Source organism: Streptomyces sp. A01 (assembly GCF_059026195.1).
This window is the reverse complement of sequence record NZ_JBWLKN010000024.1, coordinates 57,330-113,706: the sequence shown is the minus strand read 5'-3', so window position 1 is coordinate 113,706 and position 56,377 is coordinate 57,330. Positions and strand designations below refer to the sequence as shown.

Here is a 56,377-nt window from a genome sequence, read left to right as displayed (position 1 = left end):
GCCGACGTCGCCCAGCTGCGGTCGTGGCTCGCACTGCAGGCCGAACGCCTCCCGGAACCGGCAGCGGACAAGGCGTCCCTCACTGCCGCGGATCTGGCCACGGTGCACGCCGTGCGCGAACACATCGCGACCGCCGTGCACGCCGCCCGGCACGGCGACCGGCCGCCCGAGACCGCCCTGAAGGGTTTGAACGCGGCGTCGCGCGCCGCGCCCGCCACCCGAGAACTGACCTGGGACGGTACGTCGGTCACCCTCACCCCTCGCCGTCGGGGCACCCCCGGGACACGACTGGCCGCCCTACTCGCCGAGGACGCCGCCAACCTGCTGGCCGGTTCGGCCATCCGCAAGGTCCGCCCCTGCGAAGCCGAGGACTGCGTCATGCTGTTCCTGCCCGCCCACCCCCGCCGCCGCTGGTGCTCGGCCTCCCGCTGCGGCAACCGGGCCCGCGTGGCGCGGTATTACCAGCGGCATAAGGCGGACTCTGAGTCTTCGGAGTCAGCGTCGGCGTCCACCCACGTCGGGCTCCGACTTCAACGCCAAGTCGTCGACACCCTGAACGACTCACTCTGCGCGACGGACGACAGCCCTGACGACCCACCCGCTCCGACAGCCGTCCGCTGACGTTGCCGCCAACGGCGTGGGAGCCCTCACCAAGCAACTGCTCGGTGAGGGCTCCCAAATACGCACCTACGCGAACTACAGGAATTCTCGGTGACACCTTGAACCGACATCGGAGATGTTCGCGTCTATGACAGATTGTGCCAGGCGTGACTACAAGCTCCTCGACATTCCGTTTCTCTTCGCCGCGCGTCAGCGACGGCGAATGTGGAAAGCAGCACACGAAACGACTTCAATTACTCGTTCGGCGGAAGATTGATGATCTTCCCTATCTGTTCGAGAATTGGCTCTCGAACCATCAAGACAGCGGGAGTCATCGTCGGCTTCACCCCTGACCGCGATAGGCCGCCGCGCCCATCCTCCGCCGCTACCGTGCCTTATCGGCCGCCCGCTCGGCTCGGCGCCGGGGCTTGCGGGCGAGCCCCGGCCGTCTGCGGGCGGCTCAGCGGGCAACGGGGGCGGTGGGGACCTTCCCAGCCTGGCGGTAGTAGTCGAGTTGCGTCACTCCGTTGTAGCCGTAGCTCTCGGGGTGTAGTTCGTGCAGTGCGACGCCACACCGGGGAAGCGGGCCGAGGATGTCCGACAGCAGTTCACCGGCCCTGGCGATGAAGGCGGCCTTCTCCGCGGCGCTGTTCGTGCCCGCGGTCAGACTGGCCTCCACGTGTGCGTCGCGGCCGGTCAGGGGCCGACCGTCAATGTAGTAGCTGCCGGCCGGAACCAGGTTGAGCTGGACGATGGTCCTGGCACTGGACTTGTGCAGGACCGAGACCGCCAGCCGGGTCAGCCCCTCGGCGAGGGCGCGCTGGACGTCGGCGGGCAGGTCGGGATCGGGAACGGTGACCCGGAAGTACGGCATGGCTCTCCTCGGTACGCGTGTGGGTGTCTCCGCCGGAGTCGGCGGCACGGAGCAAGCGTCACCGACCTGGCACCATAGATCCAACACATACGTGTCATAGGTATATGAGGCCGACGCATGTCCGTGAATCTTCCCCAGCTGAGGGCTTTCCTCGCCGTCGTCGACGCGGGCGGTTTCAGCGCTGCCGCCGCCGAGTTGGGCATGAGCCAGTCCGCGGTGTCGCACGCCGTCGCCTCCCTGGAACGCGAGCTGACCGCACCCCTGCTGGTCCGTGCCAGCCCGGTGCGGACCACGGTGCTCGGAGAGCGAGTCCTGCCGCACGCCCGTATCGCACTGTCGGCGGCTCGGTCCGTGGAGAAGATCGCGGCCGACGCCGCCGAGACCATGACCGGCACCGTGCGGCTGGCCGCCACACCAACGGTCTGCCAGGGACTGATCCCCGGCCTGCTCCGGCACTGGCGCGAGGACCAGCCGCGGGTCACCGTGCGGCTCTTCGAGGGCGACAGCGGCGAAGTCTCGGCATGGCTGGAGAACGGAACGGCCGATGCCGCAGTCCTGATCGACCCGCCGCCCGGCCCCGGCATCCAGCTCGCCACGGACTGCTACCGGGCCCTGCTCCCCCGAGACCACCCCCTGGCCGACGAGCCACGTGTCGACGTCCGCGACCTGGAGGACGACCAGTTCCTGATCTCACCCAACGGCTGCGAAGCCCGTATCCGTACGATCCACAGCCTGGCCGGGCTGCGCTTCACACCCACGCACCGGGTACGGGACCTGGCGACCCTCATCAGCATGGTGCAGGCCGGTATCGGCGTGACCGTCCTGTCCGAGGTCTCCCGCTCTCTGATCCCCCCTGACCTGGTCCTCCTACCGCTCGAACCCCAGACCTCGCGCCGCCTCGTCATGACCGGACCGAGTGCCCGCCGCTGGCACCCGGCACTCCGTACCTTGGCAGAGTCAGCCGCCGGCCATCTGGCCCGAACCGCTTCCCAGTCATCCATGTCAGCCCTCGCAACGGACATCAGCCACAGGTGACCGGAGCAGCGGGGCTCGTCGGTGCCGCCGCACGGAACTGGATGAGCCGCGCTGCGTCCTGAGTGCAGGGCAGGCGGGGTGTCGGACACCACCCTGTCGCTCCTGTGGGCCGGAATCCCCGCTGGCGGGAATCCCCTCGACCCTGCTCGATCGCGTCGAGCGTGCCGGCCAGGGAGCAGAGCCCGGCACGTTCCCTGGGCTGTCCGTCGCTGTCGCGGGTCACCGCCACCCGCACCCCTTCGTAGAAGCCGAAGAGGCCGTCTGCGCTGGAGGTCGCCTGTACGTGCCAGTCCCAGTGGTGGTCCAGCTCGCGTGCGGCGTCCCGCAGGAAGTACGCGCGTGTCTTGTTGGCTTGGCCCTGGTCGGACTGGGTGGGCTCGACGGGAATCCCGACGGGGCGGGTGACGGAACTTCGGGATTCCTGAGGCACCCTCATTGCCGGTCGAGCGATCCACAGGCGGGCCGAAGGCGAGGGGGGTCGGCCGGGTGGCGATGGATTCACGCGGGTCTTGCTACGGCGGGCCGCTGACCGGCAACTGCTGTCGCAGTGAAAAGCATGACCCAGTTCCGCAAGCGAATCGCGTTGCCCGTCAAGCGGGCCAAGGCCGCGCTGGAGCAGATCCGGGAGCAACAGAAGGCCATCGTCGAAGCATTGATCGGGTACTACCGCACGGTGCTCCAGCACATCGACACTGACAGCCCCGTCCGAGCGTGACGGCCACTCCGACCGGCCACCGCTTGACCTGAACCCTGGTTGATGTACGAGAGTCGTGTCATCGAACAGCGAAACGAGGAGATTCCGATGACACAGCCCAGGATTCTGGTGACCGGCGCGACTGGCAAGGTCGGCGGCGCGGTGGTGACCCAACTGCACGCGGCGGGCGTGCCCGTGCGGGCGCTGGTGAGAGGGGAGGTGGACTTCCCGGCGGGTGTGCAGGCGGTACGCGGCGATCTCGGTGATCCCGCGTCGCTGGACGCGGCTTTGGAGGGCGTCGATTCGGTCTTCCTGGTGTGGCCGTTCCTGAGCGCCGAGGGCGCCTCGGACGTGATCGACGCGATCGGCAAGCGCGCCCGACGGGTGGTGTACCTGTCCTCCGAAGGGGTCGGGAGCGAGGCGGAGGAGCCGGGCGAGGCGATCACCATGTTCCACACGGAGCTGGAGCGGCTGATCGAGGCATCGGGCCTGGAGTGGACGGCGCTGCGGCCCACCGGGTTCGCGGGCAACACGCTGGGCTGGGCGGAGGAGATCCGCACTACCAGTGCGGTACGGGCGCCGCTGGCAAAGCTGGCCCGCCCGCTGATCCACGAGGCGGACATGGCCGCGGTCGCCGTTCAAGCGCTGACGACCGACGCCCTGCTCGGCGCCCGCCCCCTGATCACCGGCCCCGAACTGATCACCCACGAACGGCAGGTGGCGCTGATCAGCGAAGCGATCGGCCGGCCGGTGCGGTTCGAGGAAGTCACACTGGACGAGGCCATCGAACAGATGAAGGCCGCGGGCTACCCCCCAGAGCTGGTGGAGGCCGTGGTGCCGGCCCAGGCGGAGATGCTCGCCAATCCGGAGCCGGTCAACGATGAGGTGGAGCGCATCACGGGCACCCCGGCCCGGTCCTTCCGGGAGTGGGCGCTGGACCACGCGGCGGACTTCCGCTGAGAGGGACGGCAACACACGGTGACACAGACGACCGGAACACCGGTCCTCGGCTCGGCGTGGAAGCACCGGTACGCGAGATCGCGGCCAAGGCCGGGGTGGGGACGGGCACGATCTACCGCCACTTCCCCACCCGGGCGGACCTCGTCATCGCCGTCTACCGCCACCAGGTCGACGCCTGCGCCGAGGCCGGCCCAGCCCTGCTGTCGACCAGCCCGACACCCGGTGCCGCCCTGGGGCAGTGGGTCGACCTCTTCGTCGACTTCCTGGTCACCAACACGGACTGGCCGCCGCGACGCAGGGGGACAGCACTGGCTTCGAGACGCTGCACACCTACTTCCTCGACCGCCTCCTGCCCGTGTGCACCCAACTCCTCGACGCTGCCGCCGCCTCCGGCGAGATCGGCTCCGACCTCGACGCCTGCCACCTCACGCGCGGCATCGGAAACCTCTACGTCGGCGCCGACAGCGACCCCCGCTACGATGCGCGCCGACTGGTCGCGCTCCTCGTCGCAGGACTCCGTCAACCGCACTGACCGCCGCGCTCACCGTCCTTTCCCGGATCAAGATCAAAAGGAGCCGCGCGGAGATCGTGAAGTACAGGATCGGTTCGCAGAACCCGTTCTCACTCAAAGATGGGTTCGGGGTACTTCTGAGAATCGTTGGTGCCAGCCCCTGTGGACCTGGCGGTGCACCTTGCTGGAGGCGGCGCCCGACCGCCACCGCCACGTTCACGATGTGCTTGGCTCGTCTGATGACACACCAGGAAAAGGAAGTGCCCCTGCCGCCGGCCCACACGACCACCACCGGGGACCTGGGGTCCTTGCTGATTCAGCGACACAGCACACGCGACTTCGCGCCCCGGCCCCTGAGCCTCGCCCAAGTCGCCCACATGGCGTGGGCGGCGCAAGGGCGCACAACCGGTGGACGTCGCACGTGCCCATCGGCGCACGCGTTGTACCCCCTCACGCTCACCGTGGTCGCGGGTGACGTGGACGGTCTGACCGCCGGTACGTACCGGTACGACGCCGAACGGCACGCGCTGGCGCTGCTCGACGGCGGTGACCATCGCGACCGGGTCGCCGGGACCACCTTCGCCGACCACCTCTGGTTGCGCCAGGCCGCGGCACTGCTGCTGATCAGCGGCGACGTGGACGCGGCCACCCGGCATTTCGCCGAACAGCCACCGCGGGGGCGACGGGGAGAGCGATACGTATGGCTGGAAGCCGGGCACGCCAGCCAGAACGTCTACCTCCAGGCCGCCGAGACCGGCTTGGGCGCGGTGCTCGTCGCCGGGTTCGACGACGATCGGCTCCTCGGTCTCACCCCCGCCGTCGTACCCCCCGGCCAGCATCCACTGGCCCTGCTCGGGATCGGCCACCCAGCCGCCCAGCAGGACTGATCGCGCCGGTCCCGGCGGCGGCGTACCAGCCGAGCCGTCAGCCTGACGCGGCGTCCGCGGTACCGGTATCGCCCGTAGGAGGGGTTCCGCTCCCCCATACGGGCGGCTCTCCCCACCGGCGCCGCCCCACGAGGGGCAGAATGTCCGGGGGACCTGGCGTGCCAGGCACTCGACGAATGATCCAGCGGCCTACCCGGCCGCCCGTCGCCCCAGTCAGCTTGATCTTCAGCTTCAGCTCGTTGGGCAGCGAAGTCGAAGATCAAGCTGACTGTCCTTTTACGGCGCTTGGTGACTGCTTCCGTATGTGGGTGACTGCTGGCGAGCGTGGAGGTCAGCTAGGGCCGCCGCGCCACCTGGCAGTACTTCGGCGGCCTCTACGGCGAAAAACCGGTTTCGGGCTGGGGGCTTCCTTGCTAGGAAGGCGGCATGCGAGAGACGTTGAGGGCGAGCCACGTCGCCATCGTGACAGGAGCGAATCAGGGGATCGGAGCCGCGACGGCGAAGGCGCTCGCGGCCCGGGGAATCGCGGTGCTCTGCACCTACCTGCGGTTGCCCGGGCCCGATCAGGTGAACGCGACGGACCGCTATCACAGCGATCGATCCTCCGGTGCCGATGAAGTGGTGGCAGAGATCCGTCAGGCAGGCGGGCTGGCCGATGCTCTCGAAGCGGATCTCAGTGACCCCGTCGCACCCGGGATGCTCTTCGACGTCGCGGAGGATCGCCTCGGCCCGGTCGACATCCTGATCAACAACGCGTCGGGGTGGATTCAGGATTCCTTTACCCAGGACGCGGTCGACCAGTTGGGGCGGCCCCTGCGCCCCGTGACCGCGGAGACCTGGTCGCGGCAGTTCGCGGTTGACGCGATGGCTCCCGCACTGCTGATCAGCGAGCTGGCCCGGCGCCACCGGGCCCGCGGTGCGGACTGGGGGCGGATCGTGGGCCTGACGTCGGGAGGAGACCTCGGCTTTCCTGGTGAGGTCTCCTACGGTGCCGCGAAGGCCGCGCAGACCAACTACACCGTGTCCGCCGCCATGGAGCTGGCCGAGCTCGGCATCACCGCCAATGTGGTGCATCCGCCGGTGACCGACACCGGATGGGTCACTGACGAGGTACGGCGGCTCGTCGCATCGAGCAGTACCCATTTCCATGTCGCCGATCCGGCCGAGGTCGCGCAGACCATCGTGTTCCTCACGTCCGACGAGGCCGCACTCGTCACCGGCAATGTCATCACCCTGCGCTGAGGCCGTCGTGCTGTGGCCGCGCTGGTCACCTACGCCCGACGGGATCGGGTCGAGGACGTCGCCACCCGGGCCTCAGACGCCGAGGACTCCCGATGACCGCCCCTGGAGCGGTGCCGCCGCTTAAGGGGATGCCGTCACTCCAAGCCACGAGTAGCCTCGCGAGGTTGTATTCCGCGCCTTCAGGAAGAGACCGCCATGGTCCAACCGTTCCCGCCCATCGAACCGTACGCGCACGGCCTCCTGGATGTCGGCGACGGTCACCAGATCTACTGGGAGACCAGCGGCAACCCCGACGGAAAGGCGGCACTGTGCGTCCATGGCGGCCCCGGCAGCGGAGGACGCCGTGGCAGCCGTACGACGTTCGACCCCGAGGTCTACCGGATCGTCCTGTTCGACCAGCGCGGCTGCGGCGAGAGCCTGCCGCACGCCTCCGATCCGAGCGTCAGCCTGGAACACAACACCACCGAGCACCTGATCGCCGACATGGAGCGGCTCCGCGAGCACCTGGGCATCGAACGCTGGCTCCTCTACGGCGGTTCCTGGGGCTCGACGCTGATCCTCGCCTACGCCGAGCGCTATCCCCAGTGGGTCTCCGAGGTGATCCTCGTCGGCGTCACCACGACCAGGCCCGAGGAGACCGACTGGCTCTACCACGGTGTCGGACGCCTCCTGCCCGGCGCCTGGGAGGCGTTCCGCGACGCGCTTCCCGAGACGGACCGGGACGGCGACCTCGTGGCCGCGTACAACCGGCTGCTGAACAGCCCGGACGAGGCGGTGCGGGTCAAGGCGGTACGGGACTGGTGCGCCTGGGAGGACGCTGTCATCGCGCACGAGGCGCTGGGCAGTCCGGGATATTACAGCGACAAGCCCGACGACGCTCTGATGGCATTCGTCAGGATCTGCGCGCACTACTTCGCGAACGACGCCTGGCTTGAGGACGGACAGCTGTTGCGTGACGCGCACCGGTTGGCCCGGATTCCGGCGGTGCTGATCCACGGCCGGCTCGACCTGGGCAGCCCGCTGAAGACCGCGTGGGAGCTGGCCAAGGCGTGGCCGGACGCGGAGCTGAAGGTGATCGACGACTCGGGCCACACGGGCAGCCCCGCGATGCGGGACGCCATCCGCGAGGCGACGGAGCGGTTCGGCAAGACCGGGCGGTGACGGACTCCGCGTCGTCCGGCTTCCTCGACGTCTGGCTTCCTCGACGAGGAAGAGCGCCGAAGAAGGGGGCAGGGGAATCATGCACGGTCGGCATCGTTGACGGTCTGTCGGTGACCGGCACCGGGGCCGGTGGCCCGCCGGGTGCGTCACCCGGCGGGCCACCGGCCCTATCGCATTGCTCCGTGAGGTCAGCCGCACCGGCCCGTTGGCCGGGTGCGGGTCACCACGTCGGTCGTGCCGGTCGTCGCGTCCAGCCACACCACCTGGCTGCCCGCTACCGCGGCAGCCGATGCCTGCTCGCCGCGGTTGCAGGAGACCCGGCCCTTGCGGGTGCCCGGTTCCTGGGGCGAGCCGTTCGCAGCGAACTGGTAGAGCTTGGCGGTCGATTCGTTGCGGATCTCGTTGTCGGGGATGTACGTGCCGACCGTCACCGCGTCCTCGGACACCGTCACGTCGTACGCGTTCAGCGCCTCGGGCCCGGCCTGCGGGCTGAGGTCGACCACGCCGGAGCCGTCGAGCGCGGCACGGCGCAGGGCCGTCTTGCCCTCGGCCACACCCTCGTCGAGGAGCCAGAAGAGGTGCTCGCCGTTGATGGCTGTCGGGCCGAGCCGCGTGTCGTCGGCAGCCTGCTGGATCACCTTGTTCTCTCCGGTCGCGACATCGACGACGCGCGTGGTCAGCGCGTACTCGGCGGCGCGCACCCGGCGCCTCTCCTGGTAGGCGACCTTGCCGTTGCTCACCGACGAGGAGTGCGCGCGGTGGTAGGTGCCTCCGCCGATCTGGACCTTGTCCACCGGGTCCTTCAGGCTCAGGTAGGCCACCCCCTGGCGCCCGCCGTGGTTCATCATGTCGAAGGCGACCACGTCACCGTCGACGTCCACCGAACTGCCCACGGCCCGGCCGTCCCACAGCTTCTTCACGGGACCGCCCGCGAGCGGCCTGGCCAGGATGTCGACGCCGCCGGAGCCGTACGCCTGCCACACCACGGTCTTGCCGTCGGTAGCCGGATTGACGTGGTAGCGGCCGTCGTTGGGACTCATCAGCTTCGGCTGCCCCTTGCCGTCGGCGCGTCCGGCCCACACCGAGTACGGCTCGGAGCCCTCCTCGTTGGACTTGGACGCCGCCCACCAGCCGCCGCCCGCCCCGAGGTTCGTCCTGCTCGTGTTGACCCGGTCGAGAAGACGGTCGGAGTCCACGCCGAGGGACAGTTCCCAGCCGGGCACGATGCCGTGGGCGGTGAAGGCGCGCCGCAGTGCCTTCTGGCCGGCCGCCGCGACCTTGAGATCCTTCGCGGCCGCGAGCACGGCGGCCCGCCCCTCGGTGAAGCCGTCCAGCGGCGTGAGGTACTGGGTCAGCGCCTTGTAGACGATCTTGTCGGCGACGTCGGCGCCCAGATCCTCGCGAGCGTTCCACAGGGCGCCGCCGAAGATGGTCGAGTTGAGGTGGACGCCGCCGTTGTCGTTGGCGAAGCCGACGCCGATGAACGACTTGGCCGTGTTCCGCCCGTCATTGAGGTCGCGCAGCGCGCACTCACGGGGCGCCTTCGTCCGGCAGAGCCGCTCGCCGAGAAGACCCGCGTCCGGGTCGGTCTCCGGGGTGTCGTACACGTCCGCCTCGACGGCGTTGCCGAAGTAGTCGGAGATGGCCTCGTTCACGGCACCGGACTGGCCCGCGTACACGAGGTTCGCGGAGTGCTCGATCACGCCGTGTGTCATCTCGTGGCCGACGACGTCCATGCCCGCGGAGAGCGGCCGGTACTCGGCGTCGCCGCTGCCATACACCATCTTCTTGCCGTCCCAGAAGGCGTTGACGTACGGCTGCCCGTACCTGGTGACGCCCACCAGGGAATTGATGGCCATGCCCCGGCCGTCGAGACTGTTCCGGCCGTGCTTGTTCTTGAAGTAGTCGTAGACCTGCCCGGCGGCCCAGTGCGCGTCCACAGCGCCCGAATCGGTGGCCTCGGTGCCGAACGCGGGGGTCGGCGAGCCGAACTCCTGGATGCCCTCGGGCCACTGTCCGGACACGTCACTGGCCCACTTGTCGCGCGCGTCCCAGGTGGACAGGGACTTGTCGGCCCAGTCGTCGTCGGGGATGCGGGAGCGATCACGCAGCACGTACAGCCCGCGGGTCTCGTCGCGGTCCACGTCGAGGGCGACCGTCTTGCCGTCGAGTCTGACGCCGCTGCCCTTCTCAGCGGCGCCCGCCCGCTGCCGGGCGGTGCCCGCCGTTGGCTTCGCGTCTGTCGGGCTGGGTGCGCCGAACGTCTTGATACCGCTGTACTGGAGGACCGGATATCCGGCGCGGGCGTCGATGTAGACCTCGCGCTGCACGGGTTCACCGCTGGCCGGGTCGATGCCGCGCACGGTGACGTGCTGGGTGAGGACGCCTGCCCCCGTGGGCAGGACGACGAGCCCGCGGGCGGTGCCCTTGAGCGGGGATTCGCCCTCCTCCCCCTCGCGCGGCGACTTCCCGGCGAAGTGTTTGTCGCTGAGCTCGACGAGGACGGCGTCGACGGCACGCTCGACGGCGAGTTCCTCGCCGACCTCGGCCGTCGTGCCGGTGCGCAGCTCGGTGAAGTACTTGCCCGAGGTTCCGGTGACGACCCGTGTGCCGGCCTTCTTCTCCATGCGGACGACGTACTGGCCGCCCAGGACGGGCACGCCCCGGTACCGCTGCCGGAGCCGGACGGTCTCCTGACCGTCCGCGGCGGTGGTCCCAGCGGGCACCAGGTCGCGCTCCGCGTCCGCGATCCGGTACCGGCCCTGCTTGCCGTCCAGGTAGGCGCGAGCCGCACCCGCCGCGCTACCCGTGGCCGGGGCCTGCTCCCGGATGCCCTGCACCAGCGCCGGTGTCTCCGTCTCCTGCCCCGGGATCACCTCCCCCGGGCTCGGCGGTGATGCCGCCGCTGCCGGTGCGGCGTCGGCGGGAACCGCCGAGACGACGAGTGCGGCGGCGCTGAACAGCGCCGCCGCACCCGATATTCCGCTCAGCTGTGCTCTGCGACCGCCTCTGCGGCCTCTGACTCTTCTGGGGTGACGCACGTGTCCCAAACCCCCTCGCTAGCGGTGCCGGTGGCGGAACGCCGCCCGGCAGGGAGCCATCGAAGCGGTGAAGCACCGCCCCATCAATGAGGAGGGGGTGTCCACCGGTGACTTCCGGCCGGTTCGCGCCCAATGCCCCGGCTGGTCCGTTGGCAGTGCAATGGGGTTGAGCTGGGCGATGATGCCCCGCACCCACTTGCGGCCCGGTGGACGGCGGCGTGCGGGGCGCCGGGTGCCGGTGAGCCTCGATCACCGCTCCGTGTCGCTGACAGTCGCTGACAAAGGACCAGCGTCGGCAGCCACGTGGTGGCATGGTGACCGGATGAGTAATGATCATCAGCGGCTTGAGCCTCCACGTACGGCCGGTGAGCGCGCCTCGCTGACCGGCTTCCTGCGATATCAGCGCGGGACACTGGCCATGAAGTGCGCGGGCCTGACCGCCGGGCAGCTGAGGGAGAGGGCTGTTCCGCCGTCCGGCCTGTCGCTGCTCGGGCTGGTACGGCATGCGGCCGAGGTCGAGCGGAGCTGGTTCCAAGTCACCTGGCAGGGCGAGGACGCCCGGCCCTGTTGACCAAGGGCACAGGACGGCGCGTTCGCCGAGTTCGACGTCGACTCGGCCGATCCTGACGAGGCGTTCACGGTCTGGGAGGAGACGTGCGAGCGCTCGCGCGCCATCGTGGACGCCGCCGGCTCCCTGGACACCACTGTGCGGTGGCGCGACGAGGTGTTCTCGCTGCGCTATACCCTGACCCACATGATCGAGGAGTACGCGCGCCACAACGGTCACGCCGACCTGCTCCGTGAACGGATCGACGGGGACACGGGAGAGTAACCACGGACGTCCGGCCCGAACACCCGGAGCGCCGGACGGACGTGGACACCAGCCGCGCGCCCCGCAGGGCGCCACACAGCACGCCACTGACCAGCGGCGGCGAGTCTGACGCGCTCGAAGCAGCTCCCCGCCGCATGTGTGACCGAACGCACAACGCGCCACCTTGACCCTCACATCAATGTGAAGGTCCGAGTATCGGCTATCGGCGGCGAGAAACCGCAGCACACGACCAGCAAGCATGAGGTGAGAGTCGATGGACAACCAACTGTACGACTACAGCCCGATCGTCGAGCGCGAGCCGATCCGCTGGCCCGGTGGCGCCCGCGTCGCCTTCTACGTCGGACTCAACGTCGAGCACTACCAGGTCGACCGCCCCTCGACGAGCATCTTCCCGGGCACCGCCGGGCTCGCACCGGACCCGTTGAACTACGGCTGGCGCGACTACGGCCCCCGCGTGGGCATCTGGCGGCTGATGGAAAGCCTCGACCGGCATGGGATACGCGCGAGCGTGATGCTCAACTCCGACGTGGCCGACCGCTATCCGCAGATCATCCAGGCGGGCCGGGACAGGGACTGGGCGTGGGCCGCCCACGGCAAGAACAACTCCATCTTCCAGGCCGACATGACGCCCGACGAGGAGCGCGCCTACCTCACGGAGGTGATCGGCACCATCGAGAGGGCCGTCGGCCACCGGCCGCGCGGCTGGCTGGGACCGGCGCTCACCGAGACCTTCGAGACACCGGCGCTGCTCGCCGAACTCGGCCTGAGCTACGTCCTGGACTGGGCCAACGACGACCAGCCGTACCGGCTGAACGTCCCGGGGATGCTGAGCGTGCCGTACTCGATCGAGGTCAACGACATCAGCCTGTTCGTCGGCAAGAGCCTCAGCGGGCCGGACTTCGTACAGATCGTCAAAGACCAACTGGACCAGCTGTACGCCGATTCGGCGGACAGCGGCCGGGTGATGTCACTGGTCCTGCACCCCTTCGTCATCAACCAGCCGTTCCGCCAGAAGTACCTGGACCAGGCGCTCGAATACATCGCGAACCACTCCGGTGTGTGGCTCACGACCAGCGACGAGATCGCCGAGCACTACGCCCGGACCACCGCCCAGAGCGCTGCCCCGACCCCCCGGGCGTAACCACGATCGGCGACGGGCGGGCGGCACGGCACGGCACTCACGGCACAGTGTCGAGGGCGGACTGAGCCAGTCCGCCCTGCGGCGCGGGGCCGGCGGGACTCCGGGCCGCCCGACCGCACCCGCCGCGTACACCACCACCGGTCACCTGTGCCGCCGATCACCGTACTGCTGGATGCGGTCGGCCCTGGCTTTCTCCAGCTTGGGCGTTCCGTCGGCCAAGGCTGGTTATCGCGCGGCGAAATGGCGTTCGAGGGGCGTCGGGAACGGGGCATGCGTGAGAGCTCGGGGTGGGGACACATCCTTGCCCCCACCCCGAGCCGGGTGTTCAGCACCGATGGGTGCGTGGGGTGGCCGGGCGGGGCAGGAAGAACATCAGGGCCCACATGGCCAGCAGGCCGCCGATCACGTACGGAAGCGTCGCGGTGAAGGCGTTGACGACGTCAGTGCCGCGGGCGGTCGCGGTGTGGTCATGGGAGAAGAAGACCACCCCAGTGAGCACGACACCCAGGCTGATGCCGAGGTGGGTGGCGGTGTTGAACAGGCCGGAGGCCGATCCGGCGTGCGCGTCGTCGACGCGGCCCAGGGTGAGGTCGGTGAGCGGAGCGCCGATCATGCCCAGTCCAAGGCCCAGTGCCAGGGCCGGCAGGGCCATAGTGGTCATCGACAGGTTGGTGCCGTATGTGGTGGCCAGCAGGTGGAACGCGGCCAGGGCCAAGGCAGCGAGCAGTGCGCCGGCCTGAGGTGCGCGGCGTTGGTGCCGGGCGACGGCCGACATGGCCAGCCAGGCCCCGCCGATCTCGGCGAGCGTGAAGAGGAGGAAGCCGATCGCCGCCCGCGACGGGCTCAGGCCCAGGCCCTGCTGCATGAAGAGCGTCCAGCACATGAAGAACAGGCCGGACAGCAGACCGAGGACCAGCTGGGCGGTCATCCCTCCGGAGAACGGCCGCCCGGAGAACAGGGACAGCGCCACCAGCGGGGAGCCGCCCTGGCGGGTCTTGCTCCGCTGCTGGAAGACCAGGCCCACCAGCACGGCCAGACCTACAACCATGGCCGTGAACGTCCACCACGGCCAGTGGTGGGCGCCGCCCGCACTGAGGGGGTAGGCGATCAGCAGCAGCCCGAGCGCGGAGAGGACCATGCCCAGTGGGTCGAGGCGCAGGGCCTGCCTGTTACGGGACTCGGTCAGGTACCTGCGGCCGAGCAGGACAGTGGCGATGCCGAAGGGGACATTGATCAGGAAGATGGAACGCCAGCCGAGGCCGAACAGGTCGGCCTGGGTGAGGACGCCGCCCAGGGCAGGCCCGGCGACGCTGCCGACCGACATGACGGTCCCGTACAGGCCGAACGCCTTGGCGCGGTCGCTGCCGGTGAAGGTGACGTGCAGCGTGGCCAGGATTTGCGGGATCATCACCGCTGCCCCGGCGCCCTGCACCGCGCGGGCGGTGATCAGCGCGGTGGGGCCGGCGGCGAGGCTGCACAGCAGTGAGGCGGCGGTGAAGACGCCGGTGCCCAGCAGGAAGATCCGTTTGCGTCCGTAGAGGTCACCGAGGCGGCCGCCGGTGATCAACCCGAGGGCGAGCGCGAGCCCGTAGGCGGCGTGAATCCACTGCAGACCTGCGGCTGAAGCACCGGTGTTCGCCTGGATGGAGGGCAGGGCGGTGTCGACCACTGATGCGTCCAAGACGGCCATCAGTTCGCCGAGCAGCACCACGGTCAGCATGATCCGGCTGCCAGGGCGCGAAGAGGGTCCGGCGGAGATTCCACCCGAGCGAGGTGGGGCGTTACGGGTGTCACGAGACACGGAGAGGGGGTTCCTGTTCTGAACAGCAGGGAAACGGGCAGGCCAAGACCCGTGTACGCCTACTGCGCACAGGAGGATGTCACAGAGCCCAGGCCATCGGGAACACCGTCTTCACAGCGGACAGCACCAACCGCCTGTCAACGCAGGCGGGGTCCGCGGGCAGAGAGCCCGGGAAGAACGGCTACTGGGCCTGGGATATAGGTCATCACCTCGAAGGGCACGCACACGCCCACACAGGGCAAGAGAAGGACTCATCCAGCATAATCGTCCGCCCGCCACTGAGGCGAACAGGTTTCCGGGCCCGCCACGATGGTCCCCGGAGACCGGGACTACCCGCGCTGGGCGTCCCGCTGTTCCCAAGGCCGTGGTGCGACAAGTGGCCGGCGATCTTTCCGCGAGCTTCAGCAGAGCCTCCAGCCGGTGCGCCGGCCGACCAAGATCGTTCTCACCGGGATTTCCAGTATCTCAACTACTCACACCCGCTCTGGTGCCCGGACGGGCGGCCCAGGCGGCGGCACCCGGCTCCGATGCCTGCCGCCCCTCGCCTCCACCCTGCACGACCGGCCCCGGCCCCGCCTCGACGTTCCCGGGGTCCTGCTCGCCTGTGCGGCCTGACCGCTTTCGTCTACGGCCTCTCTCACGTATCCGAGGACGGCTACAGCACCGCCCTGTGGTGGGCCGCAGGTATCCTCGCCCTCGCCGCCCTCGCCGCCCTCGCCGCCCTCGCCGCCCTCGCCGCCCTCGCCGCCACCCTCCTCATCACCCACGACCCCCGCTCGCGCCCGGACACCGCCCAGCAGGACGAGGCGACCAAGGTTCCCGCCACCCGCAACCGATCCCGCCCACAGCCCCGCAGAGCACCACACACAAAGGAGAGTCATGTCTGCCTTCGACATCGAAATCAACGCCCTCACCGGCGCCCCCGCCCACCTCGACCAGTACAAGGGCAAGGCCGTCCTCATCGTCAACGTCGCTTCCCAGTGCGGCCTCACCCCCCAGTACGCCGCCTTGGAAAAGCTCCAGCAGACGTACGCGGCCCGCGGCTTCACCGTCCTGGGGGTGCCGTGCAACCAGTTCATGGGCCAGGAGCCCGGCACCCCGGAGGAGATCGCCACGTTCTGCTCCGCCACCTACGGCGCCACCTTCCCGATGACCGAAAAGACCGACGTCCACGGCCCGACCCGCCACCCCCTCTACGACCAACTGATCGACACTCCCGATGCCGAGGGGTACACCGGCGACGTGCGCTGGAACTTCGAGAAGTTCCTCATCGCCCCCGACGGCACCGTCGCCGCACGCTTCGCGCCCCAGACCGAACCCGACGCCGACGAGGTCACCACGGCCATCGACGCCGCCCTGCCCGTCTAGTAACGGCCACGCGCGCCGCTGCCGCTCACTCACGTTGCCCGGGCCACTGAAGCGTCTCGGGCAACGTCGTCTTCACCACGGGCCTCGACCAGGCCCGGAGCCCGGGTGTCACGCCGGGGCTCCGGCCGCCTCCCCCTGCGGGGTGCACGGGCCGGGCACCGCCGTGCCGCCACGGCCGTAGGTGTGGTTGACCCGCATGGCGCGGGCCTGTCCCGGCGCAAGGGTGGGGTGGCAGCGGCAGCGGGCCTGGATAGAGGTCTTCTCGTCCGCGCTGATGACGTGCTCGTCCTCGCCCAGCGGTTCGCCCTGCCAGGTGCGGGCGTAGAGGTCCAGCACCCAGGTGGTCTTGAGGTGGAAGTTCGGGTCGCTGACGAAGATCCAGGACTGGTGCTGCCACGGCTTGAGGTCGTCCTGCGCCAGCCAGCGGCGCCGTACGGTGGAGGCCGACAGGAAGGGCGCGATGCCCCGCGCGACGGCTTCACGGGCCAGTTCCGGGCATGACCAGTGCGAGAGCGGCACGCCGCTCTCGGCGGGGAGCTGGCAGGCCAGTGCCTTGATCTCGGCGGCCTGCACGGGGGTGAACGGGACCGGGCGGCCGCAGCGTTCACGGTCCCGGAGTCCGGGCAGTCCCGCCTGGGCGAAGCGGCCCCGCCAGCGACGCACGGTGTCGATGTGCAGCCCGGTCTCCCGCGCGATACGCGCGTTGGAACGTCCGCGCGCGGCATGCAGGACCACCTGGGCACGCACCCGTAGCCGGTGTTCGCTCCTGTGGCCGTAGGCCATCTTCTTCAACCGCATACGTTCAGCGGCGCTTGGGGCTGTCGGACAGGCCGGGGAAATGGGCATGGCGGACCGATCGTCACTTGGATCAAGAACAGGCCCAGTCTGCCCCGCCCGTCGCCCGGCGGGCCCGCCACGTCGCAGCGGGCACCGGTCAGGCAGGATGGCCGCCGTGCCCACATCGCCGCCCTCCACTCGCAGGTTCAAAGCAGCGGTGTCACGGATGGGGGCCGGGGCCACCGCTGGCAAGACGACAGGAGACATGATGAAGCGCATCGGGATCATCGGCGTGGGCGAGATCGGCCGCGCTATCGTGGACGGTCTGTGTGACGGCGTCGAGGAGCCGCCGGAGATCCACCTCTCGCCACGAGGAGCCCGTACAGCCGCCGCACTGTCCCAGCAGTATCCGAACGTGCGGGTGTGCACCGACAACCAGGACGTGGTGAACCGCTGCGAGTTGGTGATCCTCGCCGTCCGCCCCCAGGACCGTGCCGAGGCCCTTGCCGGGCTCCGGGTCGGCAGCGACAGGGTCGTGGTCAGCGTCATGACTGGCGTCGCCATCGGCGAGCTGCGCCAAACGCTCGGCACCGGCGCCCCCGTGGTGCGCGCCATCCCGCTGCCCGCCGCGCGCGAGCGCCGGTCCGTCACCGTGACCTGCCCCTCCCACCCGGCCGTGGACGACCTCTTCGGCGACCTCGGCGGGACGCTCCCCGTCGCGGACGAAGCGACCCTCAACGTCTTCCAGGCCCTGACGGCCACACTGACCTCCCATTACTGGTACCTGGCCACGCTCACCGCCTGGGCCGCCCGGCAGGGCATCCCCGCCGAGGGCGCGGATCGCTACATTCGCGGGCTCTTCCAGGGCGTCGGGCGCGCCTTGAGTGACGAGACCCGCTCCCTGCACCAGCTCGCGGCCGACCACGAGACACCAAAAGGAGCCAACGAACGCATCCGCACCACGTGGTTCGACACAGCCAACTCCGACGCCCTGGAGAAGGCACTTGACGCACTTCTCTCCGACCTCAACTAGTCAAGTGGGTTGACGGGGGCAGCAATCAGCGATGCGCTGCGGCCGCTGCACGTGACTTCCGCAGACGGCCCCGGACCGCACAGTATGAGGGCATCTTCCTGCCCACCGGCGCCTTCGCCGGCTCACCCGAGGACGCCCTAGTGGCCTCCACTCAGCGCCCCCAGCACCTGACGCACCGACACGCATGGTCCCGGCTCCGGAGTCAACCCCCGAAGGACTTCCGGAGCCGACCACTAAGTGACGCTATGTCATGCCACGCTCGTTGAGGGTCGGCAACGTGCGGGCCTGAGGGAGGGCAACGCGGCATGAAGCGAACAGAGGCATCGACACCCACCGTCGGCACGCCGCTCGCGAGCGGTTGCCAGTGTGGTCCTCACTGCACCGGCGGCTGCCAGCAAGGCGGCCCCTGCCAGTGCGGCGGCGGCTGCGGAGTGGCCGCGCACTGAGTGATGACCTGCCTCGGACGGTCCATCCACCGTCCGAGGCAGTTCCGGACGGGGCAGGCGTCGTCTCCACTGCTGGTGGGCTGTACTGGTGGGCTGTAGTTGGTGACACGACGGCAGAACGGTGGAATGTCCTCGTTCCCCTTCTCACCCGACGTCCACGCCCACGTTCGCGCCCCTGTGGGCAATCAGCGCGCTGTGGCCTCATGCCTCTACTCGGGGTGCCGGGCAAGAACACCGTCACCAGCCGCAAACGGTGATGAGTGCGCGCCGCAACCCTTCGCGCCGTTCATCCCACCCGGCCTCGCGACCATCGGCAGAGCGGCGTGTCGGCATCGGATCTCCGGCCCAGATCACTGGGTGGAGATCTTGTGGACGGTGGTGTCGTCGGAATTCAGCCGTCGCCCGTCCGCAGACAGCACTTCCAGTGCCCGGAGACGATGTCCCTGTCGGCGGTCGACCAACTCTGAGTGTGGTTCGCCGGGGGCGAAGAAGTTCTGTTCGCCCCACTGCCGCAGTGCCACGATGACGGGGAAGAGCGCCTGGCCCTTCGGAGTCAGTACGTACTCGCGGTAGGCGCTGCCGTCCGAGGCGGGGACGGATTCGAGGACACCGCCGGCGACCAGGGTGCGCAGACGCGCGGTGAGAATGTTTTTCGCCACGCCGAGGCTGCGTTGGAACTCCCCGAAGCGCCGGCTTCCGTCAAAGGCGTCCCGCACGATCAGCAGGGACCACCAGTCGCCGATCGCGTCCACCGACCGGGCGACAGGGCATTCGCTGTCATCGAAGCGCGTCCTGGTCACCATGGCGTCCCTCACTCTCCAAACGGTTGCAACATGCTACCAAAAAAGCTAGCGTCACCGTCGTCATTGGTAGCAATATGAAACCAGATGTGCGGAGGGGTGCTCATGCCCGGCGACAGTGAGGCTGTGACACGACGGACCGAGACCCGAAGCGGGGAAGATACCGGGGAAGGTAGCGGGAAAGGTTCCGCGTTCGCCCTTTCCCGTGGCGTCGTCATACTGTTCGCCGTCGCCTGCGGGGCCGCGGTGGCCAACATCTACTTCTCCCAGCCGCTCCTGGTGACCATGGGCCATGACCTCGCCATGAGCCCGGCACTTGTCGGCAGCGTGGTCACCCTCACGCATGTCGGATACGGTCTTGGACTCTTCTTCCTCGTGCCACTGGGCGACGTGGCCGACCGCAGACGGCTCATCGTGGCCCAGTTGCTGCTCCTGGTGATGGCGCTGGCCGTGGTGGCCGCCGCCCACACGGCGGCGATCCTGCTCGCGGGCATGGCCGCGACGGGACTCCTCGCGGTCGTCACGCAGACGCTGGTGGCCTTCGCGGCGTCACTGGCCCCACCCGCCGGGCGCGGACGGGTCGTCGGTCTGGTCACCAGCGGCGTGGTCATCGGCATCCTGCTCGCCCGCACCGCGTCCGGCCTCATGGCCGACCTTGCGGGCTGGCGCTCCGTCTACCTCGCCTCGGCGTCGCTCACCGCCCTGCTCGCCCTGGTCCTGTACCGAGTGCTGCCGCGCCACAGAGACGCTCCGCTGGCAACCCTGCGCTACCGGCAGCTCCTGCGCTCCACGATCACCTTGTTCGCACGGGAACGACTGCTGCGGCTCCGGGCCCTGCTCGGTCTGCTGATCTTCGCCGCCTTCAGCACCCTGTGGAGCAGCGTCGCGCTGCCGCTCAGCGAGGCCCCGTACTCTCTGCCGCACAGCGCGATCGGGGCGCTGGGACTGATCGGTGTCGCCGGCGCCCTGGCCGCGACCGTGGCGGGCCGCCTGAACGACCGCGGTCTCTCCCAGCGAACCACCGGCATCGCCCTGGCATTGCTCGCCGCCTCGTGGCTGCCCTTGGCCTTCACCCGCAGCTCGCTGTGGGCCCTGGTCGTAGGGGTGTTCCTTCTCGACCTCGCCGTGCAGGCGGTCCATGTCACCAACCAGACCCTGATCTACGCGCTGCACCCGGACGCGGGAAGCCGGTTGATCGGCGGGTACATGATCTTCTACTCGATCGGCAGCGCCACCGGCGCCATCGCCGCGACCTCCCTCTACACGATGGCCGGCTGGGGCGCCGTCTGCGCACTGGGGGCCGCGTTCAGCTGCCTCGGGCTCGCACTGTGGACGTTCACTCGACACAGCACCCCGGACCCCACCGCCAAGGTGACCTCCCGCAGCGAAACCTGAGCGTCCTCGCCGAACGTCGAATGACGGGCGCCGCAGACCAGCCGCAGATCAGAGGTCCGCCCACCGACCAGCGTGTCGGAGGCCGCGCCCAACCGCCTTCTCCTCCCCAGCCGTTGCCAGTGTGGCCCGCCGTTGCCTGCGTCCCGGCGACGTGCTCGGCGTGGTGACACCGCGCGTAGCAGCAGTTGCTTCGGAAGGAGTACGTCGACCGGGGTGCGCGGCTGGGCTGGCGTCCGGGCGCTTCAACGGCCGGAGCAGGCCCCGGAATCAAGGGATGCGCCCGCAGACGGCATGAGCACGCTAGCCGTGGGTAACCGGGCTGAAAGCCAGGAAGGACACGTGAACGATCATGCATTCCTTTGATTCCCCTTCCTCCAAGTACGAGCACGGTGGCGCCGAGGAGTCAGTGAGCGAGCTCGTCTCACGCGCGTCCCAGCAGTTGTCGCAACTGGTACGAGAGGAGCTACGGCTCGCGCAAGCGGAAGTCGCCGACAAGGGCAAGCGGTTCGGCATCGGCGGCGGCCTGTTCGGCGGAGCGGGTGCGGTCGCGTTCATCGCGCTGCAGGCGCTGGCGGCCACCGCCATCGCCGCGCTCGCCCTCGCCCTCCCCGTGTGGGCGTCTGCGCTGATCATCGCCGCCGTCCTGCTTCTGCTCGCCGCGGTCTTGGCGGTCACGGGCAAGAAACAGATGAGGCAGGCCACCCCGCCGATGCCCGAGCGAGCAGTCGACGGCGTCAAAACCGACGTCGCCACCATCAAGGAGAAGGCCAAGCGATGACCAAACAGTCCAACGACGACAGCGAGAAGAAGCCCACCCCCGAGGAACTGCGCGACAAGGCGCGAGAGACACGCGAGGAACTGGGCCGGACCGTGGAAGAACTGGCCGCCAAGGCAGATGTGAAGGCCCAGGCGAAGACCAAGGCGGCGACGGCCAAAGCTCAGCTCAAGGGCGTGACGGAGCAGGCCAAGCAGCAGGTTCAGCACTCGGCGGCGCACGTGGCGCAACTGGCTCAGGACAAGACGCCGCAGCCGGTGCGGGACAAGGCCGCCTCCGGCAAGGACAGGATCGCCGAAGCCGCTACGGCCGCCGCGGCGAAGGTCCAGGAGAAGACGCCTGAACCGGTGAGCGAGAAGGCCAGTCGCGCCACCGAGGCCGCCCGCCGCCGCCCCGGCCCGCTGCTGGCCGCGGCCGTGGTCGTTCTCATCCTCCTCGCCAAGCTGCGCCGCGACCGGAGGAAGCGATGAAGGCGTCGACGATCGCCTACAAGCCGTTGGGGCTGGCCCTGGGGGCGGCCAGCGGCTTGATCGCCAGCGCGGTGTTCAAGCAGACCTGGAAGACCCTGGCGCACGAGGACGACGCCCCGGATGCCACGGATGAGGACCGTACCTGGCAGGAAGTGCTGCTCGCGGCGGCGGTACAAGGAGCGATCTTCGCCCTCGTGAAGGCGGCCGTCGACCGCGGTGGCGCCACCGCGACCAGGCGCGTGACGGGGACCTGGCCCGGCTGACTCCCGAACACTACGGGGGCTGCCCGCCCCCAGCCCCGCTCGCCCAGCGCCCACCGCTGACCGCTGACCGCTGACCGCTGACCGCTGACCGCTGACCGGAAGACGTCACCAGAGCTTGTCGGTCTCCCCCGGATACAGCTCCATGCGGGCATGGTGGAACGAGGAAGCGAAAGCGAGTCAATTCCCTGAGGCGGCCCGGAGTCAGCCCTGAAGCGGCCCGGATGACCGCGCCCCCGCTCACGGCTTACGGCGGGCGGCTCACGAGGGGCGCGGTGTCCGCGCCCGGGGCTGCGGTCTCGTCAGGCAGCCATGCCGCCCGCGAGCAGGGGCGGTAGTTGCCCCAAGCGTGAGATCGTCCGCCAAGCCGCCGTCTCCTCGGCTGCTTCTGCCCCAGAACGATTGATCCAGACGGAGCGCTTGCCGGCTCTCACGGACGCCTGGACATCTTCTTCGACATGGTCGCCTACGTGCACGCACGCGTCCGGCCTGACGCCGAACCGTTCGGCGGCATAGCGGTAGATCGCGGGATCGGGCTTTCGGAAACCGCAGTCAGCGGCCACGACCATGACCTCGAACGCCGACTCCACACCCAGTGCCGACGGCTTGCTGTTCCCATTGGTGACAAGGCCGAGTCGGAATCCTCGGCGGCTGAGGCTGTCCAGGCAGGCTTTCGCGTCGTCATAGAGCGTCACCGAGGAATGGCGTGTGTGCATGTAGGCGTGGAACACACGTGCCGTCAGCTCCTCGTCGGCGGGTCGGCGCCCACCTCCCGGCTCGCCTCTTCGAAGGCCGCCCAGCGGATCGTTTCCATCGAGGCGTGGCTGAAGCCAGGGCGGGCGGCTACGTCCTCACGGATGCCCGCCAGCCAGCCCGCTGTCACCAGTGAACCGTCGCTCCGCACAAGACCTTCCGCAGCGAAACGCTGAGCCGCTAGCGCCAGTGCTTTCCTCATCGCGCTCTGGAAATCCCACAGCGTCTCGTCACCATCAAAGGTGACGATGGACACGACGTCTGTCACGTTCGGTCCTCCAACTGATCGTTGCTGAGCCGGGTCCTCGCCCGGGGGGACGTCCGGCGGCGTGCGCGCCACCGGACGCCTTCCCCTACCCGCGCCGCGTGATGACGACGCGGTCACACCAGCTTGCGACCAGGTACGGGGAACCACAGCGGGACGTCACCGCCTGGCCCGGATCGACTGCCTCGGCTCAGCGCTGGTCGAGGCTCGGTGCGCCGGTACGGAACCGCGCGGTTGTGGCATCGATGCTCCAGCGACGCAGTCCGGCCTTCTCCAGTACGCGGGCTGAGGCCGGGTTGGACAGCTCCACGTCGGCGTACACCGTGTGGACCTCCGGCGAGGTGAGCGCGAACTCCACGAGGGCCTGGGTGGCCTCTGGTGCGTAGCCTCGGCCACGGCGTGACGGCACGATTCCGTAGCCGATCTCCAGAGCACCGTCACTCGGCGGCCAGAGCAGGCTGATGCTGCCGACGACCAGGCCGCTGGTCCGCTCGGCGATCTGCCGGTGACCGTAGTCGTTCGACTGGTCCGGCCCTTCGGCTATGACGCCGGCGATGACACAGTCGCCCTCGGCGGGAAAGTCCTCCGCCCAGTGCGCCGACCGGCCGTTACCGAGGACGGCGGCGATCTCCTCAGCGGACCATTTCCGCAGGATGAGACGGTCGGTGACGAGGTTCGTACCGGTCAGAGAGAAAGAAGAGAACACGCGACACTCCTGGTCGTTGTGCAACGACCGGACCGCGATTCAACCGCGCGCGGCCCGGACAAGGGCAGGCTGAAGAAGCTCGGCGCGGGCCATATTCATCAACCTCCCTGGTCGCAGCGGTATCAGGTGTCACACGCGTCTCATAGCTCACGTGTGCGGCGACTGTATCAGAGGCTGCACCGGTCCCCCGTGGGGCGGCGGGCCTGGGCTTCGTCGTCACATTCGGCATGGTGGTGGGCGTGCCCGGCGTCGGTCGAATGACTGGTCCTAGGGCCGGACCTAGGACCGGCCCTAGGCCTTCAGCCTGTTACGCCGTCGCGGCACCCCGCCTACCGTCCTCGCCATGGATAAGACGGGCATTCTCGATGAGGCGCTCCAGCGACTGCACAGTTCAGGGCCAGAGCGGCTTGGGCGGCTCACCAATCACGCGCCGATGGCCGTTGAGGCCCTCGCCGCGCATGGCCAGGCCGGCTCGGTACACCGGTGGCTCGACCTGTACACGCGCAAGCTGGAGGAGTTCCCGTCGGGTGTCGAGCCAGTCACGTCCGCCAACTGGCGCTCCGCGCTGGGCGATCCGCGCCGCGCTGCCGACTGGATCGGCTACTTCGTCCGCGAGATCGCCGAGCGCCCTTGGCGCGACGTGCTGACCGAGTGGTGGCCCCGGCTCCTGCCCGGCATGTACGGCGGCTCGACGCACCCGGTGATCCGGGTAGGTCACGCCGTGCGCACTCTTCTGGTCAGCGAGGGCACCGAGCCGCGTCTGGCCGAGCTCGCCCACGGCCTCGGCTACTGGGCCGCGCGCTACCACTCCTTCGCGGACCTCGCCCCGCTGCCCGGCGCCGACAGCGCAGCCGCCGCCCTCGACGCGGTGACCCCCATCGCCGAACGGGACGGCGGCTTCGCCGCCCGGCTCTGCCGTGTCACGGGCCTGCCCATCTGGGCAGCCGCGATCACGGACGCGAACGAAGCGCGAGACCGCCTCACCGAGCTGGTGCGGGCAGCCACCCACCGATACGCGACTCACGGCCACGGCGAAGAGACGATGCTGGTCCACGCGGCCACGGCCCCCAACGCCGTGCTGCGCACCCTGCCCGCGCTCCCGCACGTCCTGTGGGCACCGAGCCTGCGTGCCGCCTGGACGGCATCGGCGGCGGTGACCGCGATGTACGCACCCCACACCCCGGTCGCGTACACCCCACAGGGCACCTTCACCCCCGAAGAGGTCTTCGAACGGGCCCTGGCGCACGGCGACGAACACGTCATCAAGCTGACCGACACAGCCCTCGACATCGGCGACGAACGGGCACTGGCGGCCGCTTTGCGTTCCATCGAACTGAGTGAGCCGCTGGTTTAGGGGGACGGGGTTCACGAGGGCCTGGGGCGCTTTCTTTTGGGCGGTGGATCGGCCCTATTCATCCGTTCGGGTGATCAGCGCATGTTCATACATTGGCTTGGGCAGCCCTCGGACGACTCGAACCAGCCGCCGAGTCAACGCCAACTCTCCGTTTACGAAAGGGCTTTCCCATGCCTCGTATCCCTCGTATCGCTGCCGTCATTCTCGGAGTCTCCACACTTGTCGGCGTACTCGCAGTGCCCGCGAGCGCTGCGGTACCCGCCGTCTCCGTTTCTGGTTCAGCCTCGCTCGCCGCTCAGGGTTCCGTGGAGGGCCCCTTGGGAACGGCTGAGGGAGACTGGGATTGGTCTTCGCGTACCAAGGCGCAAAGCCAAAACGGGTTGGCCGATATCACCACTGGCGGAAACCTGTGTGAGTCGGCGCTCGGAGTTCTGGCCCCCGCCAGCAATTGCGGCTCCGTCTAGAAAGCGAGCGGATTTGAAACGCTATCCCCGCCCTGTCAGATCCGGGGACCGGCTGGAACTGATAGGGCAGGGATGTTCCTATGGGCTGTCCCTTGTCGGACGCCGTGCTCACACCAGCCACGAGCAAGATCGTCCCATGGCGGCGTCGCTATGGGTCACGGAGCAGAGCCGCACCCTACGTGACGCGTGCGCAGCCGGAGGTCACCTCTACGTCGAGGTGGGGACAGGCTACGAGCAGGGTCTTGAACGGGCCTACTCGGTGCTGATGGAACCCGCCTGACTGTTGGCGGTCGCCGCCGGTAAGAAGCCGTTCGCGCTCCCGGTGACACGTCCTCTGCGCGATCGAACGGCGCGGCGCACCACCACGCCTTGAGCGGTCGGGATGCTGTCGTTCGCCGTGTCGCTTTCCAGGGGAAGGCGTTTGCCGGACATGAACGCTTTCGCTCCCGCCGTCCTGCGGTCCCTGGCTACCGTGCCGGGCGTCCTCCCAGGTGCAGGCTTCCTCCATGTCCTCAGGCTCCGTCTCCTCACACAGAGAGCTTTCGCACGCTTGGCAGCCGCCGTCGTAGTCGTGGTGGCCATCGCCCTTCCCGCGAGTGGCTATGCCGCCACCGCCGCGCCTGATCCCGTCAGGAATCCCGCGGCGGTTTCCGGGCCGGCCCTGCCTGCGGCGCGCCTGGAACCGGGCCCGGTGGAGAGGCTGTTCGGTTCGGAGAACCGGCGGCTGCCCACCAGTCGGCGGGTCGTCGCACTGACGTTCAACGCGGCCTGGAACGAGACCGGGGTCGACGCGGCGTTGCAGGTGCTGCGCCGGTACCAGGTGCCGGCCACGTTCTTCCTGACCGGGCAGTTCGCCGAGCGCCACCCCAGGGCGGCTCGGGCCATGGCGGCGGAGCACGGGATCGGCAACCACTCCCACAGCCACCCGGAGTTCGGCGGCCTCACCCCCCGGGAAGTGGCGGAGGAGGTTCTCCGCGCGGACCATGCGATCCGGCAAGCGACCGGGGCCGACCCTCTGCCGTTCTTCCGCTTCCCCTACAGCGCCACCACCCCGAAGGGGATCGCGCGGGTCAACGCGCTGGGCTTCGCGGACATCGAGTTCACCACCGACACCAACGGCTACCTTGGAACCGCCGGTGGCATGACCGTACAAAGGGTTGTCGACAGAACCCTGGACGCCCTGGCACCGGGGGCGATCGTACAGATGCACGTGGGCACCTTCGACGGACACCGGCATGCCCTCGACGTCCTCGCTCTTCCGCGGATCATCGACGCCCTCCACGCCAGCGGATACCGGATCGCTGACCTGAGGACTCTTCTCAGCAGCTGAGAACCCTGTCCTGCCGTTCAGGGTTGGAGCGCGCCGGTCCTTCGTACGACCGGAGGGGCCCGAGGACATCTCCCGCAACCCCGGCCCGCCGCCACCAGCCGAGCGCATCTCATCGGACCGTCCAGGTCAGACACCCGCCGGGCGGACGGGGCTGTCGCCGGTGGGCTGGGGATGTGCGTCGGGGGTGGTGAACCGATATCCGGCGTCCATGAGGCGAGGGAGGATGGTCTTCAAGGCGGTGACGGTCTGGGTGCGGTCGGCCAGGCCTTTGTTGTCGGGGATGCCGTTGAGGCTGAGGGTGCCGTCATGATTGAGGATGATCGATCCGGTCCGGGCGTTCTCCAGGGTCCGTTGGGCGATACGGTCGGCGCCCGGGTTGGCCCAGTCTTCCGGATCGACGGACCAGGAAATCGCGCGCATCTGAAGGTCGGCGCATACAGCCAGGGCTGTGGGAGCGAAGTGACCGCCGGGAGCGCGGAAGAGAACCGGGGGCTTGCCTTGGGTGGTGCGGGCGATGACGTCGTTCGTACGCTCGATCTGGGTGCGGACCTCGGTTGCGGGCAGGGTGCCGAGGTTGGGATGGGACCAGGTGTGGTTGCCCAGGACGTGCCCCGCATCGGCGACTTCGCGGACAGTGCCGGGGTAATTGGCGACGTTGGCACCGAGCATGAAGAACGTCGCCCTCACCCCGTAACGGCGCAGGACGGCCAGCACCTGCGGGGTGTACAGCGGACTCGGCCCGTCATCGAACGTCAGGGCCAGGGCCATGGGCCCCGCCCGCACATGCCGCTCCGGCCGCACCGGGATGTCCGGGCCCGGGACAACGGCGGCCCGCGCCGAGGCCTGGGCCTGGGCGCACAGCGAAAGCACGGTGACGCCGCCCGCTGTGAGGAAGCGGCGCCGTGGCAAAAGACCATATTCACCGATCATCACCTCAGCATTCCCGTTCCCGCCGGGCCGGGCGGACCGACGCGCCGCGAAAGCCTCGCGATGAACGGGCCGTAGGCGGCGGTCGCGGCGTAGGACACCTGCGCAAGGCCTTGCCCCAAGGCCTTGCGAGGGAAGGGGACACGCGCCCCGGCCGACCGGATGGCCCTGACGGGCCACCTCACCCAAACGCCGCGTGCTGCTCTTCACCGGATTGGGCGCCGCCTTGGTCCGGCCGGGTTCCCTGCCATTGGCGACCGCCATCGCGTTGACTCCCTGTTCGCCCGCCAACTGGCGGCCTGCCGATGGTGACGGCGCCGGCATTCCGAGCGGCGCTGGTATCGCGCCGCAGGGCTAGGGTCGCGGCCTGGTGTGGCAGGTGAAACTGTCCGCGGCGTCGGGGCTGCCGGTGCCGGTGTACTTCGGCCATGAGGGGTATTCGCACAGCGGCCGGGTCCGGCCGTTCGTTGCGGGGCCGACGTCGGTGACGACCGGCCGTGCGGGCACCTTGCCCTTCTCTGTCCAGCTCTCCAGAGCGCTCAGCGAGTCCCAGCTCGCCGTGAAGGACGCCTTGACGTTGGCGTGGTTGGCGCCAGGTATGAGGTAGAGCCGGGCGAAGTCGCGGGTGGCGTGCTTGCCCATGAGTTTCCGGACGCGCTGGACGTACTCGATCGTGGAGCGGTGGCTGACGAGTTCATCGGCCGTGCCGTGCAGGATGAGCAGCTTGCCTCCGGCTTTCGCGAATCGGCGCAGGTCGGGGTTGTTGACGTCCTGCAGTGCCGAGAGTTCGCTGATGCGCTGCTGCCACGAGCCGGGGTGGCGGGGGTCGAGGGTCAGCGAGTCGTGTGCGGGGTTGCGGGTGACGAAGTATTTCACCCACTGGTCCCAGAACTGGGGCCCGTAACCGCTGTCCTTCGGCATGGGGTGGCCGGGGGCCCGGATGCCCATGCCCAGCAGTGGGGTGGTCATGTCGGCGCCGGAGAGGAAGGGGAATCCGGGATAGCCGGTTTCACCACCCGCGAGGCGGTACGTCCATCGCAGCGGGGAGGAGAGCCTCTCGACGGCTTGGATCTGGCGGTCGGACAGACAGGTGTCCGCGGTGTCCTGACCGTTCGGACAGCGCAGCGTGCGGGGGTTGAAGCGGCAGCCGCGTTCGTCGGAGATAACGCCGTCACGCAGGCCGTCGTCGCCGTCGCAGGCGGCGATGACGGCGCGGTAGAGCAGGTTCTGCTCGGCGGGGTGGAGGAAGGCTCCTGGGCGGGAGAGGACCTGGACTTCGTACCCGAAGAACAGGTTGAGACTGGCGGCGTTCCAGGCCGGGTAGGCGGCGATGATGCCGTCGAAGTCCGTGGGCCACCGCTGTGCCACTGCGAGAGCTTCACGCCCGCCGCTCGATCCGCCTGCGAAGTAGCTGTTGATGGGCGTGGCGCCTGAGTAATGCGCGCGGATGATGAACTGTGCGGCGTCCCTGGTCTTCTTGAGCGCGTCGCCCGCGAAGTTGCGCACTGCTTCGTCGTTGACGCCGAAGGACCCGTCGAGCGAGGTGGCCGGTTGGAAGTCCGGGGCCGCCTGATGTCCGGAGTCGCCGGCGAAGGTGGCGTAGCCGCGGCTCAATGGGCGCGGCCGACCGGTCGGACCGAAGGGCACATTGCCGGCGACGTCGGGAATGGTGCCGTCGTAGCCTCCGCCGCCGAACATCATCGCCTTTCCGTTCCATCGCTCGGGCAGGGCGACCCGCATCCTGACGCTGGGGGCTTGGGGGTCCACGGGCCGGATGGCGGCGTCGACGCGGCAGTAGGCTCCCGTCGCCGCAGCTCCGCTGCCGGCCGAGGCGACCATGGTTGCTGCGGTCACCTCGCCTCCGGTGCTCGGCAGGCCGATCACCGAGGAAGGGATCTTCAGGCCCAGCAGGCCGCTGCACCGTGCTGGGTTCTGGGTGGCCCGCGCTGAGGGCATGAGTGTTCCGCTGACCAGCGTGAGCGCGAGCCCTGATGCGGCGAGGATCTTTCTCATGGCAGCCTCCTACGCTCGTGTGTCATGTCGCGAGGCGCACAGGCTATGAAGCCCGTCAGAGGGGTGCTACGGCTGGAGCCCACATACGGGCTACCTGCCCAGTGTGCTTTCGGGTGCGCTGAGCACCGTCGCCGCAGGCTGTGGCGTGGTGACGTGCAGCAGTCGCAGGGCGATCTGGATCTCCAGCAGCCTTTCCGGGTCTCGCCAGCCTTCCCCGAGAAGCTGGCCCACCCGGGCGAGACGTTGGGCAACGGTGTTCACGTGCAGGTGCAGCGAATGTGCCGTGTTCCGGGCGTGCTGGCCTGTCCGGCAGAACTCGTCGAGCGTGCGTACCAGATCGGAACGGTGGCGGCGGTCGTAGTCGATCACCGGGCCGATGACGGAGTCGATGAACGAGGCGATGGTGGTCGGCTGGCCGCTGAAGAGAGCTCCGACGAACCCGAGGCTCTGGGTGTCCGCGATGTCTCCGGTCTTGCCGAGGGCGATCAGGGCCCGCAGGCAGTTGTCCGCTTCCCGGTAGGCCGCGGCGACGTCGGAGATGTCCGCGGCGCGTGCGAGGCCGGCGGTGACGGGATGCCGTGAGGTTCGGGACAGTTCGCGAACGGCCCGACGCGCCACCGTGAGGGGATCGTCTCCGGGCAGCAGCAGGATGACGGTGTTGTGCTGATAGGACGCCAGGCCGTGGGACCGCCTGGCGAAGGCCGCGGTGGAGGCGTAGACCCGCTGCTGCGGTTCGTCGTCCAGGTGGGCGACCACCACGATCCGGCATGTGTCAAGGTCGACGTCGAGAAGGGCGGCCCGGTGCCGCAGGAGGTCGTAGTCCTTGGCGTGAGCGCCCAGCAGGTCACCCAGCAGTTCGCCGCGCACGCGGGCTTCCGCCTCCGCCATGCGTCTGCGCGTGACGAGGACGAGGGATGCCACCAGCGCGGCCCGCTCCAGGATGCGGCGGTCGGTGGTGTCGACTTCTGCCGTAGCGGCCATGACGATCGTTCCGAGGGGCTCGGATTCGGTGATCAAGGGAACGGCGCACTGGGTGCCGCGCAGCACCGTATGTCCGGCCTGCCAAGCGTCTGCGCTGCTCCTCCGCATGTCGTCGGCCGACGACGAACCCTGACCGCAGGACTGCGCCACGATGTCGCCGTCCTCGTCGAGAATGGTCACCGTTGCGGACACCGCGGACGCAGTCGCCTGCGCTACTTCGTCCACTCCCTTGCCCTGGATGACCAGCCTGGTCAGGCGTTCGTGGACTTCCGCGGTGCGTTCCAGGTCCGACATGTGGGAGCTGATCGTGCCGTTGGCCACCTGCAACTCCGCGACGGCCTCCTGCGCGGCGTGCAGCAGGCGGGCGTTCTCGATGGCCACGGCCGCGTGGGAACCGAGCATGATCAGAATACTGATGTCATGGCTGCTGAACCCCCGACGGCTGCGATGCGCGGCGAGCAGGACACCGATCACCCCCTGGTCGAGTTTGACCGGCACACCCAGCAGTGACTCGATCCGCTCCGCGGCGACTGTCCTGTCGATCTCGGGCGTACGGATGAACGAGTCGTCCGTGGAGTACGAGGTGACGGTGTAGGGCTCGCCGGTCCGCGCGACAATCCCTCCGACGCCGGTGCCGACCGGCAGCCGCAGCTCGCGCAGCAGACCGGAGATGTTGCCCGCCGCCGCCTTGATGTAGCTGTCTCCCCGCCCGCGGTCGCTGAGGCTGATGTACGCGAGGTCGCAGTCCAGCAGTCTGCGCGCACGGTCGGCGATCGCTTGGAGGATGCAGTCGAGATCCCGCAACGAAGCCAGGTCGCTCGCCGTGTCGTTGAGGAGCTGAAGGGCTGCCTCGTTGCGGCGATGCCGAAGGTGCCTCTCGCGCAGACGCAGCGCGGTGGCCCGCTCCTGCTCCAGCTCCGTGAGCCGGTCGAGCGGCTCACCGGCAGCACGGGCCGACGCCAGCACCTCATCGAAAGCGCTGACGTCGGCGTCCTCAAGCAGCAGCCTCAGGAAAGTGCCGCCGTACGATCCTGCCATCGCTCCTCCGCCAGGTGTGCTGCTCGAACGCGCCCGAGCCGATATGACGTGTGCGCATCCTGGCCTCCCGGGTTGCTGTTGTCACGGTGTCGCGTAGGCAATGGTGCCGACGGGCACGGCAGCCGTGTCGCGTAGGCAATGGTGCCGACGGGCACGGCAGCGCGACGTCTGAGCGCCGGCCGACACTTACAGCTCGGAAAGGTTTCGGCGGATGCCGGTATCCAGGCGCCGCGCCACTTCCTCGCTTTGCCCCGTCGGCCAGGGCAGCAGCCCCGTTCCCGAGACGCGGCCCCCGTGACCGACGTTGAGGGGCTCGTCGAGGGCGGGGAATGTGTGAGTCTCCGCCGACAAGCAGGGCGCAAGGCTGCTCAGAATGTTCCTGGTCAGGTGCAGACCGATGAAATCCGCGTTCTCCATGGGACCCACAGCCGACCAGCGCAGGCCCAGGCTGGCCCGCACGACCGTGTCGATCGTCGCCGGGTCACACACCTTCTGTTCCAGGAGATGCAAAGCCTCCCGCACGAGCGCGAACTGCAGCCGGTTTCCTATGAACCCGGGAACGTCCCTCTGAAGGCGCACCGTCGTCTTACCCAACCCGTCCAGCACATCGCACGCCCCCCGCACGAACCTGTCGTCCGTCATCGCTCCCGGGGCGACCTCGACCAGCGGGATGACATACGGCGGGTTCCACCAGTGGACTCCGACCAGCCGCTCGGGATACCGCATCCCCTTGGCCATTTCGGTGAGCGACAGCACCGAAGTGTTGGACCACACCGGCATCACCGGGGGAATCCCCGCTTCCAGCGCTGCGAGGACCTCGTACTTGAGGTCGAGGCGCTCGGGAACGGCTTCGACCACGATGTCCGCCTCTTGTGCGAGATCCGGCAGTGTCTCCGCCAGAGTGACGCGCTCCGCGACGAGCCGGACGTCGTGGGATGAGAGGTGGCAGCGTTCGAGAGCCCGCACGACCCGGTCGCTGACGGTGCCCAGAACCGCAGGGTCCACATCGTGCACGACTGCCCGGTGACCCGCCTGCGCGAAAGCGACGGCGATCCCGTGCCCCATGAGCCCACCGCCGATGATTCCGAATCGGATCATTGCCTGTCCTCCAAGAACGGATGAGGGTGTAAGCGGTGCATCGGGTCATCGCCGACGAGGTCAGAGGTGCTGCGCGCTGAGAAGGGGAGTGGCGAAGCCGTGATGCGCCGCGTGACGACGCTATGGCGGTGACACATGGAGAACGAGAGGACCGGTGCACATATGTAGCGCGGATGTTGTGGGTCGACCTCACACTCCGGGGATGTCCGCGGACCAGGGGTGCCGGGGGGCTTGAGACGCCGTGACGAGAACCCGTAATGGTCGCGCCGGACATACAAGCAGCGGAAGACTGTGCGCCGCTCCCATCAGCCCGCCTTGCGACGCGGTCCTACGGTGCTCCCTGTCCGTACCACTCCCCCACCACCCACCACCCCGTCCGCACCCGCCGGCGCGAGCCACTGCCCGCGCTCGGTGCGACGCAGGACGGGCAGGGAGGAACACCCGTGTTTCGCTACACATCTGCGCTCTCGGCGCCCCCCGGGACGGCATCGACGAACGCACGGAATCCGCAAAGAGCCCGTTCACGGCGCCTGCTGTCCGCTTCACTCGCGGCTCTGCTGACCGGCGGCCTGCTGAGCCTGGCTTCCCAGGCTTCCGGCGCGGCGTCCCCGTCCGCTGCCGCCGCGCATGACCCGGTGATCATGATCTCCGGGATGACGGGTACGCCGTCCAACATGGCCCCCATGAAGTCCAACCTGGAGAGCAACGGCTGGCCGACGAACAGGCTGTTCACCTGGACCGACAGCAGCCGGATGACACAGGACCTGGCCCAGGCCGCAAAGGAGATCTCGGCGAAGGTCGATCAGGTCCGCAACGACACCGGGGCTTCCACGGTGGTTCTGGCCACATGGTCCGCCTCCACATTGGCCGCTCGGTACTACATCAAGAACCTCGGCGGTGGAGACAAGGTCTCCCAGTACATCGCCTTCGCCGGGCCTCAGCACGGCACCACCAACAACGGCTGCCAGTGGTACGTCTCCTGCCAGCAGTTCGCCTCCCCCGACACGCCGTTCCTCAAGGAGCTCAACTCCCCGACCGAAGTCCCCTTCAACGACAAGGTCGACTACCTGACGATCAGGTCGACCAGGGACTACAACGCCGTACCCACCGACACCGCGATGCTCGCCGGTGCGCACGAGAACTACCTGATGAGCGGCCCGACGGCCCCCAACCACTTGGCGATCATCTCCGACAGCAAGGCGCTGACGAAGATGCGCTCGTTCATCACCGCACACGAGAGCAACTGACCTCCCCACCGCCCCGCTGAGGGCCAACACCGAGCCGTGCGGGCGCCGCCTTCCCCATGCCGCGCCCGCACGGTTCCCGCCCCTCGGCTGAGCAGATCCGCGCGACGGCCCGATGGGGCTCGGCTCGCCGACCCAAGGAACGCCGCCAAGCTCCCGCACGGAGTGCACCGCGTCCTGGTCCAGCACCATGACGAGCGAGCGGCCATACGGCACATACACTGCGCGGCCGTCTGCGCCCGGTCGTAGACGTGATCAGGTGAGCTGTCCGGTTCGGGGTCTGAGGCTGGGGAACGAGCTCAGCGCCAGTCACCGATCACCCAGGCCAGCAGGCGGGGATGGGGCGTCGACGCGTCGCACGGTGCGATCGTGTTGGTGGAGACGACGTCGTGGGTGAGGACCGCCTCGGCCGTCCGGGAGAGGTTGCCGGAGACGTCGCCGGGCTCCGCGATGGTGTCCGGGCCCTGGGCTGCGATAGCTGGTTCGGGTGTGTGGCAACCAACATGGGGAAGGGGCTGGCCGAGGTACCAGCCTCCGACGAAGACGGCGTACAGGACGGCGGTGGCCCCCAGGCGGCGCGGGGTTATCCAGGTAGGCACGCACAGAGTCTTCCACGACAGGGAGTTCGCCGCTGCCCCCATAGCCACCGGTGTTCGGCGGCCTCGCCGCTGGATTCGCCGTAGGGCGGCTTCACCGCCACCTTCGCCACGGCCCGCGAGGCGGTCGCCGCGGCAGAGGGTGGCGGTGCGCTGCCGTGCTCGTCGTTCGGCGACTCCGCGACTTCGCACCGTGGTCCGGCATACGCAGGGGCCCCTCTCGGCTCCGCGAGGGGCCCGGGGAATGCACCACCTGGCCCGTCAGGCCGTCCTCCACAGCCTCGAACCGCCGCTTCCCACCTATCAGCCATGGCTGGAGCGGCTCATCGAATGCGACCCCCGCCGCGTGCTCTTCGCACACGACTACTCTTGGTCAGCTTTGAAGACGGCCCCTGGGTGACCACCGACTTCCCGCGCCGACCGGATGTGGCGTTCAAGACGATGACGGACGTCACCACACCCGGCACCTGGTCAACCAGGCTCAGGCCACGTCGGGCTCTCCGCCATGTTGTGTGGGGTCAGGGGCCGGGGACGGCCTTGGCGCGGGGGTTGCGCTCGAAGACCGACCAGAACGAGGACGAGCAGTAGGTGCAGTTCGGGCCGAAGTACAGGCCACGAGCCTGCTCGTCGCGCATGAGGTGGAAGCGGAACCACGCGGTGACGGGGCCGTGCAGGTCGGGGATGCCGTAGTGGTCGGCGCCGCGTTGTTCGGCGTAGATGGCGGGCACCTGGGTGGCCTGGCTGTATGTCCTGCGGACCGTCGAGGGCGGCACGATGGTGTCGTTCTGACCGGCGTAGAACACCGCGGGGCCCCGCACCCGGCTGCCGCTGCTGAACGCAAGGGGGTAGATCGGCGCGATCGTGTCCACTCGGGGATCGGCCCCGGCGTCGACCGCCGCTCCGCCGCCGAAGGAGTGGCCGGTGGCTCCGACGTTGGCCAGGTCGACCTTGCCCTGGTAGACGCTGCCCACCCGGCCATTCTCGGTCGTCAGGTAGTCCAGCCCTCGCAGCATGGGGCCTCCGGTGCCCGCGTTGCCCTCCGCCGCGGCGACGATGAAGCCGTGTGAGGCGAGGTGGTTCAGCAGCGGGGCATACCGGTCGAGACCGGAGCGGGCGCCGTTGTTCCACAGGATGACCGGGTGTGTGGTGCAGCCCAGAGTGCCCAGGTCGACCGGCCGGAAGACGGTCGTGCCTCGGCCGTTGGACGCCGAGTTCACGGCGAACGGGCCGGGGGCGGCCCACTCGCCGTTGACCGACGGGCAGGTCGAGGCCGCCACGCCGGCCGCGGGTGTGCCCGTGACGCCACCCGCCACCAGCAGGGCCAGGGCTGCGAGTGCCGTGCCAATGGCCCGGCTCCCGCGACGGCGTTTCAGGGCGCAGGGTAGGGAAGCCATGAGTCTCCTCTGGTCGAAGAAGTACGGCCTGTGCGGGGAAAACGGAATGTGAGCGGCCGTACGACCCGACGCTAGGAAGGCTTTGACCCACGTCACATGTTCTGCGCACACACAAAGTCGCCCACCGCCATGTGCGCCTCCATGCACCTGGCCTCCTGCGCCGCGCAGCATGGATTCCCATGCCGCACCGCGACCGGCCGGGCCTGCGCGGTCCGCAGCGTCCGTTCGAAGGTGCCGTCCCTGACCCACCGGCGAAAGCGTGGACCGAGGCCATGCCACATTCCAGGCTGACCCCCGCAGCTTCCGCGGGACGTCTCCGGGGGGACTGCCGGGTTTTGTCACGCGCGTATCTAGACCTCTGAACTCCGCTGGTTCACGGTGGTTCCTCCTACCCGTGTGGAGGGAACCAGCAGTGAGACGAAGACGATTTGTGGCAGGGACGATCGGCACTCTCTCGGGGATCGCGCTCGGTTCGGGATCGGTCCGGGCCGACGCGCCGGCTCCCCGCACACAAGGCGGCCAGGCCGTGCCGGCGCCCCGTACGCAAGGCTGGCAGGCCGTGCCGGCGCCCGGCAGTACCCCGGCCGCGCAGTTGCGCCGCGTCGCCGCCGCCGGGCCCCAACTGGCCTGGGCCGTCGGAGAGGAGGGCCTCGCCGGGCCGTCGCAGGGACGCGGGCTGGCCATGCTGTGGAACGGTGGTGCCTGGTCGAAGACCGACCTGTCGCACCTGGACTACACCGGCAGACTGAGCGATGTCGCCGGTATCAGCTCCACCGAGGCCTGGAGTGTCGGACTGCCCGCTGGGAACGCGAGCCCGCTACTGCGCTGGGATGGAACCACCTGGCGCGAGGCCGCCTTCCCAGGCAGAGGCGAGCCGGGCGTCCGGCTGGACTCGGTGGCGGTCGGCCCCGACGGGCAGGTATGGATCTGCGGCACCCGCGGCGGCACCGCCCGCCTGTTGCACAGGGACGGGCGGAAGTGGCGATGGCTGGCCCCGCTGCCTGTCGCGAGCGCGAACCTGTACCGGGTCCTCGTGCGCTCGCCGGGCGAGGTCTGGGTGAGCGGCGACCAGGCGAACGGCGGAGGATGGACCGGACTGGTGGCCCGCTGGAACGGTGCCTGGACGGTCCTGCCCCCGATCGCAGGCGCCCGTCTGGGCATCAGCGATCTCCACCCGGCCGGTCCGGGCGACGTATGGGCGGTGGGCACCGAGGCCGGTGTCGGCGGACCACCGGGACGCCCCGGCAACCCCGCCCTGAACCACTGGAACGGCACGGCCTGGACGCGGGTGGAACCGGGCTTCACCATCGGGTCGTTGACCGGGATCGCGGGCGACGCACAGGGCCGCGCCGCATGGATAACGGGCTGGGACTACCGCGACCAGAGCCGCAGCACCTACCTGCGCCGGGACGGCACCACGTGGACCGTCGTACGAGGCCCGGCCGGCGCGGCGACCGCGCCCCACCTCAACGACGTGGCACCCATTCCCGGCACCACGGGATTCTGGTCAGTGGGCATGACGAGTCCCACCCCGGCCCCTCCGACCGAGGCCTACACAGAACGCCTCGAAGCCTGACCCGGCTCCGGGGCCAAGCCCTGCTCGATACTTGTCCTGGTTTCCCCGGCCCGGTGACCAGGACCTCACGGGCACGCGGCCGCATCCTCCGCTCGGAGGTGCCGTCCCTGGCCCACGTCGACGGCACGTTCCCAGTTCGCGTGCGACTGACGGAGTGCCGTTGCCCGGACGCGGCATGGGGCCACTCGCGGCCGCAGGCAGGCTACCTCCGATGGTGTTGTGTTTGCCGTCAAGTGATCTTGGGGGCGGTGGAAGGCGCCCGGGTGATCCGACACCATGAACCCCCGATGCCGAGCGGTCGTTCCTCCGACCATTGGTGCCTGAATCCTTACGGAGCCGGGCTGCTTCCGCGACGGCCGGTGCGGTCGAAGTTGTCCGGCGGCGGACTGTCCGCTCGTGGTGCCGGTACGGCAGGCTCCTCCTCACAGGCTTCTGACATCGTCGGCCGGGGAGCGACATGGGACAGCTCTTCGTTCAGCTGGGCAAGCGCGTGGACGCTGACGCCCACCATGAAATCGACGTCTACGGGCGCGAGGTCCCCGGGTACGGGGCGCGGTTGAGTGATCCACGCGTCCGGGCGGAGAGCCTCGACTACGCCGTGTGGCTGCGGCGCCGCACGCTCGACCTCGCGCCAGAGAGCCGGCCACTGACCGAGGAAGACCTCACCTTCATCGCGTCGATCGGACAGCGGCGTGGCGAGACGGGCGTATCTCTGGCCTCTCACCAGCGGGTGCTTGAACTGCACACGGGCTTGATGCTGCACGAGATCCATGAGGCGGCCAGTCCTGGTGACATGACCGACCTCATGCAGGCGATCAGCTGGTTCGCCCCGCAGGGCATCCGGGGCAGCGACGCCTATCTGCGCGGCTACGTGCAGGGACAGCAGCGCATACTGTCGCTCGTCAGCCGCATGCGGCAGCTTGCGGGAATGCTGCTCTCCGATCAGCCGGTCGCGCCCGAGTTCGCGCGTGCGATGGATGTACCCCTGCACGAGTACTACATCGTGACCGTCGTACGGATGCCGAGCGAACCTTTCGGGTCTGCGGGTGAGCAGCGCGAAGAGATCGTCGACATGTTGCTGCACCGCCACCGGGTGCCGATGGCGTGGGACACGCCCGATGAGTTCGTCGCGTTGGTGCCGACTGCCGGACCCGGTCGGACGGATACGGCGGACGCGGCGCATATGGCGGACATGACGGGTACGGAAAACGAGCGTGTTCTGTCCCTGGTGCGCGACTTCGCGGAGATGGTCGGCCGACCGTCCGCACCCGGTGCCTGCACCGGTCGTCTCTGCGCGCTGGCGGAGGCGCACGCCCGTGCACGGCAAGTCAGCCAGGTGGCGCCGCTGGAAAAGGTGCCGCGCGGCATACGCAGCATGCGCGACGTCTTCGTCGAACTCGCAGTCGCCCAGACACCGCGGATCGACCAATGGCTGCATGGCGTGGCACAACGACTCTGCCCCGGCCCCGACCTGCTCAGCACGCTCGACGCCTACTACCACCACAACATGAACCGCCTCAGGACCGCGGCGGCCCTGCACATCCATCCGCGCACCCTGGACTACCGCCTTCAACGGGTCCGCGATCTCACGGGGGTGGACCCCGGCTCCACGTACGGCGTACGCGTACTGAGCGCTGCCACCGCCCGGGCACTCGCAGGCGCCTGGCAGTGACCGGGCCGGTTCCCCCGTGTGACGCGACGATCGGCGCGCCTCGGCGCCCTGGCCTGTGCTCCTTCCCGTGTCCGAGCCTCGGCACCGCCTGCTCAGTTGCCGACGGGACCTCAGAAGCGCCAGTTGTCCGTATCCGGCTGCGGGCATGGCTGCGAGCAATGACGAATCGATCGCGGGTTCGAGGTGGAGAGTTAGCCCGGTATCACGAAGACCCCGACGGCCCCCGGTTGGGAGGCTTGCCTACCTCCGGGGGCCTTCGTCCCCACCGTGAAGTCTGGGAGAAGGGGAAATGACCACTTCTACGCGGTGCCGCCTGACCCTGGTGCTGGCCGGCGCGCTCGCCACCGGCATGGCTCTGGCTACGACAGGACCCGCGGGTGCGGCCTCGACCTCGACCGCTCGGGCCGCGACACCCACACCGGCCTACACCTGCAACGATCCGATCACCGGTATCACCTTCAACACCTCGTGGACGGGGACGGACGGCGACGACGTCGTCTGGGCCCAGCCCGGCGCGGTGCTCGCCACTCTCGGCGGCGACGACCTGGTGTTCACCGACCTCGTCAGCTCCAAGGTCATCGTCTGCCTGGGGGACGGTGCCGACTGGGCCGGCGGCAGCAGCGACCAGCCCTTCCCGCAGGGCGCGGGGTTCGGAATCCGTGGCGAGGGCGGACCGGACATCATCCGTGGCAGCACCGGCAGTGATTCCCTCGTCGGTGGCTACGGCAATGACGTCCTCGTTGGCGGGCCCGGAACAGACACCGTCGACGGTGGTCCCGGCATCGACGAGTGCGATGCCGAAGTAGAGAGGAACTGCGAGCGCTGACGCCCGGGCACACCGGGGCCGGCTGGCGCACCAGGGGACCTCGGGTCAGCGTGCAGGTGGGTGGAAAGCGGGCGCTGGGTGCCTCCCGGAGCGGTGGGCGCGGTGCTCAGCGCCTCGCTACTGGCCGGCCTGCGGCGTCCGGACGACTGCGGTCCCCCTCTCCAGGTCCACCGTTGTCCGGTTCGGCGGCGCCCCGTCCTCCTCATCGTCGCGGATCAACCATTGGCCCTGGACGACAACAGTGACGACTTCGACGGCATCGTCCTCGGACTCGAAGTGCGGTAAGGACCGCTGGGCAGCCAGCCGGGCCGCGCGTCCGCACCCGACCGACCACGCACCCTCACCGGGTGGGTGCGGAACGGACCACCCGCCCGGCCCGGTCCACGGGTACTACCGGCTGACGACCCCGGCAGCGGCAAGGCAGCCGGCGTCGGCGGCAGCGCCAACGGGGCGGCCGTGATGTCCGGCAGGCGGTCAGCAGCTCCTCCACCAGCCAGCAGCGGCGCCCGGGGAAGGTCTGATGAGGAGGCGACGCGTCCTTCGTCCCTGTCCGACCCGCGCTCGGCTCCCTGCGGGCGCCCGCGCGCGGATGTGCGGAGTCCGGCCGTCCGGGCAGCAGGTCATCGATCGACACCGCGTTCGAGGTAGATGCCGGTGAACACGGCGACTTTCGCGCGGAGGACCCATGGGTCGAAGGGTTTGCCGATGTAGTCGACCGCACCGGCGGCGTAGCCGCGGGCGGAGTGTTCGGGGTCGGTTCCCATCGCGGTGAGGAAGATGATGGGGACGTCACGGTTGCGGTTGCGGCGTTTGATGTGTGCGGCGGTCTCATAGCCGTCCATGTGGGGCATCTGCACGTCCATGATGATCACCGCGAAGTCGTCGTGGTCCAGCAGCGCTTTCAGCGCCTCACGACCGGAGGAGACGGCCACGAGTTCCTGGTCCAGCGTCGAGAGGACCGCGGTCATGGCCAGCAGGTTGTCCGACTGGTCGTCCACGATCAGGACCTTGGGCATGCTCGGTGGCACCGGGCCGGGCAACACGGACGTGGCCGGCAGGTCGGCGGTCTGCTGCACTTTCTCGATGGCCTCCATCTGACGCTCTAGAAGTTCGCAACGCTCCTCGGCCTGGTCACACTGCTTGTGTGCCGCGAGCAGCTCGGACGAAAGCCGGGCCACCTCGCCTTGCAGCGTGTCGCGTTCGCGCAGCAGTTCCGAGATGTCAGGGGATGCCTGCGTCAGCCGGTCGGCCCGTTCGCGCTCCGCGCTCCATTCCGCCTCCAGCTGACTCAGGCGCACCTCCAGGTCGGCGATGCGGTGCTTGCGGTCAAGCAGCGCGTCACCCAGCACGTCGCCGCGGGCGGTGGAGCGGCGTGAGACCCGGTCGGCGTCCGCGAGCTGCTGTTCGAGGACCTCCACGGCGTGCTTGGGCGAGGGGCTGGTCGCGACAGCGGCGCGGTGCAGTCCCCGCACCAGTTCGATGGCCTCAGGCGTCGCTGGGCTCCCCCGGTGTTCGGCGAGGTCGGTGAACAGGTCCATCACCACTTCCCACGGTGGCACCCGTGTGCCGCTCAGGTACCGGGAGAACGTCCCAGCGTCCCGGACCCGGCGGGCCGCGTATCGCCGCACTGAGATATCCAGCCCGTCGAACAGCTCCCGCAACGCCTGAGCCAGGGCGCGGGACTCTTCGGTCAGGCAGGCGGCCAGCGGTCTGAGCTCACCCATGCTCGTTCCCGGAGTCCGGGCCCTCGTGCTGGAGCACGCGTTGCTCATCGTGTCTGTCCGGGGCCACCATCCGGTTGAATAAGGGGACCGCCGGGCCGGCTGCTGCCAGGCCGCACAGGACACTGCGGGCGGTGCTTTCGCCGGCCAGCATGGCCAGCACTCCTGCCCCCAGGCCCGTGAGTACGGCAAGCAACAGCACGAGCGTCGCTCTCAACGACAGCAGCGGATGTTCCATCACATCTCCTTCATCATCCGGCCGGGCACCCGGCAGGGGCTGACACCTCCGGACGGTCGTCGGGAGATGAGCCACAGCTTGGAGCGTGACGCGGGTGTTGCGCTCAGCAACCGTGATATCGGCAACACCGAGCGCCGTTGCCACCCCAACGCTCCCCCGCTGAGCAGCACTTGCTGCTGACCGGATGCCTGGACGGACGCGTCGCGCCGTCTGCGGGGGCAGGTGTTTCCTGCAACACCTGCGGGGTGCGCGGCTGACGGAGGTGGCTGCCTTGGCGTGGCTAGCTGGAGTGCGAGGCAGCGTTGTACGGGCGTACGAGAGCGGGGGGCGCGGCAAGGGGGACGGCGACGGTCCCGGTCGACGAACCGGCAGATGTCGCCACCGGGGAGGTCGCCGCCTGCGTCCAGGCCCTCCAGTACGGGCGCGGCGCGCTCGCGCTACGCGTGCGGCAGCGCGGCCGGTGGGAGCGCCTACGACATACGGAGTCGGCCCAGCGTCTCAGGCCGGGTCAGGACATCGCGCCGGCCAGGGGCGTCACAGAGGTCGCGGTTCGTGCGTGCGGTCCTGGCCTGACGGCCGTGCGTCATGGGTGTGCCACGTCGGGGATCAGGACCCATACCTCGCGACCGACGCGGCCGCGGCGGGTCCCCCACTCCTGGGACATCGCGTCCACGATCAGCAACCCACGGCCGGACTCCTCCAAAGCCGCGACGTCCACCTCGTGATCTGGGGCGATCGGGCGGCGAGCCCGGGGAACGGTGTCGCTCGCGGGACCCCACACGCCCAGTCGCACCCCGCCCGCGGTGCGGCGTATGTGGCACCACACCACGCACATCGGGCCGCCCCGGCGACCGTGCTCGACCGCGTTGGTCACCAGTTCGCTGACCAGGAGGGCCGCGCGCCCGATGGTGTGCTCGTCCAGGCCCCAGTGGCTCAGTGCGATACGTACGTGGTTCCGGGCGATGGCCGGGGCTCTCGGGCTCGGCGGGTAGCCAGCGGCAGCACGCGCGGCCCAGCTGCCCCGCCAGCTGCCCGGTTCGTTACGGAGGGGTTCCTCCGGGTAGCAGCCGCTCATACACTCACCATGCTCGCAGTTTGCGCGATTGGCAATATCGCACCCACAGGAATTGAGCAGCATGCCCCTGCACGGGGCGACAGCGAACCGAGAACCGGCACAGGGGGTAGGAATGGCACAACGGCCACGGCCCAGCCCCACGTTGGAGCATCGCGTGGTAGCGAAGAGGCTTCGCCGGGTACGTGAGGAGGTCGGCTGGAGCGTGGCCCAGGCCGCCGGGGCCGCGAGCATCGCCCACACCACGCTCTGGCGTATGGAGGAGGCCAAGACCTCGCTCGATCTGGGTCTGATCGAGCAGCTGCTCACCCTCTACGGCCTTTCCCCGGCTGAGCGGGAGCGGCTGGTGGAGCAGGCCGCTGGAGCGGCCCGGCCGGGCTGGTGGCACCAGCGCTACCAAGCCGTGATGCTCCGGGACTACCAGGATTGGCTCGCGCTGGAGAGCGCCGCCTCCTTCGTACGGATCTATGACCCCGCACTGGTGCCGGACCTGTTCCAGATCCCGGAGTACACCGCCGCCCTCCACCGCGCCCAGCACCCGGACCACACCACCGAACAGCTCGACCTGGCGGTGGAGCTCGTCGCCGAGCGCCAGCGGCGGCTGGAGCGCCGCCAGACCCGGATATGGGCGGTGATCTCCGCCGCCGCCCTGCACACCGCCATCGGCCCACCTGAGGTGATGCACACCCAGCTCCAGGTCCTGGAAGCTGCCCGCACCCGACCGCGCGTCACCCTCCAGATCCTGCCGCTGCACGCCGGCTGGCACCCGCTGACCGGCGCGCCGCCGCTGCGACTGCTGCGGCTGGACGCGGACGAGCTCGGCGACCAGGTCCTGCTCTTCCTGCCGGGCGCCACCACCATCATCAACGCTCCCGAGCAGGTCGCCATCTGGCGCCAGCGGCTCGACGCCACCTCCGCCGTAGCCCGCTTCTCCCCCGCCCTGCCGCCCGACCTCACCGCCCCGACCATCCCGTGAAGGAGCGTCACCCATGACCACTTCCACCGGCCCCGGGGGCCGGGCGCACCCGCCCACCGGCGTGGACGCCACCGTTGCCCACAGCGCCCGTGTCTACAACTGCTGGTTAGGAGGGACGTACTGGTACCCGGCCGACCGCGCGGCCGCCGAAGCGATAGCCGCACAGCTCCCCGAGGTCGGCTACCTGGTCACGGCCGCCCGCGAGTTCCTGTGGCGTACCGTGCGCTGGGCCGCCCGCGACGCGGGGGTGCGCCAGTTCCTCGACATCGGCGCCGGCCTGCCCGCCGAGCCGAACGTCCACCAGATCGTCCAGCGCCACGCGCCCGATGCCCGCGTGGTCTACGTCGACAACGATCCGATGGTGAGCATGTATCAGGAGGCGTACCTCGACAGCACCCTCGAAGGCCGCACCGCCTGCTTCATCGCCGACATGCGCGACACCGCCGACGTCCTGCGCCAAGCCGCCGACACGCTGGACTTCAACCGTCCCATCGCCCTGATCCTGTCGGACTCCCTGGGTCTGATCGCGGACGACACCGAGGTCTATACCCTGGTACGGCAGTTCGTGGACAGCGTCGCCTCCGGCAGCTACCTCATCCTCAGCCACTCCGCCCCCACCTCCCCCGCTGTCATCGCCTCCGAAGAGCAGTACAACCAGCAACCGGGCGTCATCCCCTTCACCTTGCGCAGCCGGAGCCAGATCGCCCGCGTCTTCGACGGCCTGGAGATGGTGGACCCCGGCCTGGTACTGATGCCCGACTGGCGCCCTGACGATGACACCCTCCCCGCCCGTGCGGGCATCGGCTACGGCGCCGTCGCCCGCGTCCGCTAGCCGCACCTCGCGCACTACCCTGCCTCAGCGCTCGGGCGACCGGGCGCTGAAGTGCTGCCCGGGGGTACGCCTCTGCGCCAGCCGGAATGCCGGCCAGAGTGAAGGGGGCGCACGAGCACTCATGCCTCCCACGAGGCGAAGCCGTGGGGGTGGCACCCGCACGGGGAGCAGCGCCTCCTTCCTGTTCGGGTCGGTGCAGGGGCCCGGTAGCAGTGCGACGCCCGCCTCACGGCCACTGTTGCGCTGGATGGGGGCCCCGACACGCAAGCGGAGGACTGGTCCAGCGGCTCGGCTCCGGACAGTGTTGAGATGGAGGGGCGCTGGGAGCCATCCGGTCCGAGGGAGGAGCCTTGGCAGGTCCGGCAGAAGCGGGCACCGCATCACTGTCCGGCAGCCGGTCGCTGCCGCCGGACGACGAGACGTGCGACCGGCAGGAGATCCGCGTCGCCGTGGTGATGAGCGGCGGGGTGAGCCTCGCGGTGTGGATGGGCGGGGTCACTCTTGAGCTGCACCGTCTGGCGATGGCCCGCCGCTGGGCCGAGCCCAGCTACCGGCCGCTGCTCGATCTCCTGCACGCCGACGCCCGCGTCGATGTCATCGCGGGGTCCTCCGCAGGCGGCCTCAACGGTGCGTTTCTCGCACTCGGCTTGGCGCGTGGCCGCGATATCGCCTCGATGCGCGATCTGTGGGCAGACAGAGGCGGACTGGAAAAGCTGCTGCGGGACCCCCTCCACAAGGACCCGCCGTCGTTGCTCACGGGCGATGACTACTTTCTCCGAGAACTCAAGAGCGCTCTGGAGGGCATCAGGACCTCTTCGCCGCCCCCCGTTGCCAGCGGAGGGGAAGGCGAGGGCGACCATCCCGTCGAGCTCATTCTGACCGGCACGTTGTGGCAGGGCCGGCAGACGTCGTTCAGCGACGACATGGGCGTACGCATCGCGGAGGTGGACCGGGACGCGAGGTTCCGTTTCAGCACGCACCGTACCGAAGACGGCAGTGCGGGTGATCTGACGTCTGACAGCGTGGTCGGGCAGCTCGCGGAAGCCGCGCGGTGCTCCTCCTCCTTCCCCGGTGCGTTCGAACCACGCTGGGTCGATGTGCCTCCACACGAAAAGGCCGGCGAGGGACCCTGGCCGTCAAGGGCCGGCCTGGTCGACTTCCGGAACTCGCAGTACGTCCTGGACGGCGGACTGCTGCTGAACAAGCCGATTCGCCCAGCCCTGGAAATGGTGTACCGGCAGCCCGCCCAGCTGCAGATCCGCCGCCTGCTCGCGTACGTCGTCCCCGACCCGGGCGAGGGCATGCCAGCTGACCAGGCAATGGCACCCGGGAGCGGACCACCGAAGGCACCGCAGGTCCTGATGCAGGTCCTCACCCGGCTGCGATCGACCGATTCGGTCTCCCGGGAGCTTGAGGAGATCCGCAAGCGCAACGAGGACGTCCGGCTACGCCGCCGGGCACGGACTCGATTCGCCACAGCGATGACGGGTGATGCCGGCACCGCCGACGCGTTGTCCCAGCGGGCATGGAACGGATACATCGAAGCCCGCGTCGAAAGCGCCGCTCGCACCATCGGTCAGCACCTCGCGGCGGGCCAGAAGGGCACGGAGGCAAGCGCGTGGAGCGAGCGCGAGCTGATCACACAGCTGCGCGAACTCATCCGGGCCAGGCGAGAGGGTCCCACGTCCTTCGTCCCCAGTGGTGACCTCACCTCCGCTCTCGACCGAGACGGACGGGAATGGGACTGGGGCCAGACAACCGTCCACAGGCTCGCCGACATGGTCATCGACGTACTCAAACGCGCCCTGTGGCTGGCTCCCATCGGCTCGGAGGCGCGCAAGGCCATCGTGCACGCGCGCCAACAGGTCCCCGAGACCTTCCAGGAGATCGGCCAGGACTCTCGCGATCTCACCAAGCACTGGACACAAGCGGCCACGCGCACCACTCAGCCGATGCCCCGGCGCAAGGAGGACGCCCTGGGCAGGGCGGCGAACAATGCCGAGCTGGCGCGATGGCTGGAGGACATCCTCGGGGAGTGGGACGCCGGCCAGGCACCGGGCAGCGGGACAGCGGCGCGCCGGCAACGGCAGTACGCCCAGGCTCACCACCTCGCCACCTGCTTGAAAGACTGTGCCGAGCACGTACGCGAGGTCGCACGCGAGGGGCATGACGCGCTCGACCCGCAAGGCGTGGAACGCGACCACCTGGCGGCCCTGTCGGACTACCTCCTCAGCGGGACAGGCACCACCTCGTCCGGCATCCTCCGGCGGATGCTGCGCCTGGACGTCGTGCTCCTGGCCTTCGCCGGCGCGAGCCGGAACGTCGAGCAGGAGGTGGAGCTCATCCAGTTCTCCTCCAACAACCCCGGTCGGCTGACCGGCAGACAGCTGCATCACTTCGGCGCCTTCTACCGCAGGTCCTGGCGGCTCAACGACTGGCTCCACGGGCGCATGGACGGCGCCGCGCATATCGTCCGCATGCTGCTGTCCATCGAACGGCTGCGCCAGCTCGGCTCAGGCCCGGCTCGCGAGAGAAAGGCCCGCGAGGAAAGGCTTGTCCGCCTGATCCGTGACTGCGTCGTACCCGGCCCGGACTCCCCTCACCGCGACTGGTTCCGCCATCACTGGAACGGCATCGAGGACACGTGCCGAAGCTTCATCCAGGACCGGATTGTCACCGATGCCCCATGCCCGGGGCCCTCGCTCCCGGGAGCCGCCGCTCAGCAGCCCGACTTCGGTGATCCAGCCGCCGCCGCGGCCGACCCGCGCTTTCGAAGCTGTGTGGAAGCGGTCACCCTGGCCATGCAGACGGGCATCCTCCACCAGGACCTCGGCCACCTGGCGAGCGCGATCGACAGCGAGGGCTACGACTGCCCCAAGTCGAGCAAGGCATGGCGGACGACCTACGGCAGACAACTCCTCGAACGCGACGGCACGCTGTCGCCGGACGACCTGAAGAACCTATGGGACGCGGCCCAGGGAATCGGCGGCCAAAGAATCGAGCACGAGGTGGGCGGCGACACCCTCGCGCTGACAGCGGCCCACACCGCCGCCGTCACCGCGAACACGGCGAGCACCCTCACCACAACCAAGCCACTCACCACGATCCTCAGCGCGTTCCGCGGTTACACACTGGCCGTTTGGGCCATGGTCTCCTTCCTCACCCGCGACAGCCGGTTCGGCAGAAGAACCGTCCAGCTCGCGGTGGCCGTCGGAGGCGTACTCCTCGCCGCAGCGATCTTCGTCCCCGCCATGCCGTTGGCCTTCACCCTCGCCGGAGTCCTGCTGCTGCTCTCCGGCTGGTCGGCCGCGGCCCTGCAGAGCAAGGCCACCCGCGGAGTGGGGTGGCGACTCTTCACCGCCGCGTTCGTCGCCGCACTGGCCCTGGCCGGTTACGGCTACTGGGACTGGAAACGCCACCACTTCGATTCCGAGATCTGGCGCTGGGCGATCAAGGCGGGCGTAGGCGGACTCATCGTGGTCCTCGGCTGGTGGATCTCCCAAGTACTGCGCGACACCAGCACGCGCGAGTCCCCCTACTCCGATGATGACCCCGCCGAGGCCCAGCGACGGGCACACCAGCGCGTTGAGGACATCTCCACCCAGCTGCGGCAGGCCAAGCGCGAGCACACCGCGGCAAAGAAGGCAGCGCGGCGCGCCCGCGCCCGCGAGGGAGCCAACGGGGGCTGAGGAGCGGGGGGTAGTGGGGGAAGGAGACTCCCAACGCGTGAGGGACCCTCTGGATACGTGGTCGTCACCACTATGGTGGTCTGGCCGGACATGATTCCCCGAGGTGCTCCGTACACTGCCACTCAACACCGGGGGGTGTGAGATGAGCGAGAGAGCGTACGCGCCCGGTCCCCGCGGACGGGGCACCGGTCCGGGGGCGTTCACGCCGGACGGGAACTCGGTCGAGTTGTACGCTCGGCTCCCAGCGGGAGCCGAGCCGGATGTCATCGCCACCGCCGTTCCGCCGGGAGCCTCCATCCTGGAACTGGGCTCGGGGTCAGGGCGGGTGACCCATACGTTGCTGGAGCGTGGCTACGAGGTCGTCACCGTGGACGAGTCGCGGGAGATGCTGGACCGAGTCAGAGGCGCCCGCACGGTGCACAGCTCAATCGAGGAACTCGACCTTGGCGAGCGGTTCGATGCCGTGCTGCTCGGTTCCTATCTGATCAACACCGCCGAGCCCGCGTCGTGTGCCGCCATGTTGCGGTGCTGCCGACGCCATGTCGCTCCGGGCGGCCGGGTGTTGGTGGAGCGCGAGGGACAGGACTGGTACGACGTTCGTCGGCGCCCGGACGGAGAGGGGCGGGCGGGCGTCCGTATGCGGATCGCCTCCATCGACCGGACCAAGCCCGGCGTCTCCGCCGTGCGGATCGAGTACGAGGCCGATGGCATGCGGTGGTCCCACTCCTTCCTCTCCCGGGATGTCCCGGACGAGACGCTGGAACGTCTGCTCGCGGCCGCCGGGCTCCGTCTCACCCGGTATCTCACCGAGGACCACAGCTGGGTGGAGGCGGTTCCCGTCTGATGACGGCCGCCCTCCTCCCACGCCAGGTGCCTGCCTCGCCAAGCGGCCAGTTCGATGACCGACGACGAATCCGCACGCGCGTCCGCGTGCGACGCTGCCGCTGTGGCCGGATCTGGCGCGGTCCGCCGGCTAGGGGATCGTGGTGCTGAGCGGCCAGCGGCGTATCCGGTACGGCGTCCACCACAGGAAGCGTCCTGCCCGGTGGAGCAGGTCGGCCCGCGTGTAGCGCGCGATGACCGGTTGCGCCAGGTGCGCCTCGGGTACGCCGCGCAGCAGGGGCTGGATGCCGTGGTCGTGCTGGCTGTTGCGGATGACCAGGCGTTTGAACGAGCCGGAGCGGCGGTCGCGGACCTCGATGAATCCGGGGCCGTGGCGGTAGCCGCACTTCGCGGCGTGGAAGGAGTCTCGCCATTGGGTCGCGATGTCGTCATCGGCGTAGTCGCAGAGTACGGCCGTCGGCGGGTGGAGGTGACTGAGCGGCCGCCAGTCGGCCGGTTCGGCCGGGCGACCGCCGGGCAGGCGCAGCGTCCAGTCGACGGCGATGCCGAAGCTGGTGAATTCCCGGACGGCGACGAGGGAGGCCACCGCGGCCGTGCCGTCGGGGTCCGACAGGTCGACGGTCTCGGGCAGCCGGACGTACTGGACCCCGTCGGCGGCGAGCCTCGGCACCGTACTGAGGGGATCGTCGCGGACGTCGACGCTGCCGGCGTACATCCCCGGGAGACGCCGTGCTGCCGGGTCGCGGTCCCTCCACAGCGGTAGGGGCACGGAGGCGGAGGACGGGGCGAAGGCCGGAACCGGACGCGTGCTCATCGGGGGCCTCCTGTGGTGGCCAGGGCCGCGGCGAGCGGCTCGGCGCGGTGGAGACGGCTGCCGTCCAGGCGCATCAGGTCCTGGTTGGCGACCGCCGGTGCGACGTGGATCAGCTGGCCCGCGTCGGTGAAGACCAGGCCGAGGGCGCGCCATCGTGCGAGCAGTTCGCCGATCCGGGCCTCGGTCGCCTCCTCGTGGCGGGCTGCGGCCTTGCGCAGCAGGGCAGCCGGGGTGTGCGGCGCGTCGAGGAGGCGGAAGACGGTCACCTCCAGCGGGTCGGTGAGGTCGAGCAGATGCCAGGTGAAACCGGGTCGGGTGTCGACGAGGACGATGTGGTCGCCGAGGTCGCAGTGGGTCAGGCGGCTGTGGAGATACGCGTCCTTCCAGTCGCTGATGGCCCGCCGCAGCCGGTCGAGGCGGTCCGAGGAGATGCCTCGCCGCGGTGAGTCGAAGATGTAGACGAGGTCGGCCAGTTCGGAGTCAGGGAGGTCGTAGATGTGGTGGTAGTGCGACGCGGGCCGCAGGTCGTCGAAGCCCAGTTCCGGCCGGTCGAAGTAGGGGCTGAAGCGTTCGACCTTGATGCGGGTGGCGTTGAAGGGTGGGGTGAGGTGGTGCAGGGCGGGCATCTGGTCGACCACGTCGTCGTAGTCCTCCGGGGGTTCTCCAGGGAAGCCGTAGAGGTAGTTCCAGTTCAGGTTGACGCCGACCGTTTCCGCGTCGCGCAGCAGCCGCACGTTCTGGCAGCCGGTCACGCCCTTGTCCATGATTTTCAGGACCCGGCTGCTGAGGTTCTCCACCCCGGCCTGTACGTAGCTGACTCCGGCCGCGTACAGGGTCTGGAGCTGTTCACGGCGCAGGTTCGACTTGATCTCGTAGCACAGCCGCAGGTCGTATCCGGATTCCTGGAGCCGGGGAACCATCGAGGTGAGGTAGGCCATGTCGAGGATGTTGTCGGTCACCCACACGTCCAGGATGCGGTAGCGCTCGACCAGGCCGAGGATCTCGTCGACGAACCGGCCCGCGTCCTTGCTGCGGAACTCCATGAACGAGCCGTTGAGTCCGCAGAACGTGCAGTGGTGCTTCTCGCCCCACCAGCAGCCGCGTGAGCCTTCCACGACGATGCGTGGTTCCACCCAGCTGCCCGCGGTGGACCGCGCGTGCTGGTCGAAGTAGTCGCCGTACTCGGGTGTGACGAGTGCCGCCGGGGGCAGGGGCTTGGCCTCTATCAGGTTGGTGACGCGGTCGCCGCGCGTGTCGTGCCAGCACAGGCCGGCGATCCCGGCGAGGTCGCCGTCGTCACCGTCCCGGAGGGCGGCGAGCAGCTGAGGGAACGTCGCCTCGCCCTCGCCTCGTACGACGAAGTCGATGAAGGGGAAGTTCCTGTGCAGGGCCGCGCCCTGCGGGCCGTCGCAGTTCGCGCCACCGAACACGGTCACGGTTCGCGGTGCCAGGGCCTTGACCGCGCGGGCCGCCGCCAGGGTGGCGGCGTTCTGCGCGAACGTGGTGGTGAAGCCGACGACATCGGGCGCGGTGGCGACGATCCGGGCGGCGGTCTCCTGGACGAACAGTGGCGCGAGTTCATGCAGTTCCTGAGCTTTGGCGAGCATGGACTCCGGTGCCCGCGCGCCGAGGGACTCGGTGAACTCCTCTACCTTCCAGCGGGGTTGCTGGTTCAGCGCCGCCGAGAAGATCCACTCACTGTGCCCGGAGAAGTACGAACTGGCACAGAAGTCGTACTCCTCGAACGTGAAGCCGGTACGAGCGGTCAGCCAGTCGACGTAGTCGAGGTTGGCGTGTATGACGTCGACGCGGGCGTCCGGGAAGAGGTCGAGAACCCGGCGCTTGAGAATACCGAGAGCAAGGGACGGCGCGTCAATCGCCGACCACGGCATGTCGACCAACACAATGCGCATGACAGTCTGTTCCCTTTCTCACCGGGGCCTTCCGGTCGAGGATCGGCGCCGCATGGGCCGGCGCCGCCTCACCAGAGCCCGCGCGTGGAGAGCGCGCGGCGGGCGGCGTCGCCCTCGGCCGTTGGGGTGGTCTCGAACGCCAAGGCGACACGCGCGGAGACCACTCCGCTCGCGACCCCGGCGGGTGTGGCGAAATACGCGTACGGCACGGGCTCGCCGCTCGCCGCCAGGGTGGCCGCCGTCTCGCGGGTCACCCACGAGGCGACGGAGCCGGGCGCGTACCGGCGCAGGGTCGCGTGGCCGCGGCCGGTCTCGACGATTGCCTCGGCGGCGATGGCGAACGACAGCGGCTGTTCGCAGACCAGTGCCGTGAAAAGGGCGAGCAGCAGTTCGTGAACCACGGTCTCGCGCAGGACGACGGTCTCGGCCACGCCACCGGCGGCGAGCCGGGTCCGCTGCGCGGCGACGAAGCCGAGCAGGTACGACGCGAACGCCTCCTCCGCCGACAGGCCGCGCCCGGTATAGGGGACGAGGCGGAACCTGCCGAAGTCCTCAGACCGCAGGAATCCGGTGAGCAGTTCCGCGTCCCCCACGCCCGCTGCCGCGAGGACGCGCAGGCTGCGCGGGAACGCGGACGCGATGCCGCCACCCCGGCCGAGCTTCCAGATCGAGGAACGGAACTGGCGGGCGGCGTTGTCGAGTTCCACGAGGTCGACCGTCGCAAGACATTCCAGCTCCCCGGCGCTCTCCGCCACCGCCTCGGCGTCTTCCGCCGCGAGCCGCGCTCTGAGGCGTTCGTCGAGCAGCAGTCGCATGAGCAGGTCGGTGAGCTGCTGTCCGTTCAGCGACGCGTCGAGAGGCGCCCTCATGCGGCCTCCTCACGCTGCCACGCGGCGACCAGCGCCTTGAGGCGGTCGTAGTTCCGCCGCGACTTCTCGACCAGTTGGCCGTCGTCGCGGAACACCGGGTCCTCGTACGTCACGCCGAGCAGGTTCGGGCAGCGGGGAAGCAGGTGGGCGGTGAGCTCAAGTTGCTCGTTCAGGAGTACGCCGTGATGCAGGTCGCGGAACTTGCCGCCCACGATCTGACAGCCGGACAGGTGGAGTTCGCGGCAGCGGCCCAGCGGCAGCGCCTCGATCCCGTCGAACATGTCCGGGCCGGTGCGCCCGCGAAGCCACTGGTAGCTGAGCAGGTGGCCGACGTCGAACGTCACCCACACATCGGCGTCTTCCGCCAGCCTGGCGAAGTACTCGAAGGCGTCGAGGTTTCCCAGGGCGAAGGACCCGCCCTCGGTGAAGCCGGGGAACTCGACGTGCAGCGGCGGGTCGAGGAGTTCGGCGGCCTCCGCCACGTTCCGGGTGGAGATGTCCAGGCCGGGCCGGGTCAGCGGCGGCGGCAGCGGATAGGGCAGCGGGTAGCCGCGCAGGCTCCAGATCCCCAGGTCCTCGACCACCCAGGCGAAGCCGTAGCGGGCGTGGAGTTCGTTGGTGAACTCGGCGACCGGCCGGCGGTCGTAGCGCTCGGGCGTGCCCATGTTCAGCTCGGTCTGGTGGAAGGCGCGAGGGAGCCCGGTGGGCAGCGGTTCCTGGAAGCGGTCGTACGCACCGACGTAGTCGGCCGCCCGCGGGGTGGCGCGCGAGCGCGGCTGGAAGGAGTGGGCCGCGTATCCGAAGTCCCCGCCGTGGCGCTGGAGGAAGGCGCGCACCCGGGGCGGGATGTCGCCTCCGTCGTCCGTCTCCTCGAAGCCGACACCCCGCCCGCCGAGGCCCTTGCCGGACCACGGCATGTCCATGAGCAGGCCGAGGCCCAGCCTGCGCGGGGGGCGGTCCTGACCGTCGCGTGTCCGGCCAGGGGCGGATGGTGTCCCGGCCCGCGAGGTGGCGTGGGGCGGTTCGGTCACGATGTCCTCCTGGCGTGCTCCATGCCCACGTCGGTGGAGGGCACCGGGTGCGGCTCGGCGGCCGCCACGTCGACCAGGCGGGCCAGCAGCCGTCGGCCGCGTTCAGTGCGCGCCGTGAGCAGGCCGTCGGGGTGCTGCTCGACATCACGGCGCGGGAGTGCGTAGAACTGCTCCCAGACGAGGTCGGCGATCGCGATCCGGCCCGCCACCGCGTCGATGGGGGCCGGCACGGTCCCGACCCACGGGTGCGGCCGCACGGCTTCGACCGCGCGCGGGTCGCCGCGACCGGACGCCAGGCGTGACGGCGGGTGGACGGTGCTCACCCGGCCCGGCCGGACCGAGTGGAACAGACGCGTCAGGCGGGCGAGGGCTTCCGCCCGCGTCGGGCCGCCGCGGACCGTCAGCGGGTAGCCGACCCGCCCAGCGAGGTAGCTGAGCTCGGGGTTGCCGGTGAGCAGGCCCGAGGTGTCCAGCGACAGACCGAGGCGTTCGGGGTCCTGCGCCAGCCTGCTGCCGGGCTCCGGCACCATGAGTTCCAGCGCGTCGATGCCGATGTGCTTCTCGTTCTCGACAAGGAACCGCATGGATGCCTCGAACTCGGCCGGGGTCTCGTCGAGCAGGTGGCCCATCACGGACAACCGCAGGGCGATGCCCGCCCTGGTGACGTTGTCGACGATCCGCTGGTAGTCGGCCGCGCGCACGCCCCGGTCCATCAGGTCGAGCAGCCGCTGGGAGTTCCCCTCGTATCCGACGGCGATCATCGCGCAGCCCGCGTCGGCGAGAGCGCGGCAGAACGCCGGGTCGGCCAGGTTGGACTCCAGTCGGCTGCGCACCCCGAACCGCACCGTCACACCGCGGTCGCGCACCTCGCGCATCGCCTTCGTGATCAGGCGGAGGTTGGTGTTCTCGTCCACGATCGCCACGGACCGGGTGCCTGTGTCACGGACCACGGTCTCCACGGCGTCGGCGATCTGCGTCGCGGTGGCCTGCTGGTACGCGCCGGGCGGGAGCGATCGGTTGCCGTACGCGCAGAAGACGCACCGTCCCCAGTAGCAGCCGACGCAGGAGATGATCGCCAGTTCCATGCCCTCGTTGAGGTACGAGCGGAACGGCAGCCCGGCGTAGTCGGGAGGCCCCAGGTCGCGGAAGCGCAAGGTCAGGGGGTGCCGGGACCGGTAGGTGGCGCCGGAGCACGGCAGCCAGGTCATGCCCGGGACCGCGGTCAGCGGGATCGTCCCGCCGAGGGCGGCGAGCCAGCGTTCGAGCGGTTCCTCGCCGCCGGTCCAGCACAGGGCGTCGACCGTGCCGCGGACTCCGGGCAGGACCGCCAGGTCCGCGTCCCGGAGCATGATCTGCTGGCCGCCGAGGCAGATCCTCACGTCCGGCCTGGACCGTCTGATCCAGGCGGCGATCAGCAGGGCGGGGCCGAGCTGGCTGAAGAAGGCCACTGACAGTCCGACCACGCGGGGAGAGTGGCGGGCCAGCAGTTCGTCAACCAGGCGGTGGAGCACCTCGACCGCGGCTCCGGACGCGGCGGGCGGCTGTGCCGCCGCCCGCCGCACGGCGCTGTCGAACTGATCGAGGTCACGCCATGCCGACGTGAGGAAGGTGTCACGCACCAGCAGTTCGAGCGCTTGCCTGGCCAGCCGGACGGAACGGGCGGCGCCGAGTTCGCCCGGTGACGTCTTCCCCATGACATGGGCGCGGAGCTCGCCGATGTGCCGGCCGAAGGCTTCGGCCATCTCCCGGCGGTACCAGCCACTCACACCGCCGCCGCCCTGGGCACGGACTGCCTGCCCCAGCAGTTCAGGCCGGCGCAGAAGCTCGTGCAGCAGGGCGATGTTCAGGTCGGCCTGATGAACGCGCCGACCCCGGCGCCGCAGGTGGCCGGTCAGGTAGGGCAGGCTCAGGTACGGAAAGAACCTGGCTTCCGTCTGCGGTGGAAAGAGCAGGAGCGCGTCAACGGGTTCGCCATGCGGCACGCTTGTGGACGACACGGGCCACCTCCTTGCCCATCGGACTCTCGTGAATCACGGTGA

The 56,377-nt window shown here is 69.4% G+C and carries 49 protein-coding genes and 4 pseudogenes (1 of these 53 running past the window's edge); 28 read left to right on the top strand and 25 right to left on the bottom strand.

The annotated features are described in order from the left end of the window. Nucleotides 1-621 carry the 3' portion of a CGNR zinc finger domain-containing protein gene (locus AC5P1B_RS27550; RefSeq protein ID WP_493890509.1) on the top strand. Its footprint begins 93 nt before the window's first position, so 621 of the gene's 714 nt are visible here — the last part of the coding sequence; its start codon lies off the left edge, out of view; its stop codon occupies nt 619-621. Between the two features lie 125 nt (nt 622-746). Here the strand turns inward: AC5P1B_RS27550 and AC5P1B_RS27545 are convergent. Together AC5P1B_RS27545 and AC5P1B_RS27540 are read right to left on the bottom strand one after the other, a co-directional pair. Then, nucleotides 747-971: pseudogene (locus tag AC5P1B_RS27545) on the bottom strand (DUF5958 family protein); the annotation flags it as partial. Between the two features lie 89 nt (nt 972-1,060). After that, on the bottom strand, nt 1,061-1,474 hold the full coding sequence (locus tag AC5P1B_RS27540; protein WP_493890508.1) for a tautomerase family protein: 414 nt from the start codon (nt 1,472-1,474) through the stop codon (nt 1,061-1,063). 117 nt (nt 1,475-1,591) lie between these two features. On the opposite strand from AC5P1B_RS27540, the gene AC5P1B_RS27535 reads away from it, so the two are divergent. Next, nucleotides 1,592-2,509: a LysR family transcriptional regulator gene (locus AC5P1B_RS27535; protein WP_493890506.1), complete on the top strand. Its 918-nt coding sequence runs from the start codon at nt 1,592-1,594 to the stop codon at nt 2,507-2,509. Here AC5P1B_RS27535 and AC5P1B_RS27530 read toward each other — a convergent pair. Further along, nucleotides 2,496-2,939 carry a hypothetical protein gene (locus tag AC5P1B_RS27530; RefSeq protein WP_493890505.1) on the bottom strand — a complete coding sequence of 148 codons (444 nt, stop codon included), beginning with the start codon at nt 2,937-2,939 and terminating at the stop codon, nt 2,496-2,498. The genes AC5P1B_RS27535 and AC5P1B_RS27530 overlap by 14 nt on opposite strands. Before the next feature lie 117 nt (nt 2,940-3,056). On the opposite strand from AC5P1B_RS27530, the gene AC5P1B_RS27525 reads away from it, so the two are divergent. The 6 genes and pseudogenes from AC5P1B_RS27525 (at nt 3,057) to pip (ending at nt 7,964) form a co-directional block, all read left to right on the top strand. Continuing rightward, nucleotides 3,057-3,224, top strand: a complete 168-nt coding sequence (locus AC5P1B_RS27525; protein ID WP_493890504.1) for a hypothetical protein — start codon at nt 3,057-3,059, stop codon at nt 3,222-3,224. Nucleotides 3,225-3,311: 87 nt separating this feature from the next. Beyond that, nucleotides 3,312-4,163 carry an NmrA family NAD(P)-binding protein gene (locus AC5P1B_RS27520; RefSeq protein WP_493890503.1) on the top strand — a complete coding sequence of 284 codons (852 nt, stop codon included), beginning with the start codon at nt 3,312-3,314 and terminating at the stop codon, nt 4,161-4,163. Nucleotides 4,164-4,216: 53 nt separating this feature from the next. Further along, nucleotides 4,217-4,695 (top strand): annotated as a pseudogene (locus AC5P1B_RS27515) (TetR/AcrR family transcriptional regulator); the annotation flags it as partial. Between the two features lie 200 nt (nt 4,696-4,895). Then, nucleotides 4,896-5,561: a SagB/ThcOx family dehydrogenase gene (locus AC5P1B_RS27510; protein ID WP_493890502.1), complete on the top strand. Its 666-nt coding sequence runs from the start codon at nt 4,896-4,898 to the stop codon at nt 5,559-5,561. Between the two features lie 426 nt (nt 5,562-5,987). Next, the gene (locus AC5P1B_RS27505; RefSeq protein WP_493890501.1) at nt 5,988-6,803 is read left to right on the top strand and encodes an SDR family NAD(P)-dependent oxidoreductase; all 816 of its coding nucleotides are present in this window, start codon (nt 5,988-5,990) and stop codon (nt 6,801-6,803) included. A gap of 195 nt (nt 6,804-6,998) precedes the next feature. Beyond that, complete coding sequence (gene pip, locus AC5P1B_RS27500; protein WP_493890499.1) at nt 6,999-7,964, top strand: prolyl aminopeptidase; 966 nt, start codon at nt 6,999-7,001, stop codon at nt 7,962-7,964. A gap of 188 nt (nt 7,965-8,152) precedes the next feature. Here the strand turns inward: pip and AC5P1B_RS27495 are convergent, their stop codons facing one another. Next, complete coding sequence (locus tag AC5P1B_RS27495; RefSeq protein WP_493890498.1) at nt 8,153-11,005, bottom strand: M4 family metallopeptidase; 2,853 nt, start codon at nt 11,003-11,005, stop codon at nt 8,153-8,155. Nucleotides 11,006-11,165: 160 nt separating this feature from the next. Between AC5P1B_RS27495 and AC5P1B_RS27490 the strand changes: the two are divergent. Beyond that, nucleotides 11,166-11,837: pseudogene (locus AC5P1B_RS27490) on the top strand (DinB family protein). A gap of 253 nt (nt 11,838-12,090) precedes the next feature. Beyond that, the gene (locus AC5P1B_RS27485; protein WP_493890497.1) at nt 12,091-12,978 is read left to right on the top strand and encodes a polysaccharide deacetylase family protein; all 888 of its coding nucleotides are present in this window, start codon (nt 12,091-12,093) and stop codon (nt 12,976-12,978) included. Between the two features lie 325 nt (nt 12,979-13,303). Here the strand turns inward: AC5P1B_RS27485 and AC5P1B_RS27480 are convergent, their stop codons facing one another. Then, nucleotides 13,304-14,698 carry an MFS transporter gene (locus tag AC5P1B_RS27480; RefSeq protein WP_493890495.1) on the bottom strand — a complete coding sequence of 465 codons (1,395 nt, stop codon included), beginning with the start codon at nt 14,696-14,698 and terminating at the stop codon, nt 13,304-13,306. 960 nt (nt 14,699-15,658) lie between these two features. On the opposite strand from AC5P1B_RS27480, the gene AC5P1B_RS27475 reads away from it, so the two are divergent. Beyond that, on the top strand, nt 15,659-16,147 hold the full coding sequence (locus AC5P1B_RS27475) for a glutathione peroxidase (RefSeq protein ID WP_493890494.1): 489 nt from the start codon (nt 15,659-15,661) through the stop codon (nt 16,145-16,147). Between the two features lie 108 nt (nt 16,148-16,255). Here AC5P1B_RS27475 and AC5P1B_RS27470 read toward each other — a convergent pair whose 3' ends face one another. After that, a complete protein-coding gene (locus AC5P1B_RS27470) occupies nt 16,256-16,945 on the bottom strand; it encodes a helix-turn-helix domain-containing protein (RefSeq protein WP_493890492.1) in 690 nt (229 codons plus the stop codon). A gap of 244 nt (nt 16,946-17,189) precedes the next feature. Between AC5P1B_RS27470 and AC5P1B_RS27465 the strand changes: the two genes are divergently transcribed. Next, on the top strand, nt 17,190-17,957 hold the full coding sequence (locus AC5P1B_RS27465) for an NAD(P)-binding domain-containing protein (RefSeq protein ID WP_493890491.1): 768 nt from the start codon (nt 17,190-17,192) through the stop codon (nt 17,955-17,957). 796 nt (nt 17,958-18,753) lie between these two features. Here the strand turns inward: AC5P1B_RS27465 and AC5P1B_RS27460 are convergent. Continuing rightward, nucleotides 18,754-19,206 (bottom strand): winged helix-turn-helix transcriptional regulator, encoded by a 453-nt coding sequence (locus AC5P1B_RS27460; RefSeq protein WP_493890490.1) that lies wholly within the window; start codon nt 19,204-19,206, stop codon nt 18,754-18,756. Between the two features lie 102 nt (nt 19,207-19,308). Here AC5P1B_RS27460 and AC5P1B_RS27455 point away from each other — a divergent pair, with 102 nt between their 5' ends. The 4 genes from AC5P1B_RS27455 (at nt 19,309) to AC5P1B_RS27440 (ending at nt 22,106) form a co-directional block, all read left to right on the top strand. After that, nucleotides 19,309-20,598 (top strand): MFS transporter, encoded by a 1,290-nt coding sequence (locus tag AC5P1B_RS27455; RefSeq protein ID WP_493890488.1) that lies wholly within the window; start codon nt 19,309-19,311, stop codon nt 20,596-20,598. 349 nt (nt 20,599-20,947) lie between these two features. After that, on the top strand, nt 20,948-21,376 hold the full coding sequence (locus AC5P1B_RS27450) for a phage holin family protein (protein ID WP_493890486.1): 429 nt from the start codon (nt 20,948-20,950) through the stop codon (nt 21,374-21,376). After that, the gene (locus AC5P1B_RS27445; RefSeq protein WP_493890484.1) at nt 21,373-21,843 is read left to right on the top strand and encodes a DUF3618 domain-containing protein; all 471 of its coding nucleotides are present in this window, start codon (nt 21,373-21,375) and stop codon (nt 21,841-21,843) included. Before AC5P1B_RS27450 ends, AC5P1B_RS27445 begins: the two co-directional genes overlap by 4 nt. After that, nucleotides 21,840-22,106, top strand: a complete 267-nt coding sequence (locus AC5P1B_RS27440; RefSeq protein ID WP_493890482.1) for a DUF4235 domain-containing protein — start codon at nt 21,840-21,842, stop codon at nt 22,104-22,106. Before AC5P1B_RS27445 ends, AC5P1B_RS27440 begins: the two co-directional genes overlap by 4 nt. A 299-nt stretch (nt 22,107-22,405) precedes the next feature. On the opposite strand, the gene AC5P1B_RS27435 is transcribed toward AC5P1B_RS27440, so the two are convergent. The 3 genes from AC5P1B_RS27435 to AC5P1B_RS27425 form a co-directional block, all read right to left on the bottom strand. Further along, complete coding sequence (locus AC5P1B_RS27435) at nt 22,406-22,834, bottom strand: HAD family hydrolase (protein ID WP_493890481.1); 429 nt, start codon at nt 22,832-22,834, stop codon at nt 22,406-22,408. A gap of 8 nt (nt 22,835-22,842) precedes the next feature. Continuing rightward, nucleotides 22,843-23,124: a hypothetical protein gene (locus AC5P1B_RS27430; protein ID WP_493890479.1), complete on the bottom strand. Its 282-nt coding sequence runs from the start codon at nt 23,122-23,124 to the stop codon at nt 22,843-22,845. A gap of 187 nt (nt 23,125-23,311) precedes the next feature. Beyond that, nucleotides 23,312-23,827, bottom strand: coding sequence for a GNAT family N-acetyltransferase (locus AC5P1B_RS27425; RefSeq protein WP_493890477.1), 516 nt, complete (start codon nt 23,825-23,827; stop codon nt 23,312-23,314). A gap of 343 nt (nt 23,828-24,170) precedes the next feature. On the opposite strand from AC5P1B_RS27425, the gene AC5P1B_RS27420 reads away from it, so the two are divergent. The 3 genes from AC5P1B_RS27420 to AC5P1B_RS27410 all read left to right on the top strand — a co-directional run bounded on the left by AC5P1B_RS27420 (nt 24,171) and on the right by AC5P1B_RS27410 (nt 26,975). Beyond that, the gene (locus tag AC5P1B_RS27420; protein ID WP_493890476.1) at nt 24,171-25,181 is read left to right on the top strand and encodes a questin oxidase family protein; all 1,011 of its coding nucleotides are present in this window, start codon (nt 24,171-24,173) and stop codon (nt 25,179-25,181) included. Nucleotides 25,182-25,781: 600 nt separating this feature from the next. After that, nucleotides 25,782-25,925, top strand: a complete 144-nt coding sequence (locus tag AC5P1B_RS27415) for a hypothetical protein (RefSeq protein WP_493890475.1) — start codon at nt 25,782-25,784, stop codon at nt 25,923-25,925. A 270-nt stretch (nt 25,926-26,195) separates the two neighbouring features. Continuing rightward, nucleotides 26,196-26,975: a polysaccharide deacetylase family protein gene (locus tag AC5P1B_RS27410; protein ID WP_493890473.1), complete on the top strand. Its 780-nt coding sequence runs from the start codon at nt 26,196-26,198 to the stop codon at nt 26,973-26,975. Between the two features lie 126 nt (nt 26,976-27,101). Here AC5P1B_RS27410 and AC5P1B_RS27405 read toward each other — a convergent pair whose 3' ends face one another. The 4 genes from AC5P1B_RS27405 to AC5P1B_RS27390 form a co-directional block, all read right to left on the bottom strand. Then, a complete protein-coding gene (locus AC5P1B_RS27405) occupies nt 27,102-27,905 on the bottom strand; it encodes a polysaccharide deacetylase family protein (RefSeq protein WP_493890472.1) in 804 nt (267 codons plus the stop codon). Between the two features lie 351 nt (nt 27,906-28,256). Further along, complete coding sequence (locus AC5P1B_RS27400) at nt 28,257-29,915, bottom strand: tannase/feruloyl esterase family alpha/beta hydrolase (protein WP_493890470.1); 1,659 nt, start codon at nt 29,913-29,915, stop codon at nt 28,257-28,259. A 90-nt stretch (nt 29,916-30,005) separates the two neighbouring features. Beyond that, on the bottom strand, nt 30,006-31,934 hold the full coding sequence (locus AC5P1B_RS27395) for a helix-turn-helix domain-containing protein (RefSeq protein WP_493890469.1): 1,929 nt from the start codon (nt 31,932-31,934) through the stop codon (nt 30,006-30,008). Nucleotides 31,935-32,120: 186 nt separating this feature from the next. Next, complete coding sequence (locus tag AC5P1B_RS27390) at nt 32,121-33,032, bottom strand: 3-hydroxyacyl-CoA dehydrogenase family protein (RefSeq protein ID WP_493890468.1); 912 nt, start codon at nt 33,030-33,032, stop codon at nt 32,121-32,123. 653 nt (nt 33,033-33,685) lie between these two features. Between AC5P1B_RS27390 and AC5P1B_RS27385 the strand changes: the two genes are divergently transcribed. Continuing rightward, on the top strand, nt 33,686-34,279 hold the full coding sequence (locus AC5P1B_RS27385) for an esterase/lipase family protein (protein WP_493890467.1): 594 nt from the start codon (nt 33,686-33,688) through the stop codon (nt 34,277-34,279). Nucleotides 34,280-34,575: 296 nt separating this feature from the next. Here the strand turns inward: AC5P1B_RS27385 and AC5P1B_RS27380 are convergent, their stop codons facing one another. Then, a complete protein-coding gene (locus tag AC5P1B_RS27380; RefSeq protein ID WP_493890466.1) occupies nt 34,576-34,875 on the bottom strand; it encodes a hypothetical protein in 300 nt (99 codons plus the stop codon). Nucleotides 34,876-35,122: 247 nt separating this feature from the next. Between AC5P1B_RS27380 and AC5P1B_RS27375 the strand changes: the two are divergent. Continuing rightward, nucleotides 35,123-35,272 (top strand): annotated as a pseudogene (locus AC5P1B_RS27375) (N-acyl homoserine lactonase family protein); the annotation flags it as partial. 118 nt (nt 35,273-35,390) lie between these two features. Here AC5P1B_RS27375 and AC5P1B_RS27370 read toward each other — a convergent pair. Then, nucleotides 35,391-36,266 carry a poly(ethylene terephthalate) hydrolase family protein gene (locus AC5P1B_RS27370; protein WP_493890465.1) on the bottom strand — a complete coding sequence of 292 codons (876 nt, stop codon included), beginning with the start codon at nt 36,264-36,266 and terminating at the stop codon, nt 35,391-35,393. Between the two features lie 430 nt (nt 36,267-36,696). Here AC5P1B_RS27370 and AC5P1B_RS27365 point away from each other — a divergent pair, with 430 nt between their 5' ends. The 3 genes from AC5P1B_RS27365 (at nt 36,697) to AC5P1B_RS27355 (ending at nt 40,340) form a co-directional block, all read left to right on the top strand. Next, nucleotides 36,697-37,842: a hypothetical protein gene (locus AC5P1B_RS27365; RefSeq protein WP_493890464.1), complete on the top strand. Its 1,146-nt coding sequence runs from the start codon at nt 36,697-36,699 to the stop codon at nt 37,840-37,842. Between the two features lie 457 nt (nt 37,843-38,299). Further along, nucleotides 38,300-39,514, top strand: a complete 1,215-nt coding sequence (locus AC5P1B_RS27360; protein ID WP_493890463.1) for a PucR family transcriptional regulator — start codon at nt 38,300-38,302, stop codon at nt 39,512-39,514. A 289-nt stretch (nt 39,515-39,803) separates the two neighbouring features. After that, entirely contained in the window at nt 39,804-40,340 is a 537-nt protein-coding gene (locus tag AC5P1B_RS27355) for a calcium-binding protein (RefSeq protein WP_493890462.1), read from the top strand. A gap of 117 nt (nt 40,341-40,457) precedes the next feature. Here AC5P1B_RS27355 and AC5P1B_RS27350 read toward each other — a convergent pair whose 3' ends face one another. The 4 genes from AC5P1B_RS27350 to AC5P1B_RS27335 all read right to left on the bottom strand — a co-directional run bounded on the left by AC5P1B_RS27350 (nt 40,458) and on the right by AC5P1B_RS27335 (nt 43,374). Next, nucleotides 40,458-40,559 (bottom strand): DUF6191 domain-containing protein, encoded by a 102-nt coding sequence (locus tag AC5P1B_RS27350; protein WP_493890460.1) that lies wholly within the window; start codon nt 40,557-40,559, stop codon nt 40,458-40,460. Between the two features lie 401 nt (nt 40,560-40,960). Then, nucleotides 40,961-42,064, bottom strand: a complete 1,104-nt coding sequence (locus AC5P1B_RS27345) for a response regulator (protein ID WP_493890459.1) — start codon at nt 42,062-42,064, stop codon at nt 40,961-40,963. After that, the gene (locus AC5P1B_RS27340) at nt 42,057-42,299 is read right to left on the bottom strand and encodes a hypothetical protein (protein ID WP_493890458.1); all 243 of its coding nucleotides are present in this window, start codon (nt 42,297-42,299) and stop codon (nt 42,057-42,059) included. Before AC5P1B_RS27340 ends, AC5P1B_RS27345 begins: the two co-directional genes overlap by 8 nt. Before the next feature lie 583 nt (nt 42,300-42,882). Beyond that, nucleotides 42,883-43,374, bottom strand: a complete 492-nt coding sequence (locus AC5P1B_RS27335; RefSeq protein WP_493890456.1) for an ATP-binding protein — start codon at nt 43,372-43,374, stop codon at nt 42,883-42,885. 154 nt (nt 43,375-43,528) lie between these two features. Here AC5P1B_RS27335 and AC5P1B_RS27330 point away from each other — a divergent pair, with 154 nt between their 5' ends. From AC5P1B_RS27330 to AC5P1B_RS27315, 4 genes are all read left to right on the top strand, one after another. Continuing rightward, a complete protein-coding gene (locus tag AC5P1B_RS27330) occupies nt 43,529-44,347 on the top strand; it encodes a helix-turn-helix domain-containing protein (RefSeq protein ID WP_493890455.1) in 819 nt (272 codons plus the stop codon). Nucleotides 44,348-44,360: 13 nt separating this feature from the next. Further along, nucleotides 44,361-45,179 (top strand): SAM-dependent methyltransferase, encoded by an 819-nt coding sequence (locus AC5P1B_RS27325; RefSeq protein WP_493890454.1) that lies wholly within the window; start codon nt 44,361-44,363, stop codon nt 45,177-45,179. A gap of 350 nt (nt 45,180-45,529) precedes the next feature. Further along, the gene (locus AC5P1B_RS27320; RefSeq protein ID WP_493890452.1) at nt 45,530-48,868 is read left to right on the top strand and encodes a patatin-like protein; all 3,339 of its coding nucleotides are present in this window, start codon (nt 45,530-45,532) and stop codon (nt 48,866-48,868) included. 142 nt (nt 48,869-49,010) lie between these two features. Next, nucleotides 49,011-49,712, top strand: a complete 702-nt coding sequence (locus AC5P1B_RS27315; protein WP_493890450.1) for a class I SAM-dependent methyltransferase — start codon at nt 49,011-49,013, stop codon at nt 49,710-49,712. A gap of 129 nt (nt 49,713-49,841) precedes the next feature. Here the strand turns inward: AC5P1B_RS27315 and AC5P1B_RS27310 are convergent, their stop codons facing one another. From AC5P1B_RS27310 to AC5P1B_RS27290, 5 genes are all read right to left on the bottom strand, one after another. After that, nucleotides 49,842-50,525, bottom strand: a complete 684-nt coding sequence (locus AC5P1B_RS27310) for a DUF5825 family protein (RefSeq protein ID WP_493890448.1) — start codon at nt 50,523-50,525, stop codon at nt 49,842-49,844. Continuing rightward, nucleotides 50,522-52,438: a RiPP maturation radical SAM C-methyltransferase gene (locus tag AC5P1B_RS27305; protein ID WP_493890447.1), complete on the bottom strand. Its 1,917-nt coding sequence runs from the start codon at nt 52,436-52,438 to the stop codon at nt 50,522-50,524. The genes AC5P1B_RS27310 and AC5P1B_RS27305 overlap by 4 nt, the downstream gene beginning before the upstream one ends. A 68-nt stretch (nt 52,439-52,506) precedes the next feature. Further along, a complete protein-coding gene (locus AC5P1B_RS27300; RefSeq protein ID WP_493890446.1) occupies nt 52,507-53,307 on the bottom strand; it encodes a hypothetical protein in 801 nt (266 codons plus the stop codon). Continuing rightward, nucleotides 53,304-54,338 (bottom strand): multinuclear nonheme iron-dependent oxidase, encoded by a 1,035-nt coding sequence (locus AC5P1B_RS27295; RefSeq protein ID WP_493890444.1) that lies wholly within the window; start codon nt 54,336-54,338, stop codon nt 53,304-53,306. The genes AC5P1B_RS27300 and AC5P1B_RS27295 overlap by 4 nt, the downstream gene beginning before the upstream one ends. After that, a complete protein-coding gene (locus tag AC5P1B_RS27290) occupies nt 54,335-56,335 on the bottom strand; it encodes a B12-binding domain-containing radical SAM protein (protein WP_493890443.1) in 2,001 nt (666 codons plus the stop codon). Before AC5P1B_RS27290 ends, AC5P1B_RS27295 begins: the two co-directional genes overlap by 4 nt. Nucleotides 56,336-56,377 lie beyond the last annotated feature (42 nt).

Excerpts from the sequence above, each read along its gene's own strand:
- AC5P1B_RS27485 (WP_493890497.1), top strand. The coding sequence starts at position 12,091 with ATGGACAACCAACTGTACGACTACAGCCCGATCGTCGAGCGCGAGCCG.
- AC5P1B_RS27315 (WP_493890450.1), top strand. The coding sequence starts at position 49,011 with ATGAGCGAGAGAGCGTACGCGCCCGGTCCCCGCGGACGGGGCACCGGT.
- AC5P1B_RS27510 (WP_493890502.1), top strand. The coding sequence starts at position 4,896 with ATGTGCTTGGCTCGTCTGATGACACACCAGGAAAAGGAAGTGCCCCTG.
- AC5P1B_RS27475 (WP_493890494.1), top strand. The coding sequence starts at position 15,659 with ATGTCTGCCTTCGACATCGAAATCAACGCCCTCACCGGCGCCCCCGCC.
- AC5P1B_RS27415 (WP_493890475.1), top strand. The coding sequence starts at position 25,782 with ATGGCGGCGTCGCTATGGGTCACGGAGCAGAGCCGCACCCTACGTGAC.
- AC5P1B_RS27395 (WP_493890469.1), bottom strand. The coding sequence starts at position 31,934 with ATGGCAGGATCGTACGGCGGCACTTTCCTGAGGCTGCTGCTTGAGGAC.
- AC5P1B_RS27300 (WP_493890446.1), bottom strand. The coding sequence starts at position 53,307 with ATGAGGGCGCCTCTCGACGCGTCGCTGAACGGACAGCAGCTCACCGAC.
- pip (WP_493890499.1), top strand. The coding sequence starts at position 6,999 with ATGGTCCAACCGTTCCCGCCCATCGAACCGTACGCGCACGGCCTCCTG.
- AC5P1B_RS27465 (WP_493890491.1), top strand. The coding sequence starts at position 17,190 with ATGATGAAGCGCATCGGGATCATCGGCGTGGGCGAGATCGGCCGCGCT.
- AC5P1B_RS27470 (WP_493890492.1), bottom strand. The coding sequence starts at position 16,945 with ATGCGGTTGAAGAAGATGGCCTACGGCCACAGGAGCGAACACCGGCTA.
- AC5P1B_RS27335 (WP_493890456.1), bottom strand. The coding sequence starts at position 43,374 with ATGAGCGGCTGCTACCCGGAGGAACCCCTCCGTAACGAACCGGGCAGC.
- AC5P1B_RS27420 (WP_493890476.1), top strand. The coding sequence starts at position 24,171 with ATGGATAAGACGGGCATTCTCGATGAGGCGCTCCAGCGACTGCACAGT.
- AC5P1B_RS27345 (WP_493890459.1), bottom strand. The coding sequence starts at position 42,064 with ATGGGTGAGCTCAGACCGCTGGCCGCCTGCCTGACCGAAGAGTCCCGC.
- AC5P1B_RS27540 (WP_493890508.1), bottom strand. The coding sequence starts at position 1,474 with ATGCCGTACTTCCGGGTCACCGTTCCCGATCCCGACCTGCCCGCCGAC.
- AC5P1B_RS27440 (WP_493890482.1), top strand. The coding sequence starts at position 21,840 with ATGAAGGCGTCGACGATCGCCTACAAGCCGTTGGGGCTGGCCCTGGGG.
- AC5P1B_RS27405 (WP_493890472.1), bottom strand. The coding sequence starts at position 27,905 with ATGATCGGTGAATATGGTCTTTTGCCACGGCGCCGCTTCCTCACAGCG.
- AC5P1B_RS27340 (WP_493890458.1), bottom strand. The coding sequence starts at position 42,299 with ATGGAACATCCGCTGCTGTCGTTGAGAGCGACGCTCGTGCTGTTGCTT.
- AC5P1B_RS27535 (WP_493890506.1), top strand. The coding sequence starts at position 1,592 with ATGTCCGTGAATCTTCCCCAGCTGAGGGCTTTCCTCGCCGTCGTCGAC.
- AC5P1B_RS27445 (WP_493890484.1), top strand. The coding sequence starts at position 21,373 with ATGACCAAACAGTCCAACGACGACAGCGAGAAGAAGCCCACCCCCGAG.
- AC5P1B_RS27325 (WP_493890454.1), top strand. The coding sequence starts at position 44,361 with ATGACCACTTCCACCGGCCCCGGGGGCCGGGCGCACCCGCCCACCGGC.
- AC5P1B_RS27370 (WP_493890465.1), bottom strand. The coding sequence starts at position 36,266 with ATGGCTTCCCTACCCTGCGCCCTGAAACGCCGTCGCGGGAGCCGGGCC.
- AC5P1B_RS27385 (WP_493890467.1), top strand. The coding sequence starts at position 33,686 with ATGACGGGTACGCCGTCCAACATGGCCCCCATGAAGTCCAACCTGGAG.
- AC5P1B_RS27355 (WP_493890462.1), top strand. The coding sequence starts at position 39,804 with ATGACCACTTCTACGCGGTGCCGCCTGACCCTGGTGCTGGCCGGCGCG.
- AC5P1B_RS27460 (WP_493890490.1), bottom strand. The coding sequence starts at position 19,206 with ATGGTGACCAGGACGCGCTTCGATGACAGCGAATGCCCTGTCGCCCGG.
- AC5P1B_RS27480 (WP_493890495.1), bottom strand. The coding sequence starts at position 14,698 with ATGCTGACCGTGGTGCTGCTCGGCGAACTGATGGCCGTCTTGGACGCA.
- AC5P1B_RS27450 (WP_493890486.1), top strand. The coding sequence starts at position 20,948 with ATGCATTCCTTTGATTCCCCTTCCTCCAAGTACGAGCACGGTGGCGCC.
- AC5P1B_RS27305 (WP_493890447.1), bottom strand. The coding sequence starts at position 52,438 with ATGCGCATTGTGTTGGTCGACATGCCGTGGTCGGCGATTGACGCGCCG.
- AC5P1B_RS27400 (WP_493890470.1), bottom strand. The coding sequence starts at position 29,915 with ATGAGAAAGATCCTCGCCGCATCAGGGCTCGCGCTCACGCTGGTCAGC.
- AC5P1B_RS27520 (WP_493890503.1), top strand. The coding sequence starts at position 3,312 with ATGACACAGCCCAGGATTCTGGTGACCGGCGCGACTGGCAAGGTCGGC.
- AC5P1B_RS27310 (WP_493890448.1), bottom strand. The coding sequence starts at position 50,525 with ATGAGCACGCGTCCGGTTCCGGCCTTCGCCCCGTCCTCCGCCTCCGTG.
- AC5P1B_RS27455 (WP_493890488.1), top strand. The coding sequence starts at position 19,309 with ATGCCCGGCGACAGTGAGGCTGTGACACGACGGACCGAGACCCGAAGC.
- AC5P1B_RS27505 (WP_493890501.1), top strand. The coding sequence starts at position 5,988 with ATGCGAGAGACGTTGAGGGCGAGCCACGTCGCCATCGTGACAGGAGCG.
- AC5P1B_RS27360 (WP_493890463.1), top strand. The coding sequence starts at position 38,300 with ATGGGACAGCTCTTCGTTCAGCTGGGCAAGCGCGTGGACGCTGACGCC.
- AC5P1B_RS27390 (WP_493890468.1), bottom strand. The coding sequence starts at position 33,032 with ATGATCCGATTCGGAATCATCGGCGGTGGGCTCATGGGGCACGGGATC.